The sequence below is a fragment of the uncultured Neptuniibacter sp. genome, assembly GCF_947498015.1.
GTDB lineage: Bacteria > Pseudomonadota > Gammaproteobacteria > Pseudomonadales > Balneatricaceae > Neptuniibacter.
Map to the genome: position 1 here is coordinate 1 of NZ_CANMIR010000011.1, position 57,671 is coordinate 57,671.

A 57,671-nucleotide genomic window follows, 5' to 3' on the forward strand; every position below is an offset into this window, starting at 1 on the left:
CTCAGCAACCGGACCTTGAATCCTGCCGCGTAAGCAATCTAAAAACTCAACGTTTTCAACCACTTACTCAGCCCTTAGCTCAGTTCAAATCCGCCTTAAAAAGCGGCCTCCCTAAGCAAGGACGGCGAATTCTACAGAGATCTCAGAAACCGTCAACACTTAACTTTAAAAAATTCCAAAAAAACTCAAAAAAAGCTAAAAACACCCCCAACCTGTTCACTCAGCAATCAGCGCTGTTTAATCCCTGATCAATAACCATAAAAAAGCGCCTGACGGCGCTTTTCATACATCTATTTCTTACCCTTTATCAAAATGCTGAATATCAACCTGCTGAATCTCACCTGCGGTTAACTCACCTTCGAAGAAGTGCTCAGCCACTCGACTAAATCTTTGAGGATCATCTGTTACCAGAAACTCCACATCTCCTGCATCAGCCTGATTAAGCATGCCCGACCTCTGAAGCTCTTCTCTTACCGCTTCAGCGGTGGTTTGTGCTGAATCCACCAACACCACATCAGCGCCCATTACTTTTCCAATACACTCTTTCAGTGCAGGAAAATGTGTGCACCCCAAAACCAACGTATCTATAGCAGGTGACTCAATTTGCTTTAAGGGTGCTAAGCACTTCGCAACTATCTGCTCTACCAGTTCACCTTCATGCCAACCTTCTTCTGCCAGTGCCACAAACAGTGAACAGGATTGTGCTGCAACAGATGCATCTGGCATACGCTTTAGGATCGCCTGCTGGTATGCCTGATTATTTACCGTACTTTCTGTCGCAATTACACCAATATGTCGATTTTTGCTGACAGCACAGCATGCATCTGCTCCGGGCCCAACAACCCCCATCACCGGTATCAGTGGGTATTTTTGCTGAAGCGGCTCAACGGCTACAGCAGAAGCTGTATTGCAGGCAATAACCAGTAATTTAATTTTTCGATCTATTAAACAAGCGGCTGCTTGCTCCGCATAACGGGTGACAGAAAGCGAGCTTTTAGTTCCATAAGGCACACGCGCAGTGTCCCCCAGATATATGAGATTTTCTCCCGGTAGTTTTTCACGTAGCGCGTTTAACACGGTCAAACCGCCAACACCAGAATCAAAAACTCCTATTGGAAGTGCGGCATCGGTCATCGCTTATTTTTCTTCTTATTCGCTTTTTTCAACTGACGAACATGGTCGCGAAAACGCTCTTTCTTTGCCAATTGCCGGCTCGTTAGAGGATTCTTTCTCCCCTCAAACGGATTATCACTTGATTTAAACTCAAATCTTATTGGTGTACCTCTGATACCCAGAACCTGAATAAATTTATTTTCCAGATAACGTTTGTAAGATCCTGGCAAAGATTTTGTCTGATTCCCGTGAATTACAATAATAGGAGGGTTAGAACCACCCTGATGTGCATAGCGAAGTTTTATCCTTCTACCATTTATCGCGGGGGGCTGATGGTCTGCAACGATATCTTCCAATAGACGAGTTAGTTTACTGGTCGACCATTTTGCCATCGCGCACTCATAAGCCTCATCAACAGAGTCATACATATTACCGACACCACTGCCATGCAGTGCTGAGATGAAGTGCAAATTGGCAAAATCAGCAAATTCAAGCTTTCGCTCGATCTGCTCTTTAACTTTAGCTTTCTCTTCGCCATTCATACCGTCCCACTTATTCAAAGCAACTACCATGGAACGGCCGGTATCGATAACAAAACTCAACATATGCATGTCTTGTTCTGTCACACCTTCACGAGCATCTATAACCATTACCACTACGTGCGCATCCTTCACTGCCTGTAGTGTTTTAACAATTGAAAACTTTTCTGCGGCCTCTGTAATATTCTTACGACGACGAATCCCCGCCGTATCGATCAGAGTATAATTTTTATCATCGCGCTCATATGGAATATATACACTGTCACGTGTCGTTCCCGCCTTATCAAAGACCACAACACGATCTTCACCCAGCATACGGTTAACCAATGTCGACTTGCCCACATTGGGCCTGCCGACGACGGCAATCTTGACCCCTTTTTCAACCTCTGCCATGGTCTCTGCAGATTCTTCAATATCAGCGGGAAGCTCTTCGAGCACACACTCTATAAGCTGTGTTACGCCTCGGCCATGAGCTGCTGCAATTGCTAACGGCTGACCAATGCCCAGCTCAAAGAAATCTGCAACGATTATATCTGGATTAAGACCATCAGTTTTATTAACCACCAGGTAGCATGGTTTATCTGATCTCCGAAGATAGTTTGCAATTAACTCATCAGCCGGGTTTATTCCAGCTCTGCCATCCACCAAAAAAAGAACAACATCCGCTTCTTCTATTGCCTGAAGCGATTGTTTTGCCATCTCATAGTCGATCCCTTGTTCATCGCCGGTAATCCCTCCGGTATCGACGACAATATAATCTTGCTCATCATTCGCCAGACGCCCCTCGCCATATTTTCGATCACGCGTGAGGCCCGGAAGGTCTGCGACAAGCGCATCACGGGAACGTGTCAGACGGTTAAAAAGTGTTGATTTACCGACATTCGGTCGGCCAACTAGAGCAATTACGGGAAGCATGTATATATCACCCCTGCTTATCTGCAGGCTAAAAACAAAAATGGCGGCTATCTGTCTAACAAATAGCCGCCCGAATCAGTATCAAACTGCTATTGCAGTGTTAACGCAGCTAAACGCCCGTTATTTGTAAGTACATAAAGTACGTCATCACGTGAAACCATATCACCATATACACCCGATGAATCAACTTTGTGGCGCGCCACAAAGTGACCATCAGTCTGCGACATGAAATGGATATAACCCTCTACATCCGCTACAGCAACAGTAGAGCCAATTACTGTCGGAGCAGAGATCTCACGATTTTGCAGCGCACCCTGACGCCAAACACTTGCGCTCGTTCCGCGATCAAATGCCTGCACCGCATCATCCGCTTCACTCACATAAATATTACCAAAACCAGCAGCTAGAGAATGGTAGCTAGAAACATCTTTTGCCCATGCAATCTGAGCACGGAATGGGTTAATTGCGACTAGACGACCCTGATAACTCGTTACGTAGATCATGCGATCTACAAGCAGAGGGCGACCATCGATATCAATCATACGCTCTAGCTCTGAGCGTCCCTGAGGCAGGGCCACACGACTCTCCCAGATTGCTGTACCTTTAGCATTATCAATAGCCGCTAGTTTACCACTAGCGAACCCGGCAAACGTGACATCACTAGCAACAATCGGTGAACTAGTGCCTCGCAATGTTAGACGCGGCACCTGACTATCAAACGTCCAGCGACGCTGACCTGTTGACGCATCAAAAGCCACCACTTTACCGTTAATCAACTGAAATACAGCAAGATCACTGTTAAATTGCCCTGGAGCTGTTGCCTCAGTGCTAACGTCAGCACGCCATAGTTCACCACCATCTGCAGCGGAGAGAACGATCACCTGCCCCTCTTCAGTCGCCACCGAGACTTTGCCATACCCTGCGCCAACGCCACCTACGACAGGAGTTTCCAGCTCTACAATCCATTGAGCCTTACCGCTCTCTCGATCTATAGCAACAACAGTTCCATTATGATCCACAGCAAAGATTTTATCGTCGTCTATCGCTGGCTTAAATTGATGGAACTTGCCTCCCATTCCGGAGCCGACACTTGTAGACCACAACTGATCTACCTTCTTTTCAGCTTCAAATGAGACTAATTCAGCCGGTTTAACCTCTTCACCATCATCTCCCCAGAATCCACAACCGGTAATAGCAGCAGAGATCAAAGCGATGGCTGTTATTCTACTCAGGCTTTTCATTTAGCTATCCTCAGATGAGAGGTCATTTAGTTTCATCTCTAGCACTGGGCGTGTGTTAGCCGGTGAAGCATCATAAGCTGCCTGATATGCGATTTGGGCCTTAGCCTTGTCGCCTTTAGCCAAGTAAAGATCCCCTTTCACCTCTTCAATGCTAGCTTTGTATCCACCGACCGGCGCGGCATTGATGAGCGCGAGCGCATCGTCATAGTTTTCCTGCGCAGCTAAGACTCGTGCTTTACGCAATGTAGCTACAACATAGATTGACTCAGTCGGCTGGCTCGCCAACACCCAATCAAGCTCAGCTTTAGCTTTCTCGATCTCATTCTGATCAACCGCAACCCGCGCCATAATCAAAGCGGCGTAGCTAGCATAGGTGGTGTCATCATAATCTGCTTTTAACTGATCACTCAGATGATTTGCCGTGGTCAGTTTGGCCGCATCTTGCTGTGGCCCGATACCACCTACAACAGCATCAAGCAGATTCTGATAGAGGATCGATGCATTTTCAGCCTTTGCTGCTTGCTGATCCTGCCATCCTTTCCAACCCAGAACGGCAGCTAGTGCTACGGCAACACCTAAAAGCAGTGATTTCCCATTCTCATCCCACCAAGACTTAAGTGCCTGAACCTGTTCTTCTTCGGTGCGTAACTCTGCCACCCTTAACTCCTGTACCTTATTTCTGCTAGCAATATTATTTTTTACGCCTGCCAGATAGAGGCTATTTTGTCCTGAACCTGACCTTCTTCAAGATCAAATATAGGTTCACCGTTATACCAAACAGTGCCACAAAGCTCCTGATTATCTGTTTCTTTTAACAACAGAACAATAGGTGCACCAGTTTGCTGTGCTTTTTGACGAATATTTTTTTGTCCACCACAGTGAATTTGGACTCTTAACCCCTCAAAGCGATCCCTTAGCCTATCCGCATAAAGAACAACCTTTGATTGAAGTCCTTTGTGCTCAGCTGCTAAATAGAGATCAAAGGGCTGCTTTACTGCTTGAGGGATCAGATCCAATGTTTCGAGCAACAAAATCAGACGCTCTACACCCATGGCAAATCCCACAGCCGGTGTTGGCCGCCCACCTAACTGCTTGACCAGCCCATCATAACGCCCACCGGCGCAAACCGTACCCTGCGCACCAAGTTTATCTGTAACCCATTCAAAAACGGTCTTACAGTAATAGTCTAATCCTCTGACAAGTCGCGGATTTATTTCATACTGTACACCTGCATCATCAAGCATCTGAGTCAATTCAGAAAAATGCTGGCGTGATTCTTCATCCAGATAATCGGTCAGGACGGGTGCGTCATCCAAAAGGGCCTGGGTATTTTGATCTTTACTATCCAGAATGCGCAGTGGATTTGTTTCAAGGCGACGCTGACTGTCTTCATCGAGCTGATCCTTACGAGCAGACAGGTATTCAACCAATGCCTGCTTGTAGTCAGCCCGGGCTTCATTACTTCCCAGTGTATTCAGTTGCAAGGTTACTGAATCCAATAACCCTAACTGTTTCCACAGGCGCGCACTTAACATGATAACTTCGGCATCAATATCCGCATTTGGCATTCCAAATGTTTCAACACCAACCTGATGAAACTGACGATAACGCCCTTTTTGTGGTCGTTCGTATCTGAACATCGGCCCCTGATACCAGAAACGCTGCATCTGATTAAACAACAGCCCATGCTCTTCAGCAGCTCGAACACAACTTGCCGTACCCTCTGGTCGCAAGGTCAAACTTTCACCATTACGATCATCAAAGGTATACATCTCTTTTTCTACAATATCAGTTACTTCACCGATAGAACGTTTAAAAAGACTGGTCTGCTCTACAACCGGCATGCGCACTTCACTGTAGCCGTATGCCGACAATACATTTTTTACAGTACGCTCAAGATACTGCCAGACGGGAGTCTGGTCTGGCAGGATATCATTCATCCCACGAATGGCTTTTATTTTGGCCAAAACAACAACCTTAAATCTAAAATTATTCTGCTAAAGGTAAACTCATACGAACAACATTTTTATGACTGTGATCAGCCAGACTTATCTCTTGTCCGTTATAACTAAACTTACTGACGGCATCAGCTGCGCCAAGTAGAACTTTAACCGGTGCCTTACCCTTAACACTTACACTCTGCCCTTTCCCTCTAAGATTATTAAAGAGTGTTTTGCCATTAGCATCTTTTATCGATACCCAGCACTCGGCGATAAAGTCAGCCTGCAAACTCACCTCTGTAAGTACTCTTGGCTCAGCAACTGGTACCACCTGCTCAGGTTCAGGTGCTGTTTCAGCTTTATCCTCTGATACCTGATCTAGTTGATTCTGTAAGGATGCAATTTCAGCCGTGGATAGGTAGGTCGGTTCAGGTTCCTCAGCCTCTTCCTGCTTAGGCTCCTGATTGATACCCTCAGCATTTTCCTCTGCAGGGCCATCATCCAGATTTGGTAAAACCAACTGTGCCGAGCCATCAACAACCTCAACCGCAGCTACACCCTTATCTGTAACTAAGGAATCATTACCAACCTCTGTAGAAGCATTTTCAGCACCTGATCCGTATTGAGTCTGCCACCACCAAAAAGACAGACCAATGATTGCCAGAACAAAGATCCAACTGGAAAGCTTCATCACAGGATCATTGACTTTCACCTGTTCCCGCACGCGAGTTACTGGTTTAATCTGTCCCTTACCGCTGACGCCATGCAGCTCTGAGAAACCACTGACAAGCTCATCATCATCCAGATTAAGCAGCTTGGCATACGCTCTTACATACCCACGAGCAAACACTAAGCTCGGCAAGCCTTCGATCCCACCCCGTTCAAGTTCTGCTATATATTCAGCCGGAAGATTGAGATCTGCTGCGACCTGTTCAATACTAAGGGAGATATTTTCACGTGCTGAAGTCAGACGCGCGCCCCACTCTTCGGGCGATAAGATATTCTGCTCCTGCTGTTCTTCGGTACTCAACGCGCGGACTCCTTATACTCCCGATACTCTTCCGATTCGGGATACAGATTCTTAAGAATTAATGCGTAGGTTGCCGCTCTGGTGGCATTACCCTCTTCTCTTGCGAGCCGGATGCCCAGCCAGAGGCTCTTGGCGTAATGTTCGACTCGACGATCTTCTACCATGGTTAGAAAACGGTCAAAGTATTTTTCTGACTCCAGAAGGTTATTTTCCTGAAGCGATATTTCAGAGAGTTCTACCAGAGCCACAGGGCGATTCGCGGAGACCTGAAGCGATCGTTTAAAGGCATGCTTCGCAGCATCATCACGCTGCAGAAGACGATAACAACGCCCTAAGTTCTCAAACGCCTGAGCTCTTCGACTATAAAAGGGATCTTCTGTAGCACGTGCTAACTCATTACACGCTTCTTGATAACGCTGTTTTGAGAACAGAAATGCACCAAAGTTATTGTGCATCATCGCAGAAGAGGGGGCTAATGCTGTGGCTTTCCGAAAATATTGTTCGGCTAGTTGATCATCGCCCTCTAATTGAAAGGCAAGCGCAATTCCATTATGCGCTTCTGCATACCCACTATCGCTTTCTATTGAGCGAAGGAATGAGCTTTTAGCATTGGCTGTGTCACCAGATTGAAGATATTCAAACCCCAGCCGCGAATAGGCCTCATGCTTTGATACCTTACCTCCAGGAACAGAGGAATTCTTAGTTTCACACCCTACAACAACCAGCGCCATTGTCAGAGCGAGTACCAGTTTAATTCCTCTCACACGCCGTCCCTCTTATTGTGTTTTCGTTTGACTCTGCTGTAATTCTTCTTGAACTACAGGTATATATTTCTGACTTCGTCGCGTCCTGTCAGCGACCTGGCCTACCAACTGGCCACATGCGGCATCAATTTCATCACCACGTGTACGTCGCACAGTGGTTACAATTCCACCATGAACGATAATCTCTTTAAATGCCAGAATTCTTTCTTCAGAAGGCCGCTCATAGCCGGAATTCGGAAAAGGGTTAAACGGTATTATATTCAATTTCGATGGCATTCTGCGCAGAATTTTTAGCAACTGCTTAGCATGCTCTGGCTTATCATTAACACCATTAATTAAAGTGTATTCAACGGTGATAACACGCTTATCATTCAGATTTTCTAGATAACGGTTACAGGCAGCAACCAGCTCTTTGATCGGATAGCGCTTGTTGATAGGCACCAGAATATCACGCAGATCATCATTCGGTGCATGTAATGAGATCGCCAGTGACACATCAGTTACTTCACGCAACTTATCGATAGCGGGTACCACGCCCGCTGTTGACAGCGTTACACGTCGTTTTGATAAGCAATAAGCATTATCTTCCATCATCAGGGTAATCGCATCGACGACGTTATCAAAGTTCATCAATGGTTCCCCCATCCCCATAAGCACGACATTAGAGACCACCCGTTGAGAGGTCGTGTTATAGTCGCCATAGGAACGAATTGCGATTCTGAGTTGACCGATAATCTCTGCCGTAGTCAGATTACTGTTAAAACCCTGCTTACCCGTTGAACAGAAACTACAATCCAAAGAACATCCAACCTGAGATGAGACGCATAGTGTTTTCCTCTCACCATCTGGAATCAGCACAGCTTCAACACTCGAGCCACTGTCGGTTTTGATCACCCACTTGCGCGTGCCATCTTTCGAGGTTTTCTCCATTAATACCTCAGGCTCACGGATCTCGGCTACTTCAGTCAACTTTTGACGAAGCGCTTTGCTGATGTTCGTCATCTCTTCAAAGCTACTTGCACCAAGCTGATGAATCCATTTCAGCACCTGAGTCGCACGAAACTTTTTTTCTCCAATCTCATCGAAGAAAGCTTCCATTTTAGCTGGCGACAGTCCAAGTAGATTTACTTTTTTTTGGGATTCACTCATAGGTGGCAAGCACTCATTATAGGGGGTCAATCAGTAGACCGTCTGAAGCAGATAACTACAGACGGCCTGGGCGGTAATTACTTACCGAAGAAGTATGCGATTTCGCGTTCAGCAGACGCTGGGGAATCGGAACCATGTACAGCGTTAGCGTCGATAGATTCAGCAAAATCACGACGGATTGTGCCTTCAGCAGCTTCCTGTGGGTTTGTTGCACCCATCAGTTCGCGGTTCAGAGCGATCGCGTTTTCACCTTCAAGAACCTGAACAATAACTGGACCAGACGTCATGAAAGCAACCAGATCACCAAAGAATGGACGCTCTTTGTGCTCAGCATAGAAGCCTTCAGCTTCATCTTGAGTCAGGTGCTTCATCTGCATCTCAACAACCTTCAGGCCGTTAGATTCAAAACGAGAAACGATTTTACCGATTACATTTTTTGCAACTGCATCCGGTTTGATAATGGAGAACGTACGTTCAAGTGCCATTGGTTAAGCTCCAAAATTTAAATTAAATAAGAGTTATCTGAAAATCCATACAGTCTCTGCTATCGCCCAATACCCAAACGGATTTGAACCCTTAGCAGACTGCAATTAGGCTTTCGGATAGCTCCTGAAATCAAGCGCGCAATTATACGCCAGAGTAGCGTCAGAAAACAGTAGTCTAAAAGCGACAAAACCCGGCGAAGACCGGGTTTAGAAATCCATTCAACAACTCAGATCAATCCATTTCATCAATCCAGGCCATCTGAATGCCTTCAAGGATTTTTTCACCACAACGATCCGGATCATCATCAAACTCTTCCAGATCCATAACTTTCTGATAAAGATCAGGAAAACTAATTTTCATCGGATCCTGATCCGGATATTTTTCAGATAGCTCAATCGCTATATCCAGTACATCAACCCACTTCAGACTCATAACCCAACTCCTCAGTGACGCTCCGAAACCTGATTAATTGTATATTTTGGAATTTCAACAACCAGATCTTCATCAGCAACGACAGCCTGACAGCTTAAACGTGATTCTGGCTCAAGCCCCCAAGCCTTATCAAGCATATCATCTTCCAACTCATCCGATTCATCGAGTGAGTCAAACCCTTCACGTACGATGACATGACAGGTAGTACAGGCACATGATTTCTCACATGCATGCTCAATATGAATACCATTCGCCAACGCTGCATCACATACAGTGATACCTGCATCGGCTTCGATCACCTTTCCTTCCGGGCACAACTCATCATGTGGCAGAAAAATTATCTGCGGCATTATTTACTCTCCCCAAGCTCATCAACACTATGCCCTTGCAACGCTTTCTGAATATTGAAGTCCATACGTCTGGATGCATATTCATCTGATGCTTTAGACAGGGCTGAAATCCCCTGCTCTATCGCAATCACATCACTACCGTTACGCAGTACAACTAATTTTTCTATCTCCCACCCAAGCTGCTCACGTTCGTCAGCATTTAGCAGTTTTTCACCATCTACGCTCAGGGCATCTTTCAGTGAAACAATCAATCTATCCGCTTCCACCTGCTGCTCCCTTAACGCACGAGCATCTTTGTCTTCGGCTGCATTCAGGTAAGATGCTTTCAACATCTCTGCAATCTCAGCATCGCCGAGACCATAAGAAGGCTTGACCTGAATACGACTTTCAACACCTGATGTCAGCTCTTTAGCTTCAACCCCTAGCAATCCATCTGCATCAACCTGAAACGTCACACGAATCTTAGCCGCACCCGCCGCCATCGGAGGAATTCCCCTGAGCTCAAACCGAGCCAGAGAACGACAATCAGAAACCAGCTCCCGCTCACCCTGCACCACATGAATAGCCATAGCAGTTTGACCATCCTGATAGGTTGTAAACTCCTGTGCTCGCGCGACTGGAATAGAGGTATTACGATGAATAATTTTCTCTGTCAGGCCACCCATGGTTTCCAGTCCCAGAGATAATGGAATCACATCCAACAGCAACATATCACTGTCTGGTTTGTTACCCGCTAATACGTCTGCCTGTATTGCAGCACCAATTGCCACGACACGATCAGGGTCAATCTTAATATGAGGCTCCCGCCCAAAGAACGCCTGTACTTCAGCTCTCACCAGAGGCACTCGCGTTGAACCACCAACCATGACAACTTCGAGTACATCCACAGCATCTACTGCGGCATCTTTCAGGGCACGACGGCAGGCACGGATTGTCTTTTTAACGAGAGGTAGCACCAGAGCATCAAACTGATGACGCGTTACGGTCAGCGAGTAATTTTCTTCGCCCAGTGAGATTAAGGCCTCAACTTCATCAGCATCACTTAACTGCTCTTTTACCCATTTCGCCTTTTCCAACAGATAGCGAGAGATAGAGTTATCACTAACCTCAATCTGTAACTGCTCTGCCATCCATTGCGCCAATGCCAAATCAAGATCATCTCCACCTAGAGCACTATCACCGCCAGTGGATAGAACCTCAAACACGCCCTTATTAAGACGCAGTATGGAGATATCAAAAGTACCACCACCCAGATCATAAACGGCAATAACTCCCTCTTTACCCTGATCCAGCCCATAAGCTACAGCAGCTGCCGTTGGCTCACTTAACAACCGTAATACTTTGATATTCGCTATTTTCGCCGCGTCTTTAGTTGCCTGACGCTGCGCATCATCAAAGTAGGCAGGCACTGTGATAACTGCGCCAACCAACTCACCACCTAAGGCTTCTTCTGCACGAAAAACCAGAGATTCCAATATATCCGCAGATACCTGAACAGGACTTTTTGCGCCTGCTGTGGTTTTAATATAGGGCATCCCCCCATCATTACTCTCGAAATGATAGGGTGCTTCATCACCCAACGCGTTTACTTCTTCAGAGCCACGTCCCATCAATCGTTTGACGGATATAATCGTATTGTAGGGATCTTCTGATGCGAAGGTTCGGGCTTCTGCCCCCACCTGAATATTACCGCAAGGCATATAGCGAACTACCGATGGCAGAAGGTGTTCACCCTTAAAGTCAGGTAGTGTTACAGCCTCGCCACTTTTCACTGAAGCAACCAGTGAATTCGTTGTACCCAGATCGATACCAACCGCTAATTTGTGTTGATGTGGAGCTTCACTTTGCCCCGGTTCAGCTATCTGTAACAGCGCCATAAATTGCTTCAGCCATCCAACCTGTCTTCAAGACGTTCAATCTCAGTGACAAGTTTTTCCAAAAATTGCATTTTACGCACAACCGCTGTCGCCGATTCAAGATCGGATTCATAGCACTGTGCAAACCTTTCCCTTAACTGAGCCAGCAGATCGTCAACCTCTTCCAGCAACGATTCAAGCTCATCATAGGGCTCTTCTAATTCCGGAATCTCTTCCAATCGCTCCCTGAGTTCCATCTGCTGCATAAGGAACATAGGCTCAACAGGCGTAGAAGATTCACTGATTGTATCAATCCCTTTCAGATGAAGAAGATACTGCGCACGAGGAAGCGGAGCCTTCAAAGTGGCAATACCCTCATTAAGGTAGGCCATATACTGCACAGCCAACCTCTGCTCACGCTCGGTTTGGTGAGCAAAACGATCAGGATGAAGAGTTTTTTGAAGCTCGAGAGACCGATCAGCCAAAAGTGACTGATCGATATGAAATGATATCGGCAGACCGATAAAATCGAAGTAGTTCTTATTGATATCCATCACTCTGCCTAAAGAAGGTCAGACGTTAAAGCTTTCACCACAACCGCATTCGCTGGAGACGTTAGGGTTATTAAATTTAAACCCCTCATTCAATCCCTCTTTTACAAAATCCAGTTCGGTACCATCAAGATACAACAGGCTCTTTGGATCGATGATAATTTTCACATCCTGAGGCCCTTGAAATATCTGGTCCTCTTCCTGGACTTCATCAACAAATTCCAGAACATAAGCCATTCCTGAGCAGCCTGACGTGCGTACTCCGAGACGAATACCCTCGCCGTGGCCACGCTTTTCCAGATATCGCGCAACATGATCTGCTGCGGCATCAGTCATGGTAATTGCCATATATGCCTACTTCTCCTGGTCAGTGAGATCGACTCACTTACCCTTTTTTTCTTTGTAATCAGCTACTGCTGCTTTAATTGCATCTTCAGCCAGAACCGAACAGTGGATCTTAACTGGTGGCAGCGCCAGCTCTTCTGCAATTGATGTATTTTTAAGTTCTGAAGCCTCTTCCAATGACATCCCTTTTACCCATTCGGTAACCAGAGAACTGGAAGCAATCGCAGAACCACAGCCATAAGTTTTGAACTTGGCATCTTCAATAATACCTTCATCACTTACTTTAATCTGCAGACGCATAACGTCACCACATGCAGGTGCACCCACCATGCCCGTACCAACGTTCTCATCTTTGTCATTCATTTTACCGACGTTACGAGGGTTTTCGTAATGATCAATAACTTTTTCACTATAAGCCATGACGACCTCCAAATACTTTCAATGCAGGATCAGTGATGTACCCACTCAACCTTACTCAGATCAACACCGTCTTTAAACATATCCCACAGAGGTGAGAGCTCACGTAATTTACTTACCGCATCCTGAATTTGGGATGCAGCATAATCCACCTCTTCCTCCGTCGTAAACCGACCAAAAGAGAAACGGATCGAGCTATGCGCTAACTCATCATTTAAGCCCAAAGCACGTAGCACATATGATGGTTCTAAACTTGCCGAGGTACATGCAGAACCTGAGGACACAGCCAGATCTTTCAAAGACATCAACAGAGATTCGCCTTCGACAAAAGCAAAGCTGATATTCAAATTTCCCGGTACTCGCTGCTCACGGGAACCGTTGATATAAACCTCTTCCATACTACCCATCTGCTCAAGGAAGCGATCTCTTAGAGCGATAACATGCTGCGTTTCCTGCTCTCGTTCTTCCTTACAGATCCGTGCCGCTTCACCCATACCCACAATCTGGTGAGTTGCCAGCGTACCAGAACGCATACCGCGCTCATGCCCGCCACCATGGATCTGTGCTTCCAGACGAACGCGCGGTTTACGACGCACAAACAAAGCACCAATACCTTTAGGGCCATACATCTTATGCGCCGAGATCGATAGCAGATCAACTTTCGCTTTATCCATATCGATATCGATTTTACCGGTGCTCTGAGCGGCATCTACGTGGAAGATAATTTTCTTTGCACGTGTAATTTCACCAATCGCCTCGATATCTGTAATCGTCCCGATCTCATTATTCACATGCATAAGAGAAACAAGAATGGTGTCTTCACGAATGGCATCAGCAACGGCCTGAGGCTCAATTAAACCATCAGCGCCTGGTGTCAGATAGGTAACTTCAAAACCCTCACGTTCAAGCTGACGGCATGGATCCAACACCGCCTTATGCTCAATTTTGGAGGTAATGATATGTTTACCCTTTTTCTGATAGAAATGAGCCGCACCTTTAATCGCCAGATTATCAGACTCTGTTGCACCCGAGGTCCAAACGATCTCTCGAGGATCTGCATTGATCAGATCAGCAACCTGCCGGCGAGCTGTCTCAACAGCCTCTTCAGCTTTCCAGCCAAATAGATGTGAACGTGACGCTGGGTTACCAAAATTGCCGTCCATCGTCAGGCAATCAACCATTTTTTGCGCAACACGCGGATCAACAGGTGTTGTAGCTGAATAATCTAGATAAATCGGTGTTTTCATTCATTCTCTCCAAGCAAACTTATACAGCTGCTTCTTCACTACCAGTCAGGCTTTTCGGATCACGCAGAACCTGGTCAAGACCTACACGGTCCTGCCGCTCGGAAATCTCCTGAACATCTTTTCGCGCCACAAGGTCAGCAAGGGATATACTGCTCAAAAAAGCATGGATCTGATCACTGAGATCACACCATAAATGATGCGTCAGGCAGGTCTCACCACCCTGACAATCTCCCTGCCGGCTACACCCTGTAGCATCGACTGATTCATTAACAGCATCGATAACTTCGGCAACATTGATACCCGCTTGTTCTTTATTAAGCTGATAACCGCCACCTGGACCACGCACGCTTCTTACCAATTCATTACGGCGCAGCTTCGCAAAGAGCTGTTCAAGATATGAGAGCGATATGCCCTGCCTTTCAGAAATATCTGCAAGACTAATTGGCCCCCTTCCTTCATGAAGAGCCAAGTCCAGCATAGCTGTCACGGCATAGCGCCCTTTTGTTGTCAGTCGCATAATTTTCACCCTGATGCGTATTGGCATTTCGCGGCATTATGCAATACCCGACTAAAAAGGTCAATTAAATAACCTAGTTATATTGTAGGTCTTTATAGACTTTGTGTCCGAATTCTATCATGAAATAAGCGCAACCCCACGCCCATAGATCAAACATTATTTTTTTGTCTGCTTCTGGGTTGCCGTCAAAATCCCGCGTAACACATTAACCTCAACCTTATCTGGCATGGCCCGCAGATAGAGACGCCTCAAGCGAGGCATTAACTGCCGTGGATTCTCTGGGTCCAAAAACTCAATATCGGTCAGAGCCTCTTCCATATGCGCAAACAAACGCTCAAGATCTGCGCTTTCCGCAAGATCAATATCCCACTCCGTTCCCCACTGAGGCCGTATATCGCGATTCTCATCGACATACAACTCAGCCATACGCAGTTCGTAAGTGATCACCTGAACAGCTGCCGCTAGGTTCAGCGAACTAAAGTCAGGGTTAGATGGGATATGCACATGATGATGACAAAGGTGCAGCTCTTCATTTGTTAGACCTCGATCTTCACGACCAAAAACAACCGCGATCTTTTTATCAGCAGAGATCGGCTCCACGATCGAGGCAAGTTCGCGAGGATCGACCACAGGCCAAGGAATATGACGGCCGCGCGCACTGGTACCTACAACCAACTGACAATCGGCGATAGCCTGCTCAAGCGTTTCATGTACAACTGCCGATTCCAGCAGATCCGTAGCGCCTGATGCACGCGCATCAGCATTCGTATGCGGGAATTTTTTTGGCGCAACCAGATGCAGCTCGGAAAAATTCATATTTTTCATAGCGCGCGCCACACCACCGATATTTCCCGGATGCGTGGTATTAACAAGCACAATACGGATATTTGCTGACATGAATTCATCCATCTAAAATTTAAAGCGCAATATTCTACCAGAGCGGCAATCTCTTCAGCCACTTATTCACAGCCCCCCTATTACTCAGGTATAATGCTCGTTTAATTTTTCCCGAATATTCTTCAGGTTCCTAAACAGATGCAACCCATGGTTAATATTGCTCTGCGCGCGGCACGCGTTGCAGGTGAGCAGATCGTTCGTGCCGTTGAACGCCTCGATCTGGTTAAATCAGAACAGGCTGATGTCGCAAAACTTCTTAGTGAGACATGCAAAAAAGCTGAACTCAGCATTGTCCACACTATTCAGAAAGCCTACCCTAACCATAAGATTGTTGGTGAATACACAGGCGAACACTCCCCGCTTAGTGAAGGGCCTGAGTTCTGCTGGACAATCAATCCGATCGACAGCATCTCCAACTTTTCCAACGGACTTCCAGTCTTTGCTCTCAGCATGGCCGGCCAGCAAAACGGAAAAACTGAACATGCACTAATTCTTAACCCCATTACAGGTGAAGAGTTTACTGCAAGCCGCGGTGACGGGGCACAACTGAATGGCAAACGCCTGCGCGTCAGTAACCACAAAACCATTGAGCAATCCTTGATTGGTACTGGCTTCTTCAATCGCGCAAGCGATAAAGCTCACCTGGAAGCTTATCTCAATATCTTCAGAGATATGACACTGGTAGGCGGGACCATCTACAACGGCGGCTCACCTGCACTGAATCTCGCTTACACAGCTGCTGGCCGAATCGACGGCTTCTACCAGATAGGGCTCAATCCATGGGAGATGGAAGCTGGCATACTTTTAGTTCAGGAAGCCGGCGGTTTAATCGGCGACTTCATGGGTGGAAACGATTTCCGCCGCAGCGGCAGTTTGATTGCAGGCAACCCCAAAATGTTTAAAGCCATCCTTAAGGGACTTCAAAGCTCCCTGACTGATGACTTAAAATAAACTCCAGACATAAAAAAACCGGCAATTGCCGGTTTTTTTATGTCTACGAAACTCACGCTTCGTATGGGTTACGCAATACAATAGTTTCGACACGATCTGGACCAGTAGAGATAATATCCACAGGCGCTTCAACCAACTCTTCCAGCCGCTTAATATAGGCCACAGCCGCTGCTGGCAACTCTTCCAGAGATTGCGCACCAACAGTAGAATCAGTCCAGCCTGGCATTGTCTCATATACCGGCTCAACAGCTTCGTAGTCTTCACTGCCACTCAGAGAAGTAACCACATTACCCTCAGCATCCTTGTAACCCACACAGATACTGATCTCATCCATACCATCCAGCACGTCCAGCTTGGTAAGACAGATACCTGAGACTGAGTTGATCTGAATCGCATGTTTTAGCGCTACCGCATCAAACCAACCACAACGACGAGAACGCCCTGTCGTAGAGCCAAACTCATGCCCGCGTTCAGCCAGACCCTGACCGATTTCACAATGAAGCTCAGTAGGGAATGGACCACCACCGACACGCGTCGTATATGCTTTAGTAATACCCAGAATATAATCCAGATACAACGGACCAAAACCACTACCTGTAGAGGTACCACCAGCAGTAGTATTTGAAGAGGTCACATATGGGTAGGTACCGTGATCGATATCAAGTAGAGAACCCTGCGCACCTTCAAACATGATGTTTTCACCCTGCTTACGTAGGTCGTGTAACATCGCAGTCACATCTGCAACCATAGGCGCGATCTGCTCACCCATAGCCAGGGTCTCATCCAGAATTTCCTGATAATCTACCGCATCAGCCTTGTAGTAGTTCACAAGCTGGAAGTTATAGTATTCAACAACCTCTTTAAGCTTCTCAGCAAAACGCTCTTTATCCAGCAGATCAGCCAAACGCAGACCACGACGCGCGACTTTGTCTTCATAAGCCGGACCAATACCACGACCAGTCGTACCGATCTTGGCATTACCGCGTGCAACTTCACGCGCCTGATCCATAGCAATATGATACGGCAAGATCAACGGACAAGAAGGACTAAGGCGCAGGCGCTCACGCACAGGAACACCCGCTTCTTCCAACCCTCTAATCTCTTTCAGCAGCGCTTCCGGAGAAAGCACCACACCGTTACCAATCATACATACGACATTGTCGCGTAGAATACCTGAAGGGATCAGGTGCAAAACAGTTTTTTCGCCATCAATAACCAGCGTGTGACCCGCGTTGTGCCCGCCCTGAAAGCGCGCTACAGCCGAAGCCTGGTCTGTCAGCAGATCTACGATCTTGCCTTTACCTTCATCACCCCACTGGGTACCCAGAACAACTACGTTTTTGCCCATTGTTGCCTACTTGAGATTACTTAATAAATTTTTACAGATTACAGGCCGGAAACGACCCATTCATCATCACGCAGTACCAGCTCAGCGGTACACTCATTTGCCGGTTCTGCGCCCGGTAACGCATAGATCACCCGCACCCCTTCAGATCGCAACTGACTAACTTTCGCTAGCAATGCTGAATCTTCCTTGGCGGGAGCCAACACCTGCTGAGCGGTCTGCAATACATGAGAAGAGAGCTCAACCAGTGTCTTAAGGTCTGCACTAAATCCTGTAGCAGGTCGTGCGCGACCAAAATCACGTCCAATTTCATCGTATCTTCCGCCTTTTGCTATTGCCTGCCCAAATGCCGGCGTGTAAGCAGCGAAGACGATACCTGTGTGGTAGTTATAACCACGTAATTCACTCAGATCAAAGTATTGATCAAGCTCCGGAAAGCGCAGTGCAATTCGTTGAGCTAACTGCTCAAGGTAATCGATCGCGTCCAGAACCTGAGCCGGCGCATCCGCAAACAGCTCACGAGCTTTAAGCAGCACCTCTGCGCCCCCATTCAATGTCGGCAGCGCGGCCAGATAAGCTTTAACAGGCTCTTCAACCTGCAAAGCCGCCACAAAATCAGATAGTTCAGGCAGGGCTTTGCGATTGAGGATGTCCAGATACAGGTCTTTTTCAGCAGAGGAAAGCTGTGCAATTTCCATCAAACCAGTAAATACGCCGACATGACCAAGATCGATACTCAGATCCTGCTTAACACCAACAGCATGCATAGTCTCAACCATCAGAGAGATCACTTCCACATCACTCTCGATACCTGAGTGGCCAAAAAGCTCAGCCCCCAACTGCAGTGGATTACGAGATGCCAAAGGCTGCGCCGGCAATGCATGAATCACTGAACCACAATAACAGAGACGGGTCGCGCCAGATTCACGTAACCGATGCGCATCGATACGCGCCACCTGAGGCGTAATATCAGCACGCACTCCCAATGTATGACCACTGATCTGATCGGTAACCTTAACAGTATTCAGATCCAGATCACGTCCCACACCTGTTAGAAGTGATTCCAGGTGCTCTAACACAGGCGGCATTACCTGCTCATAACCCCAGCTTTCATACAGATCCAGTAAACGTCTACGTAAAATTTCAACGCGACGGGCCTGCGGTGGAAGTAGTTCTTGTACACCTTCCGGAAGCAGCCAACGATCTGCCAATGCCATGTAGTACTCCGTATCTTTCTATCAAACTAAATCGCTGAAGAGAACAACGATAATCAATTCACAATATAGAGAGCGATAACGCCCAATAACATACTGGCAAACCCGACTAAACGCAGTGACCGATCACTGACAAGTGCCAACTGCTGGACTAAATTCCTCCAACGCTGGGGGTACAGAAATGGAATGATACCTTCCAGAATCAGCATTAAACAGACACCAATTGCCAACTCATGTAGTAATTCGGACGACATCTACAAACCTGTATTTCCAAATCCTATTGCCACAAAAAAACCGGGCTGTAACCCGGTTGCTGTATTCTACCACGGAATCAGAGGAATGCCTTCCCCTGATCCGCTTTTTTGTACATTTTTACGACAGCAGAGATCACTGTACTTTCGGGTCACCCAGATACTTAAAGAAATCACTATCCGGCTTCAAAACTAGCACATCACCATTTTGACCGAAGGATTCACGATATGCCTGAAGACTACGGTAGAAAGAGTAAAATTCAGGGTTCCCGGAGTAGGCTTCCGCATAATTTTTTGCTGCGATAGCATCACCTTCACCACGTAACTCTTCCGATTCCCGATAAGCCTCTGCTTCAATAACCGTCTTCTGCCGATCAGCATCAGCTCGAATACCCTCAGCAAGCTCTTTACCACGAGAACGCAACTCTCGCGCCTCTCGCTCACGCTCAGAACGCATACGACCATAGACCGATTCAGATACTTCCTGCGGAAGATCGATACGTTTTACTCGGACATCGATAATCTCAACGCCCAGCTCATTGATCACGATCGGACTGATCATTGCAATCAAATTCCGCATAATCTGCTCGCGCTCACCCGAAACAACTTCGGTTACCGTACGCTCACCAAACTGGTTACGCAACGCAGCATCGACACGTGTAGAGAGTAGCTGTGCAGCTGTAAATTCATCACCCGATGTTGCGGTATAGTACTTCTGCACATCTGCAACACGCCACTTTACAAACGAGTCTACGATCAGACGCTTCTTCTCCAACGTGAGATACGCTTGAGGTCTGGCATCCAGTGTCAGGATTCGGGAATCAAATTTACGAACCTTATTCACAATCGGAATTTTAAAGTGAAGACCAGGCTGAACATCGGCCTCAGAAACTTCACCAAACTTCAGCAATACTGCACGCTCTGTCTCTTTGACAATATAAAGAGAGCTTTGACCGACCAATACAAGTACGGCAAAAACAATAATCAGTACCAATGATTTAGACTGCATTATCTGCCCTCCCGGCGAGTACCCTGACGCTGACGCAACTGATCAACAACCTGATCCGTCACATCTCGCAAGCTCTGACTGTCCAATCGAACCGGAGCATTCACATTGCCAGAAACCGGACGATTCTGCATAATTTTATCCAACGGCAGATACATCATGTTGTTTCCACCCTCAACATCAAGCAACACCTTAGGGTTCTGAGCCAATACTTCCTGCATCGTATCCAGATAGAGACGCTCACGCGTAACATCAGGCGCTTTCTCATATTCAGTTAACAATGCAGTGAATCTTTTTGCATCACCTTGTGAACGGGCTACGACCTGCTCACGGTATGCGCTTGCCTCTTCCAGTATACGCTGCGCCAAACCACGCGCTTCAGGAATAATACCGTTTGCATAAGATTCGGCTTCATTTTTAACACGCTGCTCATCTTCTCGAGCCTTGATCACATCATCGAAGGCATCCTGAACCTGATTAGGCGCCTTAGCCTCTTTGATATTGACCTTAGAAATCTGCAAGCCCGTACCATACTCAGTCATATAGTTTTGCAGGCGATCCTGAACCTGAACAGATAACGCTTCACGCCCCTGGGTCAGAATAGAGTGCATATTCGTTGAACCTACTACATGACGTAGCGCCGACTCTGCCGCATGAGACAAACTGGCCTCAGGATCTCGCACAGTCAACACAAAGTTACGGGTATCTGAGATAAGGTATTGAACTGTCATTTCTACATCAACAATATTCTCATCCTTGGTCAGCATCAGCGCCCTGTGATCACGAGTACGAAGACGCGTCACGTTGATCGGCACAACCACATCAATCATGGGAGGGTTCCACTGCAAACCTGGCCCCACGGTTTCGTGATATTTACCCAGACGCAGAACAACACCACGCTCTTGCTGATCGACGGTATAAACACCCATACCTGCCCAGATCAACACAGCGACCAGCACTATAACCCAGAAGAAACCTGCACCTGAGGTAGATCCTGCTCCACCTCCGTCACCACCAGGCCCACCACTGGATTTTTTACCAGCACCACCAAAGATACCGTTTAATTTATCCTGCAGCTTACGCAGCGCCTCATCAAGATCTGGCGGCCCCTGATCTCCGCCACCTTTTCCGCCTCGGTTATTATTGTTACCGCTGCCCCAAGGATCTTGGTTATTACCATTACCACCAGGCTCATTCCAAGCCATACGTCACTCCGTATAAAACAACAAGTTTGGCAAATTAAAACACAAATCCACAGATAATATTAATCGACAGATTTGACTCATGAGTTCACTTAATACGAATTATCAAAACACCCATTACTATCCTAGGCCAATTACCAAGGATTAGCCTCTACCGGGAAGCATCGATCTCTCTCCATTCCCAGACGGCTTAACAGCTGAAGCATATCTTTCTTCTGCATACGCACTTCCAGAATAATAGATCCTTTTTCATCTACCTCTTCGGAAAGCACCGCACCACTTTCATACAAACGAGCCCTGAACTGCCCCTCCTTTGGAGAGAGGGCAACACTATCATGAAACACGTCATCTGCCAGTAGTTCATTGACCGCTTCAAACAACAGGTTATGACCTTCACCGGTTACAGCAGAGAGCCAGACCCTGATTGGACGACCCTCTTCATTACGGTCAATCCGTGGCTTTCGTCCTTCAATCAGGTCAATCTTGTTGTAAACCTCGAGTACAGGCACCTCATCGGCCCCAATCTCACGAAGCACATGCTCCACTTCAGAAATATGGTCGTGACGATCATCATCATGACAATCAATCACATGCAGCAGTAACGTTGCCTCTATCGTCTCCTGCAGTGTTGCCCGAAAGGCTTCAACTAATTTATGCGGCAAGTGGCGAATAAATCCAACTGTATCCGCCAGAATCGCCTGACCAACATCTTCTACTTCTATCTTACGCAGGGTTGGATCCAAGGTCGCGAATAACTGATCTGCCGCATAGACCTCAGAGGTTGTCAGGTAGTTAAACAGTGTAGACTTGCCGGCATTGGTATAACCAACCAGCGAGAGCGTCGGTACTTCAGCACGCTTACGGGCACGACGTCCCTGATCACGTTGCTTACGCACTTTTTCCAGACGTTTATGGATTGATTTCATCCGCGCCCGCAGCAAACGACGGTCGGTCTCAAGCTGAGTTTCCCCCGGCCCCCTCAGACCAATCCCCCCTTTCTGTCGTTCTAGGTGAGTCCAACCTCTGACAAGTCGGGTAGACATATGATCCAGCTGTGCCAGCTCAACTTGCAGCTTACCCTCGTGAGTTCTTGCACGCTGAGCAAAGATATCCAGAATAAGGCCGGTGCGATCAAGCACCCTGCTCTGAATCTCACGCTCAACATTTCGTTCCTGGGCTGGGCTTAAAGCATGATTAAAGATCACAAGCTGTGCGTCGTGCATGTGAACCAGATCACGCAGCTCTTCCAGCTTACCCTGACCGATAAAAAACTTTGGATTAGGATGAGAAAGCGACCCGGTAAGAAACTCTACCGGGTCGGCTCCTGCAGAAATGGCTAGCTCTTCGAGCTCTTTTGGACTTTCCTGATCAGCCTCAGCGGACAGATTCATATGGACTAAAATGGCACGTTCACCACTTTTCGGGCGCTCAAAGAACAATGATTATTAGTCCTCTGCCTTAGCTTCATCCGCAGATGGAAGCTTCACTGGTCGTGCTGGCACAACCGTAGAAATAGCATGTTTATATACCATCTGGCTGACAGTATTTTTTAACAGAATCACAAACTGGTCGAATGACTCAATCTGCCCCTGCAGTTTGATTCCGTTAACTAAGAAAATTGATACCGGAATACGCTCTTTTCGTAACGCATTCAGATAAGGGTCTTGTAAAGACTGCCCTTTTGACATTTGCAAACTCCTTCCCGAGAAATATTTATAATTTGTCGTTATTTTTAAGCTGGCGGCGCACAATCCACCGCTTTTTTGCCCCACTACTGCTATATATGCAGCTTTTTTGCAGGCCAGCATGACATTATATAATGCTACCCTCTATTAATTTCAAGGTATTAGGCAATAGTTTTCCATCATGAGTATCCATCCAATGGAGATTTTCCCAACTTCTGAGCCAGGTTACCTGGCGTTTTGCTAACTGCCGAGTAGCAACGATTCCTTTAAACCGCATCGTTTCATAATCCCACTGATCCGAAAAATATTCCCACATCTGACGATACCCAACGCAACGCACGGATGGCATTTTGATATCAAGATCACCGCGATCCCACAATGCACGAACTTCATTTTCAAACCCCTGATCAAGCATCATATCAAAGCGCTTTTCGATACGTTCATGCAATTCTGAACGCTGCTGCGGCATCACTGCCAGAGAGATAATGGGAAAATCCGGTTTCTGTTTTTCCTGCTCTGCCCACAGCTCTGTCATACTCCGACCAGTAATTTCATACACTTCGAGGGCACGCTGCAACCTTTGCGCATCATTCGGGTTTAAGCGCGCAGCAGATTCCGGGTCCACCTCTGCCAGACGAGCATGAATAGCACCCCACCCTTCTGATTCAGCCTGCTTGGACAGTCTCTCCCTCACGGCAGGATCCGCCTCGGGGAGTGCTGCCAATCCATTTTTTAATGCATGAAAATAGAGCATCGTCCCTCCGGTCAGGATCGGAACTTTGCCTGCCTTGTGAATTTGCGTAATCTGCTGCAAAGCATCCCGCCTAAACTCGGCCGCAGAATATGCATCGACCGGATCACAGATATCGATTAGTCTGTGCGGATAGTTCGCCAACACCTCAGGCTCAGGCTTAGCCGTACCAATATCCATACCTCGATAGATCATCGCCGAGTCCACGCTAACTATCTCACAGGGTAGCTGGTCGTACAGTTTCATCGCTAAGTCGGTCTTTCCAGACGCGGTTGGCCCCATGAGAAATACAACAGGTAGATTGCTCACCATATCGCCCTTACTGTCCACGCATAAATAATTTATCCAGGTCAGCCATACTCATCTGGCTCCAAGTTGGCCTTCCGTGATTACATTGCCCCGACCTTTCTGTCTGTTCCATATCTCTGAGTAAGGCATTCATCTCAGGCAGGGTCAGTTGACGATTCGCCCTGACCGCACCATGACACGCCATCGTCGCCAATAATTCATTAATATGCTGCTCAATTCGCTTACTTTCACCATATACCAGCATATCTGAGAGCACGTCACGAATAAGTATTTCAACATTCCCCTTAGAGAGAGATACAGGTACCTGGCGAACCACCAGAGTCTCCTCCCCCATTCGGGCAAGTTCAAAACCGAGGCGTCGGAATGTATCAGCCTGTTCCTCTGCACAGTCAGCTTCTCGCTGACTCACTGCGAGACTCATTGGCACTAACAGCGGCTGAGAACGAACAACATCCTCTTCATAGGAGTGTTTCATACGTTCATAGACGATGCGCTCATGCGCAGCATGCATATCCACCACCACCAAACCTTGTTCATTTTCCGCCAGAATATATACGCCGTGTAACTGGGCGATGGCATAGCCCATAGGAGGGCATTGATCACTTTCCTGATCTCGACCTCTGGATCCATCAACCACATCACTGCTCCCCCCATCCGGATGCAACGCCGCATAACCGCTGATCTGCTCCCGAATCTGAGAGACCGCAGCGGGAGCTTCAGAACGATAGGATGAAGAGGAATAACTATCAGACATCCGGGTAGCAGGACGGAATGTCATACGTCCCTGCTCATAATTTTGCTCTGCAATGGGTTTCCGCGGCTGTTGAGGCACCGATTCCCCAACACCAGATTCCAGTGTTTGCATCTGATCTTGCGGACGCATATCCGCTATCAGTCGGTGCAGAGTCCGAAAGAGAAAATCATGCACAAGGCGACTCTCACGGAAACGCACCTCATGCTTGGTTGGATGCACATTTACATCCACCAGCGACGGATCGAGTTCCAGATACAGGACATAGGCGGGGTGACGACCATGATACAAAACATCTGCATACGCCTGGCGCACAGCATGAGTAACGACTTTATCCCGGATCATGCGACCATTAACAAAGAAATACTGGAGATCTGCCTGACTGCGTGAAAACGTAGGCAAACCCACCCAACCCCATAGTCGAAGTCCTGATGCTTCTGCTATCACATCAGCCTTGAGCGCATTATCAATGAATGCTGAGCCACATATACTAGCGACACGTCGCTCCTGTTCTATCTCACTCTGAGCCTGGCGCAGCTGATGGATCACCTTACCGTTATGACTAAGCTGAAAGGCGACATCAAATCGACTCAAAGCCAGCCGTTTTAACACCTCATCCAGGTGACGAAACTCAGTTTTCTCGGTTTTGAGAAACTTTCTCCGTGCCGGAGTATTAAAAAAAAGATCCTTAACCTCTACGGTCGTTCCCTGCGGATGGGCAGCTGGCTCCAACTGCGCCTCCATATCACGCCCTTCGGTATGAACCTGCCAAGCACTCTCCTGATCAGCTTGACGCGAAGTTAGGGTAAGACGTGAAACAGAGCTGATACTGGCAAGCGCCTCTCCCCGAAACCCCAGACTGCCTACCGCTTCAAGGTCTTCCAATACTGTAATCTTTGAGGTCGCATGGCGGCTCAGGGCCAGGGGCAGGTCATCCCTATCTATTCCCTCACCATTATCGCGAATACGCATCAATTTCACGCCGCCCTGCTCAACATCCAGATCAATTTTAGTGGCACCCGCATCCAGACTGTTTTCCAGTATCTCTTTAATAACTGACGCTGGACGTTCAACAACCTCACCGGCCGCTATCTGGTTGGCCAGCCGCGGTGAAAGAAGATGTATTCGAGACATTAAAAACCCTTAGGATCAGAAACCATCAACTGGTTGGAATTCGAAGCAACTGGCCAATTTTAATCTGATCATTTTTCAGATTATTGGCTTTGCGCAAAGCACTTAAGGATACACCGTTTCGCGATGCGATCACTGAGAGCGTATCTCCGCGTACCACTTTGTAGGTTTTATTACTGGCAGCTTTGCGCTGGGCAATATAGGTCAGCGCTGGCGGTTTACGTTCAAAATGCTGAGTAATCCCCTTATAAACCGCATCAGCCATCTTTTTCTGATAACTACGCGTTTTCAGCTTTGCTGCCTCGCCGGGATTCGATATAAAGCCGGTTTCAACCAGAATTGAGGGGATATCCGGTGACTTCAAAACCACAAACCCTGCCTGCTCCACATGCGACTTGTGCATTTTTGCAAACCGCCTGATATTGCCATGAATCTTCTTCGCGATAGAGCGACTGTCTTCCCGGCTTGCGGTCATAGACATATCCAGCAACACGCTGGCAAGGACATTATCTTTATCATCCAGACTAACACTGCCCACACCACCAATCAGATCGGCACTGTTCTCTTTGCGGGCTAGCCAGCGCCCCATCTCACTACTAGCTCCACGAGGAGACAAAACCCATACTGAAGCACCTCGGGCCCGGGAATCCTTGAATGCATCCGCATGAATCGAGACAAAAAGATCTGCATTCTGTTTGCGCGCTAACTGGGTACGCCCCCGTAAACTGATGTAATAATCACCCGTACGGATAAGCTGCCCTTTATAACCGGGCGTTGCATCCAAACGACGTTTTAACTCCTTGGCAATTGCCAGAACCACATCCTTCTCTCGCACACGGCCCGCGCCTATAGCTCCGGGATCATCGCCACCATGCCCAGCATCTATTGCGACCACAATATCGCGTCCGGCAGCGCGTTTAGGCTCAGCAGTTTTATTAACTTTTTTGAGGGAGGTTTTCTCGTACAGATCCAGAACCAGACGGTTCCCATATTGCTGATTGGGTTTTAATTCAAAACTTTTAGGTCGGATCGCACGCTTAAGATCGAGCACCAGGCGCAGTGTTTTACCATTTTTGCCAGAGCGAACCCGTTTAACCGGGCTTTTCCCCAGATTGAGCTTATTCAGATCGGCTTTAAGGGTTGAGTCCTTCACATCCAACACAATGCGATCGGGGTTATTCAGAGTAAATACTTTGTGCTCAGCCGGACCACTCATATCAAACACAAGTCGTGCATGATCCGGCGCAATCCACATCCGCACATTATTGATAGCCGCTGCCTGTGCAAAGGATCCTGCAAAGCAGATCATCCAGCTCAATACAACGACCAAACCCTTCACAGATCTACTCATCAGCATATTACTTTAGCCAACCCCTTCATTATTATCTTTTGGCTTGTAATAAGTTATCGGCCATCAAGGCTCCCATTGAAGTTTGCGGTACCCAGCTTAATTTTCGGCCAAGCCCCTCAAGCTCAATAGTTAACACCAGATCAGCTACCGGAAGTATACCTTTACCACGCTCAGGCCACTCTACCAAACAGAGTGCATCGCCCTCAAAATAATCACGTATTCCCAGATATTCCAACTCCTCCGGATCAGACAATCGGTAGAGGTCAAAATGGTAAACCTGCTGCCCATCTATCTCATACGGTTCAACCAGCGTATAGGTTGGACTCTTAACAGAACCTTGATGCCCAAAACCACGCAGAATGCCACGACTGAGGGTTGTTTTACCCATACCCAGATCACCCAACAGGAAGATCACCCCACGTCCGGCACTGGCTTTTGCAATCTGATGACCAAAAGCCACCATAGATTCCTCATCTGGCAAACTGATTTGAAAGTCACTACTCATAGGTATTATTAATTACTCCCGGTATTTCATTGATAAGATCTGATGCCTTCATACCAATTTCGCCCTGTCTTCGCGCCACCAGATCCGCCGCTGTTGCATGTACATAAACAGCCAGCCGTGCTGCCGTTTCCGCCGTCAGCCCCTGAGCCAGAAAGGCACCGCAGATACCCGACAACACATCCCCCATACCCGCTACAGCCATCCCAGGATTACCGGCATCACACAGATACGTAGCATCACCGGCATTCACCAATGACCCCGCTCCTTTGAGCACCACACTTCCACCACAGAGCTTTTGCAAAAGAGCAACGGATAAAAAACGATCCTGATTAATTTCAGCAACAGAGCTGGCCAATAATCGCGACGCTTCTCCCGGATGCGGCGTGATGATCCAATTTTCCCGCTGCAACTGGGGTAATTTACCATTAGCCGCTAACAGGTTGAGGGCATCAGCATCCAGCACCAAGGGTATATCAACACCGAGTACTGCATGAAGCATCTGATCCGACCAGGCATTCTGCCCAAGACCCGGGCCTAAAACAATGACATCTGCTTTTTCGAGCAACGGAAGCAAAGCTCCTGTTGACTCGACACCATGAACCATCACTTCAGGAGAGCGGGCTAGAGAAGCTGAGAGATGTTCAACGCGCGTAGCCAAGGAGACCAATCCAGCACCACTTCGCATGGCAGCATCAGAAGCCAGCAAGGCAGCGCCGCCCATACCCAGATTCCCACCGATCACCAGCAGGTGACCGAATTTACCTTTGTGCGACCCTTTGGGCCTCGGGGGGAGATACTCTGTGAGATCCTCCTGCGTGGTTCTGAAGACATTCACCGGAACCTGATCGTAGACCTCCTCTGGAACCTTGAGTCCATCAAAAAGGATCAGCCCACAATGGTCTACCGCCTCTGAGGTCAATAACCCTCTCTTCAAACCGATGAAACTGAGTGTCAGATCAGCTTTCACTGCTACGCCCAACACTCGACCACTGTCTGCGCAAAGTCCTGATGGGATATCAACTGCGATGACGGGCTTAGGCGCTCGGTTGATCAGATCGATAACCTGATTAAACGGCGATCGAACCTGACCGGTTAACCCGGTTCCAAGGAGAGCATCTATAATGCAATCCCCTTCTATCTCAATTCCTGCGTTGAAAAGTTCATAAGCGGATGAGATCTGCTGTAGCTGCTGCCACGCCAATGCAGCTTCACCCTGTAAACGCTGAGCAAAATCCTCACCGCCCACACAGATAAGCTGTACTTTCAGTCCCTTGTTATGCGCCAACCCAGCCACAACAAAACCATCGCCACCATTATTTCCGCCACCGCAGATCACTGTGACCGAAGAGAGTGCCGGGAATCGCTCAATCATTTCGGCAAATACCGCATGGCCCGCCCTCTGCATCAAGCGAATACCAGGTATTGAAAACTGTTCGATCGCTGTTTTATCCAGCACGCGAGTCTGTTCAGCTGTGTATAATGGTGCAGGTAATACAGTTCTGTTAACTGACATCTGCCTTACTCACTCTTTTTTATAACATTATGAGGAATACGCCCCTGCCTGGGCAAGCCTGACCATGCCAGAGTTATCCCCAAAAGCCCTGAGTGACCTTGCAGCCTCGATCAAAAGCTGGGCCAAAGAGCTAGGCTTTCAACAGTGCGGCATTACAGACTGTGACCTTACCGATGAGCAAGCACACTATGAAGAGTGGCTGGCCCAGGGGTTTCACGGCGAGATGGGCTATCTGGCAAATCATCTGGATAAACGGTTTACTGCTGAACAGCTGGTCCCCGGGGCACAACGTATCATCTGTGTACGCATGGACTATCTCCCTCCAGATACACAGGCTCTCAATATTTTGGAGAACTCAGCCACAGCCTACGTCTCCCGCTATACCCTCGGTCGTGATTATCACAAACTGATTAGAAAGCGACTCACTCAACTTGGGAAAAAAATTAATGCGGCAGTCGATGAGACTGTATTTCGTGCTTTTGTCGATAGCGCCCCAATTCTGGAAAGACCACTGGCAGAAAAAGCCGGCATCGGCTGGCGTGGCAAACACACGCTCATCCTCAATCGGGAAGCGGGATCGATGTTTTTCCTGGGAGAGCTGTTCATAGACCTACCGTTACCTATCGATCCTCCGACTGATGAGGAGCATTGTGGAAAATGCACCGCATGTCTGGATGTCTGCCCAACCCAAGCGTTTCCACAACCACATCTGCTGGATGCCCGCAGGTGCATATCCTACCTCACTATTGAACTGGATGGCGCCATACCTGAAGAGCTGCGCCCACTGATTGGCAACCGTATTTTTGGATGTGATGATTGTCAGTTGATCTGCCCCTGGAACCGCTTTTCCAACTTTACTCAGGAAACTGACTTTCATCCCAGACAACAACTTGACCGAAGTGACCTGATCAACCTTTTTCAATGGAGTGAGGAGGAGTTCCTTAAAAGAACCGAAGGCTCAGCCATTCGACGCACGGGCTATATCGGCTGGTTACGCAATATCGCCACAGCGTTAGGCAACAGTGCTGGAGGAAAAGAGGTAGAAGCCACGCTCAAAGAGAAGCTGGAGCATGAATCCAGCGTGGTCCGGGAGCATGTTCGATGGGCTTTGGATCATTTAAAGAGTTTGGAATCAGGGACAGTTCATCCGATCAGCCACCATCCCCGCCGTCGAAAACTCAACTTCTGATCAGCACTTAATAAAATGCTCGCGATAGTGGCTGAGCTCAGCAATAGAGTCCTTAATATCATCCAGTGCAAGATGAGAGCCTTTCTTTACAACCCCGGCAGCGACTTCCGGATTCCAGCGTTTCGCCAGCTCTTTTAACGAACTCACATCCAGATTACGGTAGTGGAAGAAAGCTTCCAGTTCAGGCATATATTTATTCAGAAAACGGCGATCCTGACCAATACTATTACCACACATAGGTGAGACACCGGCCTCGACATACTGCTGCAAGAACGCAATAGTCTGTTGCTCAGCATCCGCCTCCGTAATCTGACTCTGCTTCACTCGCTCTGTCAGACCCGACTTACCATGCTGATTAGTACACCACTCATCCATACCGTTCAGAGTCGTATCTGACTGATGTATCGCAAGAGTAGGCCCCTCTGCCAAAATATTCAGGTTGGAATCCGTCACGATAGTTGCAATCTCTATAATCACATCCGTTTCCGGCTCCAAACCGGTCATTTCCAGATCAATCCAGATCAAATTGTCCTTATTTACCATTTATCTCTCCCAAATTTGACGCAGACACTACACTTTCCCTTAGAATACCCTACCTTCTAATCTCTTGCTTCGATAAAACGGGGATCTATAGCTCCGGTACTTTAACCTGGGCTAACAAACTATGGCGAAACGTAAACTTACCCGCCGTCAAAACTGGCGCATTCAGAAAATTCAGGAAGAACGCGCTGCACGTGCTTCAAAAAAAGATGCCGCTATTGATGAGCAGTTAGAAAACAGTGATCTTGGCCCAGAGCAACACGGACTTATCATCTCTCACTTTGGCCGCACTGTAGATGTCGAAGCCAATGAAGGTGAGCGCCAGGGGGAGATCATCCGCTGCCATATGCGCACCAACCTTGGTCAATTAGTCACCGGTGACCAGGTCATCTGGCGCGAAGGCAAAGATAGCGGCGTGGTTGTTGCTAAACTCGAGCGTAAGAGTGAACTACTCCGCCCGAACCCCTACGGAGATATGAAACCGGTCGCTGCCAATATCGACTTCATTGTTATCACAGTTGCTGTCGAACCGACTCCACACGCCAACCTGATAGACCGATACCTCGTAGCCGCTGAACTAAGCGGTATTGAACCGGTTATCCTGCTAAACAAAACCGATCTACTTAACCAAGAGAACCGCGAAAAGATCGAAGCTATGCTGCAACGCTATCGCGACATCGGTTATGAAGTACTGCTTGCGTCAAGCTCCTCAGATGAGGGTCTGTCCGATCTCAAAACAAAGCTTGATCAGCGGATAAGTGTGTTTGTGGGGCAATCTGGTGTCGGCAAATCCTCTCTGATCAACGCGCTGCTTCCTGGTATTGAACTTAAGGTCGGCGCACTTTCAAGCCAGACAAGAAAAGGGCGTCATACCACCACAACCGCGAGACTCTTCCATTTCCCTGAGGGGGGAGACCTGATAGATTCACCGGGTATCAGGGAGTTTGGTCTGTGGCATATCGAGCCAAATGACGTCATAGACGGGTTCAGAGAGCTTCAGCCGCTTTCCGGGCTCTGTCGTTTTCGTGACTGTAACCATGAAAAAGAACCGGGTTGTGCACTGAAAAGTGCCGTAGAAGATGGCACAATCAGCGAGCAACGGTGGAACAGTTACAAACATATCCTCTGTTCCATAGAAGAACAGAATAGCTAACACGTACGAGAGTTAAGCAGTAGGCATCAGGCGGAGAGACAATGTCAGAAGATCTATATGGAGTTAAATCCTGGGTTGAATACCTCAAAGACAAAGACCTGCCTGTCCGCAACAGTGTTCTCCGTCGACTACAAAAACAGCTAAAGAAGCCTGATATCACGCTCAGCAACCTGAACCATACGATTAAATCAGATCCAGTTATCTGTCTGCACATGGTCAGAAAAGCCTCTGAACTGCACAATCAGGTTGATTCCAAAGTTTCCAGTATTGATCATGCAATCAACTCTCTCGGCCTTGATAACATTAAGGCCGTGGTCAACGAAACTACGGCGCTGAAACTAAATCCAGCCAGCGTCTCACAGAAGATGTATTTCCGCTATATTGCAGTCAGCCATCACGCAGCCACCCAATCATCATCCTGGCTCAAACAGCGCAAAGCACCCTTTATTGAGGAGACCTATCTGGCGACCCTTTTTTACGGTGTGGGGCACTGGATGCTATGGCAGCACGCCTCACTGCATATGAGTGAAATTCAGATCAAGCTGAGAGAACAGAAAGCGGATGTCGTGCTTGCAGAGACGGATATTCTGGGCTGCACTATCCAGGAGATCTCACACGGGCTCATTGAGCACTGGGGCGTTTCTGATCTGGCACTGGTGAGTCTGGAACATGAAACTTCACCAGATAAAAAGACACTGGCCCAACTTCATCAACGTGCACTGGGCGACCCGCGTTTAACCGACAAAGATCTGCGCGAAATTAACCACCTGGTCCAGGAGAAATTTTTCCCGGTCAAACTTGCTAACTGGATCGCGCTGACTGCAAATCTGGGCTGGACGTTGACAAAATCGATGAAGATCATCGACATCATCAATGACTACCTAAAGGGCGAAATCGCAGAAACCATCAGCATGCTCCACCAGAACTGCGCACGTGCATCTCAGCAGTACCACGTTGCTGGCACAATGGCCCCAGCCGCAGAGATGTTACTCCTGCCCTCAGAGCAGATGATTAACTACAGGCTATCCCCTAAGGAGAAAGCCCTTCTTGAAGATAAGTTGCCTGCGATCAAACGACCTGAACCAGTCAAACCACCGGCTTCCGTCAAGTCAGAAGCTGAGCTGCAAACCCCAGCTACCGCGCCAGCAAAACCGGACTTTCTGGATCAGACAATCTATGATCAGATCCTCGAACGCTTCCTGAAAGGTTATAGTTTATACACCCAGCCTAAACATATTCTTCAGGGGCTGATTCAGGGGCTCAACCGTGGTTTGGGGTTTGACCGGGTATGCATGCACCTGATCAACAACAAAACCAACAGTATGAAAACCGCCTTCTCTGTTGGATTTGATGACAATCACCCCATCGCCCAGTTTTCCTATGATCTGAAGATTCCCAGCCTGTTTAAGCGATTACGGGATAAACCGGGCTGTATCTGGGTGAAGCCTGATAATTCAGAACAGATGCAACAGATGCTCCCGGATATCTATCGTGGTTGGTGTAACCCTAACAGCTTCCTGCTGATGTCCATTTTTTATGGAAATAAGCCGATTGCAATTATCCACGTGGATTACGGTCAACAAGGCAGTGAAGTCAGCCAGCTTCACCATGAGAAGTTCCGCTACCTCTGCTCTGCAGCAACTCTGAGCCTTAAAAAATTAGCCTCATGAACTGATGATCAGCTAGGTTTACCTCTTCGGCTTTTACAGGCCCAGACTAACCCAGTATTATCTCCCCTCCAATATTATCACTGGAGCTAAACCATGAATGTATCTCCTCTTATTGAGGCAGCGGATCTGAAGTCGCATCTGACAGATCCTGAGATTCTCATTATCGATCTATCCAGTGAAGAAAATTACCTTAAAGGCCATATTCCAGGTGCGGTACACCTGCCATCATCAAGATTGATGTCTGGGTTAGCACCCATCCCAAATCGATGCCCTACAGATGAACAGTTACAGAATCTCTGTGATGAGATAGGCCTCACCCCTGAAACCTGGGTCATCGCGTACGATGACCAGAAGGGCCCTTGGGCCGGTAGGTTAATGTGGACACTCAATATTGCAGGCCACCACCGCTGCTCTGTACTTAACGGCCAACTCTCTGCCTGGACCTCTACGGGTTTAACAACAGAGACACGCAGTAACGCATTTACTGCCGGCAGCTACCCCTGCACGATTGATCGTGATCTTATTGCAGATGTCGATTACATCACATCACATCTGAACTGTGACGGCCATCTGATCTGGGATGCCCGCAGCCTTGCTGAGTACTCAGGCGAGAAAATCATCAACGCCAAAAAGGGTGGCCATATCCCTGGGGCTAAACATTTCGAATGGACAGACTGTCTTATCAGCGATGAGGATTTGCGGATAAAACCTGCTGAGAAGCTGAGAGAAGAGCTGGAACACGCTGGCATTACAGCTGATAAGACAGTGATCACTCACTGTCAGACACATCGCCGCTCTGGGCTTACCTACCTGATCGCCCGTCATTTAGGTTTCAACGATATACGCTGCTACGATGGTTCGTGGTTTGAATGGGGCAACCTAGAAAACACCCCGGTGGAGAAATAATGAAACGCGTCAAAGACACCCTGTTTATCCTGTTCCAGCATATTGTCCCTCAGCATCTTCTCTCCAGATTGGTAGGTAAGATCGCTGATTGTCAGACCCCTTGGGTGAAAAATACCTTCATCAAATGGTTTGCAAATAAATATCGCATCAATATGACCGAAGCACGGGATGAGATCCCCACTAACTACCCGAGCTTCAACGCTTTTTTCACCCGCGAGCTGAAAGAGGATGCACGCCCAATCGATCATAGCAGTAACAGCATTGTTAGCCCCGCAGATGGCGCTATCAGCCAGCTTGGCAAGATCGAACATGGAAGAATATTTCAGGCCAAAGGCCGTGGCTACGGACTAGCAACGCTTTTGGGAGGTGATACTAAACGTGCTGAGCAGTTTATTGATGGAGAGTTTGCCACAATCTATCTCTCCCCTCGTGATTACCACCGGGTCCACATGCCTGTTAGTGGCACACTGCTGCACACTACCTATGTTCCGGGCGATCTGTTTTCAGTGAATCAGACAACGGCAGAAGGTGTGGATCAGCTGTTCGCACGTAACGAGCGCCTTGTTGCCTACTTTGAGACTGAACATGGTCCAATGGCCATGATTCTTGTGGGCGCAATGATTGTTGCGGGTATTGAGACAGTCTGGGGCGGACAGGAAGCGCCACGCTTGAAAAAACCAATTCATACCCCATTTAATAATCAGACGCCGGAGCCGATTCAACTGGAAAAAGGTGCCGAAATGGGGCGTTTCAAACTGGGTTCCACCGTTATACTGCTGTTTGGAAAAGATGCGCTCACCTGGTCAGATTCTCTTACAGCAGCCAGCCCAGTCAAATTGGGTGAGATGATCGCGCAAGCAGACTAATCAAGCGATCCATCGCCTATGAATACCTGTGCGCCGAAAAGCGACTTACCGCTACTGGCGCTTTACTATTTAGGTAAAAAGATACGATGTCTAATCTGATCAACCTGTTAGAAGAAAAGAATATTCAATTAAACACTGAACAGAATCTCGTATTAAGCCAAAGTCAGAAAAAGACTCAGGTCATTCCCCTGATTCATCAGCGCGTGCTCTCAATAGTGGGGCCTGATACCGAAAAATTCCTACAGGGACAACTCACCTGCGACGTCAGCGAACTCTTTTCCAGAGGGAGCGTATTAGGTGCACACTGTAATATCAAAGGTCACATGCTCAGCCTATTCCGGTTACTAAAGACGGGAGAGGAGCAGGTATGGATCCGCATGAACGCCGATATTTTTGAGAGCGCTCTGTCCAATCTGCAAAAATATATGATTTTTTCCAAAGCTGAAGCCTCCGAGGTCAGCAGTACGGTTGCAGGCATCGGTGTTACTGGCCCGGGTGCAGAAGCTTTAGTTGAGAGTCTATTTGATCGCTGCCCCAGTGAAGATGACGGTACGATTATGCTGACCAATGGTATCGTTGTGAGAGTACCTGGCAACCGTTTCGAAATATGGATGGGGGTCGATGAACTAACCACACTGATCAATAAGCTTCCGGATGAGGTCGGCCTGGGTTCAACGGACAGGTGGACCCTCAGTGAGATCGATGCAGGCATCCCCAATCTGCACACAGAGACTCAGGAAGCCTTTATCCCTCAGATGGCCAACCTACAAGCAGTGGGTGGCATCAGCTTTACTAAGGGTTGCTACACTGGCCAGGAGATTGTGACACGACTGCAGCACCGCGGGCAGTTAAAGAAACCTATGTATCTAGCAGAGATTAGTTCCGAACAACGTCCGGCACCAGGGGAACCTATTGATAGCCCGAGCAAAGCCAATGCTGGCCAGGTAGTCATTGCAGCCCCCTGCTCTGAAGGGCGATATCGCCTATTGGCCGTTATAAACAAAACAGCAGCTGAAGCCGGTGAGCTCCAACTGAATGGCACCACGCTCGAACTTCAGGAACTTCCTTATCAGTTAGATCCCAAGCTGTTTGAACCCAAATAATTGTATACACAGACAACAACTGTTGACCTGAAAACAGATTAGCGCGACACTGCTCTGCATCCTCCAAAAACGACTGGAGCGGTGCAGGGATGATCGCATCTAAACAGGAAAGCTCAAAAACAATCTTTTTCCTCACAGCAACGGCTACCATCCTAAGCCTCCTGCTACTGCTTTATATTCACCTCAGCAACCAAAATACAGTTAAAAAATATATTCCCTGGATTGATGCATCCATGGAGATCAGGCTTGAAGTGGCGTTGGCACACCTCTGGTTCGAAGAGGTTATTTCAGGTGACAGCGGAGAATCGATAAAGAGCGTACATGAACATATCGATCAGGCAAAATGGTACGCCATTGCGATCTTAGATGGCGGAGAAAACAGGCAAGGTATAATACTTGCCATAAAGGACCCCAAACTGAGAAAGCAGGTCAATACGCTCTTCTATCAGATACAGCTATTCGAGGAAACCATCAACTCCCGTTACAAGCTGGGTGCTAAAGCACTAGCAGGCAGTGATACCGATAAACAGCTTGATGCACAGTTCTCACAACTGATGGATGACACGCACAAACTGGAACTCTCATTAAAACAGCACATCAACAAAGAGAGCGAATCTCAGAACTCTCTACTAATTCTCCTCTTACTGACTATATCAGCCCTGACAACACTCTCTGCACTCACCCTATGGCGCTTCACCAAAAACCGCAGTGTATATATGCAGCAGTTGTCCTTAGCTAACGAGCAGATCTCTGAGCAGAATCATCAGTTGAAAGAACTGGCGCACACCGATCAGCTTACCGGGCTACCTAATCGAAAAATGCTGGAAACCTACACCCAACAGGCTCTTAGCCGTTCCCGACGGAAACACTCATTTCTCAGTCTGACCTTTATCGATTTAGATTTCTTCAAACCCATTAATGATCAGTACGGTCATAACATCGGAGACAAAGTACTGCTGAATTTCACAAAAGCGATTAAATCTGAGCTGAGAGAGGATGATCTGCTAGGTCGCCTTGCAGGTGACGAGTTTATTCTGATCCTGCAGTCCGATTCAGATAAAGAGATTCAGGAATCCCTCGACAAAATAATGATACGTGTTAACAAACGGCTGGAACACCCGATCATCAGTTCGCCAACGGAGATTCACATCCGCTTCAGTTCGGGAACAGCTCTTGCGCCGCTGGACGGTGCCAGCTTCAACTCCCTTTTACATCTGGCTGATCTGGCCATGTACGAAAGTAAGCGTCAAGGTCGCGGACAACACAGCTACTTTTCACACTCCAGCACCTTTCCGGCCGATAGCATTGATAATATAACCCAGCTTAATCCGGAAGCTGCCATTGAATAGCCCCTTTCCCCATCTGCTCCAGATACTGATTAGCCTGGCTAAAATGGCGACAGCCCAGGAAACCCCGATGAGCGGATAATGGTGAGGGGTGAGGCGCTTTAAGAACAAGATGTTTCTGCGGATCAATACGCGCACCTTTTTTCTGGGCATAACTTCCCCATAATAAAAATACTACGTGATCGCAATGCTCATTGATCACTCTGATAACCTCATCAGTAAACACCTCCCAGCCTTTCCCCTGATGCGAACCCGCCTGGCTCTGCTCAACAGTCAACACACTATTGAGCAATAACACACCCTGTTTAGCCCAGCTTTCCAGGTAACCATGGGAAGCACGAGGTATACCCAGATCAGTTTCTAACTCTTTGTAGATATTAACCAGTGACGGTGGTGTTTTAATGCCAGGGAGCACAGAGAAACAGAGCCCGTGAGCCTGCTGCGGTTGATGGTAGGGGTCCTGCCCCAGAATGACTACTTTAACCTGCTCCAGCGGAGTGGCTTCTAAGGCGTGAAACCAGTGATCAGAATGAGGAAAGATAACCTTACGCTTGGACTTTTCCTCACGTAAAAACTCTTTAAGCTTCAGCATATAAGGCTGCTGAAACTGATCACTCAGTACCGCCTGCCAGGTTGGAGCATTTTCTAGTGCCATTTCCATCTATCCACCGCAGTTCTTAATTTCACCTGGCTCCAGCTTTAGCGGCTCTGTGATTACACGCCGATGCCATACAGAGTAATAGCGCACCTTTCCCGGCGCATGCGAGACAATGCCAGAAATAATAATCACGATAAAGTAGATAATGGCATTCGGTTCATGAAACCACCACAGAATGGTTGATAACAGAAGAAGCTTAACGCCGATTGCTGTTCCACGTAGCTGTACCAGCCAGATACCATCGGTGTAGATCTCAATTAATGCCATCAGGCAGCCACTTATGACGGTCAGCCACAAAAAAGGGAGCCATGCAGATTCAGGCTGCTCATATAGATAGGCACCTGCCAGTCCGGTAATACCCACGAGGTGAAGTGTGCGAAGCAGAATACTGATCCAGCGCTTTGCAGGAAGGACTCTTTTTTCTAAAGGAAATAGCCATCTCATCACCTGATTATATCGCCAACAGCTAATCAATAGATATATGCAGTGATCAGATAAAAAAAAGGCCCTCAGATGAGGGCCTCTTAATCAATCACAGCCGTTAGCCGCGTGGACGCATCGCCGGGAACAGGATGACATCACGGATCGATGGTGAATCAGTAAACAGCATAACCAAACGGTCGATTCCGATACCTTCACCGGCTGTTGGCGGCAGACCGTATTCAAGCGCGTTGATGTAATCTGCATCATAGTGCATCGCTTCATCATCGCCGGCATCTTTTTCAGCAACCTGAGCCTGGAAACGTTCAGCCTGATCTTCAGAATCATTCAACTCCGAGAAACCGTTAGCCAGTTCACGTCCACCCACAAAGAACTCAAAGCGGTCGGTGATAAATGGATTATCATCATTGCGACGCGCCAGCGGTGAAACCTCTGCCGGATACTCAGTAATAAAGGTAGGTTGATCCAAACGGTGCTCTACCGTTTTTTCAAAGATCTCAATCTGGACCTTACCTAAGCCCCAGCTATCTTTAACATCAATATCCATACGCTCAGCGATCTGGCGTGCCGCATGTTCATCGGCCAGTGCCTCTGCTGTAATATCGTCGTTATAGTGCAGGATCGAATCAAAAACACTGATACGGCGGAACGGTTTCGCCATATCGTATTCGAAGGTTTCCAACACCTCACCCTCTTCGTTACGTACCGTATTCACAATCGTGGTCGTTCCCAGAACATCCTGAGCGACCGTACGCAACATATCTTCAGTCAGATCCATCAGGTCCCGGTAGTCCGCATATGCCTGATAGAACTCAATCATTGTGAATTCTGGATTGTGGCGTGTTGAAAGGCCTTCATTACGGAAGTTACGGTTAATTTCGAAGACTCGTTCGAAACCGCCTACAACTAAACGTTTCAGGTACAGCTCAGGCGCAATACGCAGATACATATCACGATCCAGCGCATTATGATGCGTCACAAACGGGCGCGCTGTAGCACCGCCAGGAATCACCTGTAACATTGGTGTCTCCGCTTCGATAAAGCGACGTTCCGTCAGGTAGCTACGGATCCCGGAAACAATTTTGGAGCGCATTTCAAAGACGTTACGTGAATCTTCATTGGTGATCAGATCAACATAACGCTGACGATAGCGGATCTCAGTATCCTGCAACCCTTTATGCTTATCCGGCAACGGACGCAGATTCTTCGTCAGAAGCTGATACTCACCCATGTCTACATATAGGTCACCTTTGCCCGATTTATGCAGCACACCGGTAACACCGATGATATCACCCAGATCCAGACTTTTAGCGAACTTACGTGCTTCCTTGTTCACGTAAAACTGGATACGACCTGTCATATCCTGGATCACGCCGAAAGCACCGCGGTTCAGCATCACACGACCGGCAATACTAACCTTGATACCCGCTGCTTCCAGCTCTTCCTTACTCTTTTCGCCATATTCAGCCTGCAGATCCTGTGCATAGCTGTCGCGTCGAAAGGAATTTGGGAACGCATTCCCCTCTTCACGCAGCGCATTAAGTTTTTCACGGCGCTCCGCAATCAGGCGGTTATCGTCTTGTTTCTGAGTATTATCAGACATCGGTGTGGTAAACCTTTAAGTTAGTAATTCTTTACAGGCCAGCTTTCAGGCTGGCTTCAATAAACAGATCCAGATCTCCATCCAGCACTTTATCGCAGTTGGAGCTCTGTACATTAGTCCGGAGATCTTTGATCCGCTGATCATCCAGTACATAAGAACGGATCTGGCTTCCCCAGCCGATATCCGCCTTGGAATCTTCCTGTTCCTGTGCAGCCTCAGTACGCTTGAGCATCTCAACTTCATAGAGCTTAGCTCGAAGCTGTTTCATACAGGTATCTTTGTTCTGATGCTGAGAACGCTGAGCCTGGCTCTGTACCACGATGCCAGAAGGCTCGTGAGTAATACGTACCGCAGATTCAGTTCGGTTAACGTGCTGACCACCCGCGCCCGATGCACGATACACATCGACACGCAGATCAGCTGGATTAATGTCGATCTCAATGTTGTCATCAATTTCGGGAGAGACAAACACAGATGAGAATGAGGTATGGCGGCGGCCACCTGAGTCAAACGGTGATTTACGCACCAGACGGTGTACACCCGTCTCAGTCCTCAACCAACCAAAGGCATACTCACCCTGAAAACTGATTGTTGCCGATTTAATGCCCGCGACATCACCAGCAGAACATTCCAGCAGTTCAGTTTTAAAGCCTTTATCCTCACCCCAACGCAGGTACATGCGGAGCATCATCTCAGCCCAGTCCTGAGCTTCGGTTCCACCTGAGCCCGCCTGAATATCTAAAAAGGCGTTGTTTGGATCAGCTTCACCGGAGAACATACGGCGAAACTCCAGTTGCTGCAGCTTCGCCAGCATAGCGCTGACATCATTTTCCACTTCAGCAACCGTATCTTCGTCATCTTCCTCAACAGCCATCTCAAGAAGATCACGGGTATCATCGACACCGGCAGTCAGTTCATCGATAGTTTCGACTACGCCCTCAAGCGTTGAGCGCTCCTTCCCAAGCTTTTGCGCATTTTCCGGGTTATCCCAAACAGCGGGATCTTCAAGCTCACGCGTGACCTCTTCCAGGCGCTCTTTCTTACCCTCGTAATCAAGAAAGCCACGAAGCGCTTCTGTACGCTCAGTAATATCTTTGAGGTTGTTGAGAATCGGGTTAATTTCCATGGTATAGAATCGTAGCCGGCAGATTAAAAAAGGGCAGTATTTTACCGAAAATCGGTCTATAACACTACCAATTTAGGTGGATAAGTTGGGCAGATGATAAACCAGCGATACACATCTCAAAAAGGGGAGACTGAAGTAAACTAATAGCTGCTCAGCAGGCTAAAAATCAGGTATTACTCTAAGCTGTCTTACTCACTTGAATCCAAACTTTAAGCTATCGATAATCTGTAAGAGTTTTCTGCTGACGCGCTAGCAGTTTCAATACTCGACTGGCACACTGGCAATGTCTGGCTTCAAAACAATGGTATAGAAGGAAACCTGATTCAGTCATGTTGTCGAAATATCTGCTAGGACTCAGCCTGATCTGCTTTTCGCCGGCCATATTTGCATTTACTGGCGGAGATTCACTTCTGCTAATCGATCTGACACAGTCTATTTTTGGTATTCTGGCCCTCATCGTTTTTATCGTGGGCTACTGTTTTGTTCTAGGTGAAGAAGCGATCCATCTACGCAAATCTAAACCTATGATGGTCGCAGCAGGCTTTATCTGGCTTCTCACCGGTATTGCTTACGCACTGAGTGGTGATAACCTCACAGCGGGCCTGGCAGTTAGGCAATACATTCTGGAGTATGCAGAACTATTCCTGTTCCTACTGGCCGCAATGACCTTCATCACCACGATGGAGGAACGTCTGGTTTTTGCTGCGATCCGGTCCTGGCTGGTCGTACAGCGATTCTCCTTACGCAAGATCTACTGGATTACCGGCGCACTTGCTTTCACCATTTCACCTATCGCTGATAACCTATCTACAGCCCTTTTGATGGGCGCGGTATTGATGGCAGTCGGCAACCACTACCATAAATTTATCACGGTGGGCTGTATCAACATTGTAATCGCTGCCAACTCCGGAGGAGCCTTCAGCCCCTTTGGCGACATTACCACTCTGATGGTGTGGCAGAAAGGCCTGGTCCATTTTGCTGACTTTCTTCACCTTTTCCCCTCCGCATTGATCACCTGGCTAATCCCTGCTGCCATTATGAGTACAGTAATAGAAAGCGCGCCCCCATCCGGGGAAACGGAGCGCCTCCATATGAAAAAGGGGGCAGCAACAATCATCTTTATCTTTTTATTTACAATTACCCTCTCCATTCTGGCGCATACTATTCTTAACCTTCCCCCGGTTTTAGGCATGATGACCGGACTGGGCATCCTCAAGCTCTTTGGCTTTTACATCAGCAAACATGAACCCATCGTGCACGAACAGGGACATATAACTCACCATCACGCAGAGAACATGCAGACTCACCAACACGCCAAAGGGGACCATTCAGATGTAATCAGGCGTTTTAATATCTTCAAAGTAGTGGAGCGTTCCTCATGGGATACCCTGATGTTCTTCTATGGGGTTGTACTTTGTGTAGGAGGGTTAGCAACGCTGGGCTATTTAGCATTGCTATCGGAATGGATGTATACCGGTCTGGGCGCAACCACCAGCAACATCTTAGTTGGCTTTGCATCAGCCCTTGTTGATAACATTCCAGTAATGTTTGCGGTGCTCAGCATGGAACCAGAGATGGATCTATCGCAATGGTTACTGGTTACACTGGCGGCGGGCGTCGGCGGATCTATCTTATCGATTGGCTCTGCTGCAGGGATCGCCCTGATGGGACAGGCTCAGGGGGTATATACCTTCGCAAGCCACCTGAAGTGGAGTTGGGCGATCATACTCGGATATCTCTGCGGTATTCTCACCCATATGCTGTTACATAATATGTTTTAACGCTTTCCGTTCAGTTCAGGCCATACCAAATTCAGAAAGAACTTGCTGACACCAGCGTGTAACACGCTCTTCAGTCTCGCTACGTTGACAATCTTCATCGATCGCCAATCCCACAAACTGGCTTTGATCGTCCGTTAGCGCTTTTGAGGCTTCAAAGTCATAGCCTTCAACAGACCAGTACCCCACCATCTTGGCACCTCGCGCCCGCATACGTTCATGCAGCAATCCCATCGCATCCAGAAACCACTCGCTGTATCCAATCTGATCACCAAGTCCGAACAAGGCACAGCTTTTGCCCTCAACCTCAGCTGCATCTAGCACCTGCCAAAGATCGGCCCAGTCCTCCTGAAGCTCGCCAAAATCCCAAGTCGGAATACCCAGTATCAGATGCTCATACTCAGCCAGACTATCCAGCCCATCAGCTGCAATATCAATACGATGAACCTTATCCAGCCCAATATTTTCGGCAATCAGGTCAGCAACACTCTCTGTGTTTCCGGTCGTTGACCCATAAAACAAACCGATCGATCTACTCATCTCATTCCCAACTCTACAAACAAAAAAAGCAGCCCATGGCTGCTTTTAACACAGGTAATTACTACTTATTGAAAGCATCAAATGTAGACTGAGCCATCCCCTCTATCTCGGAACGGGCTTCCTGAAGCGCCTTCATATTCTGCTCACTCGCACATTTGAGTGTCTCTTCAAGCTCTTTGGCATAGCTGCGCTGTAGTTCCAGCAGATCAGAAGGGGACTGGCACTTCTGCATCTCTTTTGTCTGCTGAATGGTCGCTTCGATACAAGATTTGGTGCACTCCATCTGCTGACGTGTAAGCTCTTCCAGCATTTTAGTCTGAATATTAACCAGTTCTTTGAACGGTCCCATAGAATCAGTTATTTTTTTATTCATATCTTGGAACATAATCACCACCTTCCCTTAAAAGTCACCAGAGAAACTACAACATCGCACTCACAGTACCATCATAAAGAGCGCAGGACTTATTGATATCTACCCTTATAATAAAGCACTCTAGCGATACAATGGCAAAGCCTATATTGCTCTCATAATACCAAATATCGACACAAAGGATGCTGAAAAATGCGCTTTTTACACACCATGCTGCGCGTAACTGATCTACAACAATCTATTGATTTCTATACACAGCTGATGGGAATGAAACTATTACGCAGCAAGGACTATCCAGATGGACGATTTACACTGGCATTTCTCGGCTACGGCGATGAAGCACAACACACCGCACTGGAGCTGACGCATAACTGGGATACTGACAGTTACGAACTAGGCAGCGCATTTGGTCACCTGGCGATCGAGGTTGAAGATGTATATGCCGCTTGTGAAGCGATTAAAAAGAAAGGGGGCAAGGTTGTCCGTGATGCTGGGCCGATGAAGCACGGAAGCACCGTACTTGCGTTTGTAAAAGACCCTGATGGTTATATGATTGAACTACTTGGCAGCAAACGTAACGATTAACGTAGAGATCCAATCAGTGGTTGATTTTCACCACTAAACAGCAAACGCCGGGGCAGTGTTCTGTGCGGCTGATATACAGTTGCGCCCTTTCTCTTTAGCACGATAAAGATGCTCATCTGATCTCTTGATAACCGCATCAGGATTAAGATCCTGGTGCGAGGCCAGTGCGATCCCGATACTGACCGTTAAGGGGATCTGATAACCGTTTATCTGAAATGGTTCAGCAGAGACCATCATGAGCACTCTCTCAGCAACCGACATCAGCTGCTCTTCACTCACTTCAGGCAACAACACAATAAACTCTTCTCCACCATATCGACCCAGATCCGAATAGAGACGCAACTCCCCCTGTAACCGGTGAGCAAAGTAGCGTAACAGCTCATCACCCACCTGATGTCCATATTGATCGTTAACCTGTTTGAAATGATCGATATCCAACATTAAGATCCCAAAACCTTTCTCGTCAGAACATCCCCGTCTAAACCGTTCCCACTCAGCTTCAATCCTTCGCGTTATCTCCGCGCGATTATATATATTGGTGACACTGTCGATTGTTGCTAACTGCTCCAGAAGGTGCTGCTGACTCAAAAGCTTACGCGCAGTACTGTGCATAAATATGTAAGCCGTTATAACGACACAGAACAAAATTATTGAGATCCCAACCATAAAGAGCAGAACGCCCTGGTTAACTTCTGCTCTAAACTCTGTCATATCCTGATAGATTTCGAAAACACCAATAACCGAGCCTGATTCATCCCTCATCGGAACATAGCTCTCTACCACATCAACATCAAAACGGTTTTCAGCGGCCATATCATGAACTTGATCTTTAGTTTGTATCGTCGAACTCCGCCCTCCGGAAAGCGCAATCTCCAGATGTTTATTCCCTACTGCGCCCTTTCCAATAATCTCAAAATCATTGCTATAAACTACAATATTACTCGGCGCAAAAAGCTTAATTTTCAGGATACCATAGGGTGTAAGAAACGCTCTGAGGGTCTTATCCAGATGCAGGATCTCATCATTGGGTAGAAAAGGCTTAGCTAATGCATTATCCAATATCTCACGGTGAGCATGCATAATGGACACCGCAAGATTTGAGGCATTCGACTCCGCCAGCCGTAAAACATAACGCTCATACAGCTTAAACGAAGCAAAGCCTGACAGTAAAAGTAGCACCAGTGATGACAATACTGCGATAAAGCTGAAACGCTTTAAAAAAAGATTGGGAGCATTCGAAAGTTCCCTGGGACTCATGCAACAATACCTCTAGACAAGCTACCACCTTGGTGCAAAAAAATCCCTGTAGAACTCTAATCCTAGCATTTTTAGATAAAAATGCTCGCTCATCCTGCTGGATTGCGAAGCAAAAGCCTATCCATCTATAGGCTCATATAAAAAAATAGAGGGTCAATTGACTGAATGCTGATCCACAAACTGCCTGAACTCTTCTGGCGGGAGAGGCTTGCTGGTGAGATACCCCTGATAAAAATTACATGCCTTACTTCTCAAAAACATAAGCTGCTCCTCAGTTTCCACCCCCTCGGCGAGCACTTTAAGGCCTAAATTGTGCCCCATAGCCAGGATAGTGGATGCGATCACCATATCGTCTTTATCATGGGGGATATCATTAACGAAGGATTTATCGATCTTAAGCACATCCAGAGGAAATTTTTTAAGATAGGAGAGGGATGAATAACCTGTCCCAAAATCATCCAGTGCGATACGCACCCCTAAATTACGTAGATTTTGTAGTAATTCTATCGCTTCACTCTCCCTCTCCATCAGGGCACTCTCCGTTATCTCTAGCTCCAATAACTCAGGCGGCAGTTCAGTTTCTTCCAGAATCCCAGCGACAATCTCCTCCAGGTCAGAGTGTCGCAACTGAACCGCAGAGATATTCACAGCAACCAGTAGAGGAGCCATCCCCTCATCCAGCCATCTTTTTAGCTGCTCACAGCTCTCTTTAAGCACGTAATAACCAATGCGATTAATCAAGCCGGTCTGCTCTGCAAGCGGTATGAACTGATCCGGAGGTACGACACCCCGTTCAGGATCGATCCAGCGAACCAAGGCTTCTGCACCAACCAACTGATTATTATCCATACGAACCTGAGGTTGAAAATAGACGCAAAGCTCTCCGTTGGAGATCGCTTTCATCAACCGCGATTCCATATCTAACCGGTTGCGGGCATCGATCGTTAACTCCTCTGTAAAGTAGTGAAACCGCCCACGCCCCTCGGCTTTTGCGCGATAGAGGGCCGCATCCGCATGTTGCAGCAACGCTTCAGGCTCTTCACTTCTATTAGGATAGATACTGATGCCGATTGAACCTCCAATCGCCACTTCACAGCGATTGCTCAGATTCCAACTGGTCGATAAAGAGCCAATCAGCTCATTCGCAACTTTCCCTGCATCTTCTGGATGATCCAGATCCTCCAGCAGGATTGCGAACTCATCGCCCCCCATACGGCAGACTAAATCTGTTTCACGGACTCTGTCAGATAGAAGCAACGCCACCTGCTTAAGCAGGTCATCTCCGGCAGCATGACCGAAACTATCATTAACATCTTTAAATCGATCCAGATCTAACAGCAGCAGAGCTATAGAAGAGTTCTGCCGTTTAGCGTGCGCCAGGGATTGTGTTAGACGTGTCTGTAGCACTAAGCGATTCGGTAAGCCCGTTAACATGTCATGATGAGCCAGATAAACCAGCTTATCCTCAGACTCCTTCATTTTAGAGATATCCGCGAACACTCCCACATAATGGGACACTTTGCCCTGTTCACCCTCTACCGCACTAATACTTAGGAGCTCGGGGTAGGTTGAACCATCTTTTCGTCGATTCCAGATCTCACCCTGCCAGTAACCGTTCTCACTAATGGATTGCCACATCTGCTGGTAGAAATCATCACCATGCCTGCCCGACTGCAGAATCCGGGATGAATGACCAATCACTTCACTTTCCGTATATCCGGTCAGGTGGCAGAAGGCACTATTCACCATCTGGATAGTGCCATCCGGATCAGTGATCATGACTCCCTCATTGGTGTGAGCAAAAACAGCCGCCGCCTGACGCAATCGCTCCTCATTCAGCTTTTGCTCTGTAACGTCTCGAACAAAGACGAAGAAACGCCCACCTCCGCCCGGCCAATAAGTGACATTGATCTCTACATCGTACTTTTCGCCACTCTTCCGTCTGTGCGTGGAGAGGAATCGGCGCCCCCCCACCTGTTTAATCTCAGAAATTTTCTGCTTAATCTCGTGTACAGACTCAAGGGCTTCAAGATCTCCGATCTGCATCGAGACCAACTCGTCACGGCTATAACCGGACATCTGTACATAAGCCTCATTCACATCAAGCAGATACCCCTTACCGTCGACAATCCAAAAACCATCCAGGGCTGTGGTGATCACTCCAAAATAGGTCTCAGCACTCTCTTTAAGCGCCGCGGTAGCCTGCTTATGTTCAGTGACATCTTCAAGTATCGCCAGGAAACCATCCTCGGTTGTCACCCCTGAAGCTTTAACAATCCTCTCGTCGCCATCTTTACAGGTCACAAAATACTCATAAGGATCGATCTTGTGATCACCCATTCGGGCAACCTCAACCAGCTCAGCCCATAAGCTGCTGGCGCTCTCCCGATAGTTGGAATCAGGGTGAGCCTGATCAAACCAGTCATTGAGAGTTGGCACATCGTCAACCTGATAACCGAAGGTCTCTCGGAACTGGCGATTCACACTGATAAGATCGCCATTAAAAGTTACGTACGCCATCGGTATTGGAGACTCATCAAATAGCGTGCGGAATTTCAGCTCACTCTCCGTCAGCTTCTGGATTGCAACGTCGCGCTCAGTCAGATCGCGTGCAATCGCGACCACATACTCTTTATTTCCCAAACTGATGAGCTTCGCCTTCACCTCTACCGGGAGAATATGACCATCACTGCGCTTATGCCCAGACTCAAACAGCAGCTCTCTCTTTGCTTTTAATTCTTGTACATGTCGATTCAACCAAAGATCTAACGTTGTAAACTGGGCAGATATATCTGTGACTCTAAGATTTAAGAGATCACTCATCGGCATCATCAAGCTTTTGGCAGCCTGCAGATTGGCATCCAGTATTCGGCCATCATCCGCATCAATGATGTAGATTGCATCACTGACCTGCTCCACTAAGTTCTGATAGAACGCTTTTTGCTCCACATCACGCAGTCGCGCTTCGGTACTCTGAAGGTCACGATTTTTGCGCAGCAGTGTTTCCTGAAGGTACTCAATATAGGAGCCTTGAAGAGACTTCGCGATATCATGTCGAGTTAGTATCCCCTGTAGAACACCGCCAGCATCCATCACCACCAGGCGTCTGACTTTATGATGTTCCATCAGACGACTTGCATGCTGTAGCGGTGTATCAGCACTAATAGTAATCAGTGGCGAAACCATCTCGTCGGCCACACACACCTGCTCAGCGGCTTCAATGGACCCCGCCAAGCGCACCATATCTCGCTCAGTGAGAATGCCCGCCGGGAGATCATCAATCGTCACAACGACACAACTGATTTTTTGTGCGCGCATCATCGAGACTGCAACAGATAGGGGCTCCGCATGATCAATCGTGCTGACTTTACGTGTCATAGAGCTGGCGACTGTCTTCAGTTCAACCAGATACTCCATCCCCATATGGTGAAGAAAATCCCCTTCGCTGACTAAACCGATTAACACACCGGAATCATCAACCACCACCAGATGGCGCACTTTGTGCTCTGACATCACCTGATAGGCATCACCATAGCCCAGATGAGACTTTACAATGATCGGTGGTTGACTCATCACCTCTTTCATTGTCAAAGCTTGAACCGCTTTGGATTCTGAGATCAGACGTATCGCATCCTGCTCTGTAAAAATACCAACAGGCCGGTCGGCCTTATCAACCGCAACAACACTGCTGATAGAGCGCTGCTGCATTAACGACAGAACATGAGTGAGCGCAACATCGGGGGAAACCTTAACGACGTCCGCTGTCAATATAGCTTTGAGTGGTACTGACTCAATTTCCAGGGTATTCAGATTCATATCCATGAACTTCAACACAAGTTGATTCAAGCTTAGACGATTCTAAGACACGAACCGTTAGAATACATCGTTATAAGCACTAAGGTGAATGTATATTAAACAACCGTATTAATGTATTATAAAAACATTTTAGTTAGAATTGATCCATCGCAACAGAATGAAAATGAGAGTAGTGCTGCACCCAGATCTTAATATAGAATCGCGCACTAAATTAGCCAATGCTTAAGTACCTTCATCTATTTCGGGGTCGATTTCACTGTTTAGGAGCGCTTAATCCTAGGTGTAATCAACAATTCCGATCCAATTTGGGTATAATTGGCGACCTCTCTCGAACCCTAACTTATTAATATGGGCAACACTCGATGAAGAAACAGATTCTTTTAGCTGCAAGCCTGATGTTAAGCATCACGACCACTGACCTGATGGCTGCAAATCTGGGCAAAGGCTCTATCGCTTTTGATAAGCAAGATTACAAAACCGCTCTTGAAGAGTTAGCGCCTCTGGCAAAAGAGGGGGATCCTGACGCCCTGAATATGGTTGGCCAGATGTATGAAAATGGCTGGGGTGTTGATAAAGATGAAGCTAAGGCTGTTCAGTTCTACACTCGCGGTGCGGCACTTGGACATATCGGTAACGTAAACAGTCTGCGTGCTATCAAAGACAAAGAGTATAAATTAGAGCTTAAGACAGTTCAGCCAGCTGCAGAAGCAGGCGATGCCAACGCTCAGAACCGATTAGGTGAGATGGCAGAGTTTGGTTACGGCATGAAACGTAATCCAGATCTGGCTATCCAGTGGTACCTAAAATCTGCAGACCAGGGTTTTATCGCGGCTCAACATAACATCGGGCGTTGCTATAACTTTGGTACAGGCGTTACTCAGGACTTCGCAGAAGCTGAACGCTGGTACCGAAAAGCTGCAGAGCAGGGTCATACCGATGCCATGTTTTTCCTGGGCACACTGTACTCAAACAGCCATGGTTCCCAAGCAGATCAAGACACCAACATTCTGGCCTATGCCTGGATGCACAACGCAGCAGAACTGGGCAACCGCACCGCGGTTGAGATTGAAAAACGCTTAGTCATGAAACTGAATGACAGTGAGCTGGCTGAAGCGAAATCACTTGCTGAAGAGTACCGAAAAACCTATATCGGTCAGTAAGTCGTTGCCAAAATCACAAAAAAGGCGATCTTCGGATCGCCTTTTTCTTAGACTTATTGTGCTAATCCCCATAGGAAATTGGTGATATAATAACCAGCTTTAATTTTCCCGGATGATCGGACGCAGAACCGACACTCCCCCGATACACAGTTCTATACGATGAAACGCCTATGAACAGCGTGCAAACGCCGCCGACTGATTACGCAATCAGCACTGATCCCCAAACCAGCAACAGCAACCTGATCACGTCCGGCCTTGCCCTGACTGCATTCGCATACTCACTGTACTGGCTCAACCAGAACGAATCCCCGCAGCAGATGTGGTTAATGGTCATTGGCGGATTATTAGGCCTGGCGCTTTATCATGCCTCCTTTGGATTCACGACCGCATGGCGCAACTTCATCATCAATAAACGTGGACGAGGTTTACGGGCTCAGATGGTAATGCTGGCGGTCGCAGTCTGCCTATTCTTCCCGGCACTCGGGGCGGGAGAGCTGTTCGGGGAGGAGGCTCGAGGTTATGTCAGACCACTCGGATTCTCTGTCCTAATCGGTGCATTTATCTTCGGCATAGGGATGCAGTTGGGTAATGGATGTGCATCCGGTAATCTTTACCATGCTGGTGGGGGCCAGTTAAGAGCGATCCCAAGCATGTTTGGATTTATGGTGGGCGGCCTCTGGGCAACAGCTGACTATGAGTGGTGGATGGAAAAACCGCAGCTGGCACCGGTTTCAGTCATTGAAACAGCAGGCGTATTACCTGCAATCCTGATCAATCTTGCGCTGTTTGCAGCCATCGCAGGCTTCACCTACTGGCTAGAGAAACGCACACACGGCGAAGTGGAAGCGGACAAACCTCATCAGGGATTAACCCAATGGCGAAGATATCTACAGGGCCCCTGGCCATTCATTTGGGGGGCACTGGTACTCGCTCTGCTTAACTTTACAACACTCGCCATCACAGGGCGCCCATGGGCAGTCGCTGTGGCATACCCTCTCTGGGGTGCGAAATTAGCCATGCTCCTCGAACTTGAACTAGAGATGGATTTCTGGACCTACTGGCTACAGCCGGGGCGCGAAGCCGCATTGGAAGAGTCCCTCAGCAGTGATGTTAATTCAGTTATGAATGCAGGCGTTCTGTTGGGCGCCTTTGTTGCCGCCGCGATGGCAGGTAAATTTTCCTTCCAGTGGAGACTACCGTTACTACACTGGATTGCCGCACTAATCGGCGGTGTGATGCTTGGCTATGGCGCTACGATCGCGTTTGGTTGTAATATCGGCGCGTATTTTGGTGGTATCGCCTCAGGCAGTCTCCATGGCTGGCTCTGGCTGGTAGCCGCTTTTGCAGGAAGCTACGTGGGCAGTTATCTTCGTCCACTCTTTAAGCTTGAAAATAAAACCTCGACCCGAAGTGCGTGTTAACCTGATGAGCCGAGCCTTTAAAGAAACATATTCTGAAATTAAAACCGCCAGCCCGATGAAGCGTCTGGGCGCGTTTGTGTATGACATGATGCTGATCATCGCCCTATTGATGGTTTCCACCGGCATCATCACCATGGGATTTAATGATGGGGAATCTGTCGAAGGACCGCTGTTCCAATCCTTTCTCTTTGTTTTGGTTTATCTCTTCCTATCCTACTTCTGGATGCGCAACGGTCAGACACTAGGGATGCTGGCCTGGCGTTTACGTGTCCAGACCACCGAAGGGTATCGCCTGAACTTTACCCAATGCCTGCTGCGTTACCTGGTCGGCTGGATCTCACTCCTGTGCTGCGGTGTCGGTTTCTTATGGATGTTTATCAGTAAGCAGAAGATGGCCTGGCACGATATGGCTTCAAGCAGCCATGTGGTGGAGTTACCCAAAAACGCCAAAATCCTCGAATGAAAAAAAGACATAGCTCAGGCTATGCTTTTTTTTGCAGCAATCGTCAAACTACTTGGCCCGGTTCAACAACCAGAAGCCGATGCCCACACATATCAGGATTGGGATCATCACCGCTATAAACGGGGAGAAACCAAACACAGCACTGGTTGGCCCCAGCACATCCTGAGTCAGTTTAAACGCCAGCCCAACGATAATTCCGGTGATCAGCCGCTGCCCTAAAGTCACACTACGCAGTGGCCCGAAGATAAACGATACTGCAACCAGCACCAGCGCAAAGATCGCCAGCGGCAGCAACACCTTAGTCCAGAAGGCAACACGATACTGCGATGATGCCAGCCCCTGCTCTGTCAGATAATCACTGTAGGCAAGTAAACCGGTAATCGACAGGTTTGCTGGCTTCACCATAACCACTTTGAGCAGCTCTGGAGTTAACCCACTCTCCCAGACCTCCTCTTTCACGCGCCCGGTTTCGACTCTCGCTTGCGATGGGTCTGAAACCGCATGCGCGTCATCAAATCGAGTCTCCCGAATACTGCTCAGGAGCCATTTACCCTCTTCATAGTGACCTGTGCGAGCGAAGCTAGAACGCGCCAGTGTCAGATCATCATTAAATTCATAGCGGGTCACTCCTTTAATCGAGCCATCAGGCAGTACGGCATTAATATGCAAGAAGGTCATCTCATCACGATGCCAGACCCGGCTCGCATCATGGATCGCACCATGACCGGTTAACATCACCTGACGATGACTCTGTGCGCGCTGCTCTGTGTGTGGAACGACAAACTCACCCAGACCCAGTGCCAGCAAAACAATCAACAGAACCGGCTTCATGACCGCAGTGATGATCCCCATTGTGGAGACCCCTGCAGCACGCATCACTGTCAGTTCAGAGCTGGACGCCAGAATCCCCAAACCCAGAAGGCAACCGATCAGGCTAGAGAGTGGGATAAACTCATAGAGCCTGCGAGGTAGCGTCAACAACACGTACTCGACCGCGGCTGAGAAACTATAATCCCCCTTAACCTCTTTGAGTTCTTCAACCAGTGCAAACAACATATCCAGCCCTGCCACTACCAGCAGAACTACCAGAAAACCACCCAGCACATGTCGTGCTATATAGATATCGAGTAACTTCATGAGGCTTTTTTCTTCCAGGGCTTAGGTATTGAAGGCATCGGTATCTGGTTGTACAGACGGTTCCAGAATCGGCCAAACAGGATCATATTGACCGCCAGTACAACAAACAGAATATGAACCATCCAGATTGCAACAGGGGCAAGGTCACCCTCTCCCACCCGGCTTGTCATATTACTCAGTACAGTAATGTAGGTCAGATAGATCAAGATCGAAGGCACCAATCGAGCAAAGCGTCCCTGACGGGGATTCACCCGGCTCAGCGGTACCGCCAACAATGTCACCACCAATGCCAGCACCGGAAGAGAGAGCCGCCAGTTCAACTGAGCCCGAGAGGAAGCGTCATCAGAAGCCCACAACACAGAGGTAGGCAGCGCCTCGACTTTATCGTAACGGATCTCATGGTTTTTCCGCTTAATCTCCGCACCGTAGCGTTCAAAGCCCAGTTCAATATAGTCAGCCTGTCCGGGCACTCCCTCATACCTGTAACCATCCTGCAGCACCAGAAAGCGCTGATCTCGCTGTGCGTCCGTCAGGGTGGTTCCGGTTTGCGCCATCGTTATCTGCAGGCGTTTATTGCTGTTATTACGGTCAGCCATAAAGATCATGCCAAGCTCACCATTCTCTCCGACTGAATCGGTATAGGTCACTCTTGCACTGCTCTTCTGCTTCTGAAAGCGCCCGGGTACGAGGCTTTCCAGCTCACTGCGATTCTCCTGCTGATCAAAGATCTGATTGGTTTGCGCTGCACCATAAGGCGACACCCAGATTGAAAGGATGCCGACAACAAACGCCACCACTAACGCAGGTCCCATCGAATAGGCGACCAGGCGTTTCTGGCTCATACCGCAGGCTTCCAATACCGTCATCTCACTCTCCAGATAGAGACGGCCATAGCCCAACAGGAATCCCAGAAACAGCCCCAGAGGCAGAATCAGCTCAAGAAAACCTGGGAGTCGATACCCCATAATGGAAAATAAAACACTGGGATCTAACTCCCCGACCGCCGCTTTAGACAGATACCTAACAAAGCGGCCACTCATGATGATGATCAGCAAAACCGCACTGACGGCCAGCATGCTGAGAAGTACTTCGCGAGCTAAATAACGAAAAACGATCACTCTAAGTCCTTGCGAAAACTGTTACCAACCTAAAAATGGTTTATATTATTGGCCTTTGCAGCGGATCAGATTAGCAAAGCCCGATATCCTTGATAAAAAGTATCGGCATTATCCTTTAATCCGCCATCTTTGTCTCGTTTAGGCGGCAGTAAGCCGTGAGTTTGGAGTCAGCATGGATTTTGAAATTGTAAGCGGTGATATCGCATCACTTGAAACCGAATGTTTAATCATTGCTATTGAAGCAGAAAACACGCTCTCCCCGGCTGCGAAAGCCGCCGACGATGCCAGCTCCGGCTATATTAGCGAGATTCTGAGTGGCGGCGATATCAGCGGTAAAACCGCACAGACTCTGCTGCTGCATAAAGTACCAGGTCTCAGCGCCAAACGTATTCTGTTACTCGGCGTGGGCAAAGAGGAGGAGCGAAACAACCGCAACTTCCGAAAATTGATCAAAGCCGCAATGGGCGTTGTCAAAAGCACCGGCGTCAGCAGCGCAACCTTTGCACTGAACGCTGTACTGACTGATGACAGCGATCAGTATCGCCAGCTGCGTCATCTGGTTGAGTGGTCTGGCAGTGAGCTCTACAGCTACGATGAAACCAAGAGCAAAAAAGCCGACCCACTAAAACTGGATCAGATCGCCATTCTGGTGGATGACAACGATGCAGATCTGGCTGAAACAGCCCTGCTTGACGGGACTGCAATCGTTAACGGAACCAGTATTGCTCGTGATCTCGGCAACCTGCCGGGTAATATCTGTACGCCAACCTATCTGGCAGATCAGGCGCTGGAACTGGATGATGAGTTTGATGATCTGACCGCAACCATCGTAGATGAAGAGGAGATGACTGAGTTAGGTATGCACTGCCTGCTTTCAGTGGGCCACGGCAGTGAACAGCCCTCCAAGCTGATTGTGATGGAGTATAAAGGCGGTGAAGAGGGTGAAAAACCGCACGTATTGGTCGGTAAAGGGATCACCTTTGATACCGGCGGTATCTCCCTGAAACCCGGCGCGGGCATGGACGAGATGAAATTCGACATGTGCGGTGCTGCCAGCGTATTTGGTGCAATGACCGCGATCTGTGAGATGGCGCTACCGATCAATGTAGTGGGTATTGTCGCTGCAGCGGAGAATATGCCGAGTGGCCACGCAACCAAACCGGGCGACATCGTAACAACCATGTCCGGTCAGACCGTTGAGATTCTGAACACTGATGCTGAGGGCCGTCTGGTACTCTGCGATGCTCTCACCTACGCAGGCAGATTTGAACCCGCCTCTGTAGTGGATATCGCTACCCTGACCGGTGCCTGCATTATTGCACTGGGTCACCATGCAACCGGCGTTCTTGCCAACAATGATGATCTGGCAGCTGAACTGCTGCAGGCGGGTGAACAAGCGGCCGATAAAGGTTGGCAACTACCGCTTTGGGATGAGTTCCAGGAGCAGCTGGATTCCAACTTTGCGGATATCGCCAACATCGGTGGGCGCCCTGCGGGCACTATCACTGCTGCTTGCTTCCTCTCCCGCTTTACCAAAGAGTACCGTTGGGCTCATCTGGATATTGCTGGCGTTGCCTGGAACAGTGGCGGCAAGGATAAAGGTGCAACAGGCCGTTGCGTACCGCTTCTGACCCAATACCTGCTCAATCAGGCAGCGGAAGAGGAATAATC

55 protein-coding genes are annotated in these 57,671 nt (G+C 48.1%); 14 read left to right on the plus strand and 41 right to left on the minus strand.

Annotated features, from left to right (window positions below):
- Window positions 1-297: 297 nt before the first annotated feature.
- From murI to Q0882_RS13150, 18 genes are all read right to left on the minus strand, one after another.
- Complete coding sequence (gene murI, locus Q0882_RS13065) at window positions 298-1,134, minus strand: glutamate racemase (RefSeq protein ID WP_299182477.1); 837 nt, start codon at window positions 1,132-1,134, stop codon at window positions 298-300.
- Window positions 1,131-2,567, minus strand: coding sequence for a ribosome biogenesis GTPase Der (gene der, locus Q0882_RS13070; RefSeq protein WP_299182478.1), 1,437 nt, complete (start codon window positions 2,565-2,567; stop codon window positions 1,131-1,133). Before der ends, murI begins: the two co-directional genes overlap by 4 nt.
- A gap of 89 nt (window positions 2,568-2,656) precedes the next feature.
- Window positions 2,657-3,808: an outer membrane protein assembly factor BamB gene (gene bamB, locus Q0882_RS13075; protein WP_299182479.1), complete on the minus strand. Its 1,152-nt coding sequence runs from the start codon at window positions 3,806-3,808 to the stop codon at window positions 2,657-2,659.
- Entirely contained in the window at window positions 3,809-4,465 is a 657-nt protein-coding gene (locus Q0882_RS13080; RefSeq protein ID WP_299182480.1) for a tetratricopeptide repeat protein, read from the minus strand.
- 41 nt (window positions 4,466-4,506) lie between these two features.
- Window positions 4,507-5,748 carry a histidine--tRNA ligase gene (hisS, locus tag Q0882_RS13085; protein ID WP_299182774.1) on the minus strand — a complete coding sequence of 414 codons (1,242 nt, stop codon included), beginning with the start codon at window positions 5,746-5,748 and terminating at the stop codon, window positions 4,507-4,509.
- Window positions 5,749-5,797: 49 nt separating this feature from the next.
- Window positions 5,798-6,778 carry a RodZ domain-containing protein gene (locus tag Q0882_RS13090; RefSeq protein WP_299182481.1) on the minus strand — a complete coding sequence of 327 codons (981 nt, stop codon included), beginning with the start codon at window positions 6,776-6,778 and terminating at the stop codon, window positions 5,798-5,800.
- Entirely contained in the window at window positions 6,775-7,542 is a 768-nt protein-coding gene (pilW, locus tag Q0882_RS13095; RefSeq protein WP_299182483.1) for a type IV pilus biogenesis/stability protein PilW, read from the minus strand. The genes Q0882_RS13090 and pilW overlap by 4 nt, the downstream gene beginning before the upstream one ends.
- A 12-nt stretch (window positions 7,543-7,554) precedes the next feature.
- Window positions 7,555-8,691 (minus strand): 23S rRNA (adenine(2503)-C(2))-methyltransferase RlmN, encoded by a 1,137-nt coding sequence (rlmN, locus tag Q0882_RS13100; RefSeq protein WP_299182485.1) that lies wholly within the window; start codon window positions 8,689-8,691, stop codon window positions 7,555-7,557.
- 77 nt (window positions 8,692-8,768) lie between these two features.
- A complete protein-coding gene (gene ndk / locus Q0882_RS13105) occupies window positions 8,769-9,176 on the minus strand; it encodes a nucleoside-diphosphate kinase (RefSeq protein WP_299182486.1) in 408 nt (135 codons plus the stop codon).
- Between the two features lie 232 nt (window positions 9,177-9,408).
- Window positions 9,409-9,609 (minus strand): Fe-S cluster assembly protein IscX, encoded by a 201-nt coding sequence (iscX, locus tag Q0882_RS13110; RefSeq protein ID WP_299182488.1) that lies wholly within the window; start codon window positions 9,607-9,609, stop codon window positions 9,409-9,411.
- 11 nt (window positions 9,610-9,620) lie between these two features.
- Entirely contained in the window at window positions 9,621-9,959 is a 339-nt protein-coding gene (gene fdx / locus Q0882_RS13115; RefSeq protein WP_299182490.1) for an ISC system 2Fe-2S type ferredoxin, read from the minus strand.
- Entirely contained in the window at window positions 9,959-11,836 is a 1,878-nt protein-coding gene (gene hscA / locus Q0882_RS13120; RefSeq protein WP_299182492.1) for a Fe-S protein assembly chaperone HscA, read from the minus strand. Before hscA ends, fdx begins: the two co-directional genes overlap by 1 nt.
- An 8-nt stretch (window positions 11,837-11,844) precedes the next feature.
- Window positions 11,845-12,369, minus strand: a complete 525-nt coding sequence (gene hscB / locus Q0882_RS13125; protein ID WP_299182494.1) for a Fe-S protein assembly co-chaperone HscB — start codon at window positions 12,367-12,369, stop codon at window positions 11,845-11,847.
- A gap of 18 nt (window positions 12,370-12,387) precedes the next feature.
- Window positions 12,388-12,714, minus strand: a complete 327-nt coding sequence (gene iscA, locus Q0882_RS13130) for an iron-sulfur cluster assembly protein IscA (RefSeq protein WP_299182495.1) — start codon at window positions 12,712-12,714, stop codon at window positions 12,388-12,390.
- 33 nt (window positions 12,715-12,747) lie between these two features.
- Window positions 12,748-13,131 (minus strand): Fe-S cluster assembly scaffold IscU, encoded by a 384-nt coding sequence (gene iscU, locus Q0882_RS13135; protein ID WP_299182497.1) that lies wholly within the window; start codon window positions 13,129-13,131, stop codon window positions 12,748-12,750.
- Window positions 13,132-13,160: 29 nt separating this feature from the next.
- Complete coding sequence (locus Q0882_RS13140; protein WP_299182500.1) at window positions 13,161-14,375, minus strand: IscS subfamily cysteine desulfurase; 1,215 nt, start codon at window positions 14,373-14,375, stop codon at window positions 13,161-13,163.
- A gap of 19 nt (window positions 14,376-14,394) precedes the next feature.
- Window positions 14,395-14,892, minus strand: coding sequence for a Fe-S cluster assembly transcriptional regulator IscR (gene iscR, locus Q0882_RS13145; protein WP_299182503.1), 498 nt, complete (start codon window positions 14,890-14,892; stop codon window positions 14,395-14,397).
- A gap of 156 nt (window positions 14,893-15,048) precedes the next feature.
- Window positions 15,049-15,789 carry an RNA methyltransferase gene (locus Q0882_RS13150; RefSeq protein WP_299182506.1) on the minus strand — a complete coding sequence of 247 codons (741 nt, stop codon included), beginning with the start codon at window positions 15,787-15,789 and terminating at the stop codon, window positions 15,049-15,051.
- A gap of 138 nt (window positions 15,790-15,927) precedes the next feature.
- Between Q0882_RS13150 and Q0882_RS13155 the strand changes: the two genes are divergently transcribed.
- Window positions 15,928-16,740: an inositol monophosphatase family protein gene (locus Q0882_RS13155; RefSeq protein ID WP_299182508.1), complete on the plus strand. Its 813-nt coding sequence runs from the start codon at window positions 15,928-15,930 to the stop codon at window positions 16,738-16,740.
- A 52-nt stretch (window positions 16,741-16,792) separates the two neighbouring features.
- Here Q0882_RS13155 and Q0882_RS13160 read toward each other — a convergent pair whose 3' ends face one another.
- The 12 genes from Q0882_RS13160 to Q0882_RS13215 form a co-directional block, all read right to left on the minus strand.
- Entirely contained in the window at window positions 16,793-18,088 is a 1,296-nt protein-coding gene (locus Q0882_RS13160; protein WP_299182511.1) for an adenylosuccinate synthase, read from the minus strand.
- Between the two features lie 38 nt (window positions 18,089-18,126).
- Window positions 18,127-19,302 (minus strand): ATP phosphoribosyltransferase regulatory subunit, encoded by a 1,176-nt coding sequence (locus Q0882_RS13165; RefSeq protein ID WP_299182513.1) that lies wholly within the window; start codon window positions 19,300-19,302, stop codon window positions 18,127-18,129.
- Between the two features lie 53 nt (window positions 19,303-19,355).
- Complete coding sequence (locus Q0882_RS13170; RefSeq protein ID WP_299182515.1) at window positions 19,356-19,553, minus strand: DUF2065 domain-containing protein; 198 nt, start codon at window positions 19,551-19,553, stop codon at window positions 19,356-19,358.
- 133 nt (window positions 19,554-19,686) lie between these two features.
- Window positions 19,687-20,559: a protease modulator HflC gene (gene hflC / locus Q0882_RS13175; RefSeq protein ID WP_299182516.1), complete on the minus strand. Its 873-nt coding sequence runs from the start codon at window positions 20,557-20,559 to the stop codon at window positions 19,687-19,689.
- Entirely contained in the window at window positions 20,559-21,761 is a 1,203-nt protein-coding gene (gene hflK / locus Q0882_RS13180) for an FtsH protease activity modulator HflK (protein ID WP_299182518.1), read from the minus strand. The genes hflC and hflK overlap by 1 nt, the downstream gene beginning before the upstream one ends.
- A 131-nt stretch (window positions 21,762-21,892) precedes the next feature.
- On the minus strand, window positions 21,893-23,197 hold the full coding sequence (hflX, locus tag Q0882_RS13185) for a ribosome rescue GTPase HflX (RefSeq protein WP_299182520.1): 1,305 nt from the start codon (window positions 23,195-23,197) through the stop codon (window positions 21,893-21,895).
- Between the two features lie 6 nt (window positions 23,198-23,203).
- Entirely contained in the window at window positions 23,204-23,446 is a 243-nt protein-coding gene (gene hfq / locus Q0882_RS13190; RefSeq protein ID WP_299182523.1) for an RNA chaperone Hfq, read from the minus strand.
- 124 nt (window positions 23,447-23,570) lie between these two features.
- Window positions 23,571-24,506: a tRNA (adenosine(37)-N6)-dimethylallyltransferase MiaA gene (gene miaA / locus Q0882_RS13195; RefSeq protein ID WP_366915933.1), complete on the minus strand. Its 936-nt coding sequence runs from the start codon at window positions 24,504-24,506 to the stop codon at window positions 23,571-23,573.
- A gap of 7 nt (window positions 24,507-24,513) precedes the next feature.
- Window positions 24,514-26,388, minus strand: a complete 1,875-nt coding sequence (gene mutL, locus Q0882_RS13200; RefSeq protein ID WP_299182525.1) for a DNA mismatch repair endonuclease MutL — start codon at window positions 26,386-26,388, stop codon at window positions 24,514-24,516.
- Between the two features lie 25 nt (window positions 26,389-26,413).
- Complete coding sequence (locus Q0882_RS13205; RefSeq protein ID WP_299182527.1) at window positions 26,414-27,736, minus strand: N-acetylmuramoyl-L-alanine amidase; 1,323 nt, start codon at window positions 27,734-27,736, stop codon at window positions 26,414-26,416.
- A gap of 31 nt (window positions 27,737-27,767) precedes the next feature.
- A complete protein-coding gene (tsaE, locus tag Q0882_RS13210) occupies window positions 27,768-28,241 on the minus strand; it encodes a tRNA (adenosine(37)-N6)-threonylcarbamoyltransferase complex ATPase subunit type 1 TsaE (RefSeq protein WP_299182529.1) in 474 nt (157 codons plus the stop codon).
- The gene (locus tag Q0882_RS13215) at window positions 28,234-29,754 is read right to left on the minus strand and encodes an NAD(P)H-hydrate dehydratase (RefSeq protein WP_299182531.1); all 1,521 of its coding nucleotides are present in this window, start codon (window positions 29,752-29,754) and stop codon (window positions 28,234-28,236) included. The genes tsaE and Q0882_RS13215 overlap by 8 nt, the downstream gene beginning before the upstream one ends.
- Before the next feature lie 64 nt (window positions 29,755-29,818).
- On the opposite strand from Q0882_RS13215, the gene queG reads away from it, so the two are divergent.
- A complete protein-coding gene (gene queG, locus Q0882_RS13220) occupies window positions 29,819-30,943 on the plus strand; it encodes a tRNA epoxyqueuosine(34) reductase QueG (RefSeq protein ID WP_299182533.1) in 1,125 nt (374 codons plus the stop codon).
- On the opposite strand, the gene orn is transcribed toward queG, so the two are convergent.
- A complete protein-coding gene (orn, locus tag Q0882_RS13225) occupies window positions 30,944-31,486 on the minus strand; it encodes an oligoribonuclease (protein ID WP_299182536.1) in 543 nt (180 codons plus the stop codon). It abuts the gene before it with no gap.
- 121 nt (window positions 31,487-31,607) lie between these two features.
- Here orn and rsgA point away from each other — a divergent pair, with 121 nt between their 5' ends.
- The 6 genes from rsgA (at window position 31,608) to Q0882_RS13255 (ending at window position 38,530) form a co-directional block, all read left to right on the plus strand.
- On the plus strand, window positions 31,608-32,636 hold the full coding sequence (gene rsgA, locus Q0882_RS13230) for a small ribosomal subunit biogenesis GTPase RsgA (RefSeq protein WP_299182538.1): 1,029 nt from the start codon (window positions 31,608-31,610) through the stop codon (window positions 32,634-32,636).
- Window positions 32,637-32,677: 41 nt separating this feature from the next.
- Complete coding sequence (locus tag Q0882_RS13235) at window positions 32,678-34,306, plus strand: HDOD domain-containing protein (RefSeq protein ID WP_299182541.1); 1,629 nt, start codon at window positions 32,678-32,680, stop codon at window positions 34,304-34,306.
- Between the two features lie 93 nt (window positions 34,307-34,399).
- Window positions 34,400-35,212, plus strand: coding sequence for a sulfurtransferase (locus tag Q0882_RS13240; protein ID WP_299182543.1), 813 nt, complete (start codon window positions 34,400-34,402; stop codon window positions 35,210-35,212).
- Entirely contained in the window at window positions 35,212-36,078 is an 867-nt protein-coding gene (gene asd / locus Q0882_RS13245; protein ID WP_299182546.1) for an archaetidylserine decarboxylase, read from the plus strand. Before Q0882_RS13240 ends, asd begins: the two co-directional genes overlap by 1 nt.
- Window positions 36,079-36,164: 86 nt before the next feature.
- Entirely contained in the window at window positions 36,165-37,181 is a 1,017-nt protein-coding gene (locus Q0882_RS13250; RefSeq protein WP_299182549.1) for a folate-binding protein, read from the plus strand.
- An 89-nt stretch (window positions 37,182-37,270) separates the two neighbouring features.
- Window positions 37,271-38,530, plus strand: a complete 1,260-nt coding sequence (locus tag Q0882_RS13255; RefSeq protein WP_299182552.1) for a GGDEF domain-containing protein — start codon at window positions 37,271-37,273, stop codon at window positions 38,528-38,530.
- On the opposite strand, the gene ung is transcribed toward Q0882_RS13255, so the two are convergent.
- From ung to prfB, 4 genes are all read right to left on the minus strand, one after another.
- Window positions 38,505-39,182, minus strand: a complete 678-nt coding sequence (gene ung / locus Q0882_RS13260) for a uracil-DNA glycosylase (protein ID WP_299182778.1) — start codon at window positions 39,180-39,182, stop codon at window positions 38,505-38,507. The two genes, Q0882_RS13255 and ung, sit on opposite strands and share 26 nt — an antisense overlap.
- A 6-nt stretch (window positions 39,183-39,188) precedes the next feature.
- Window positions 39,189-39,629 (minus strand): hypothetical protein, encoded by a 441-nt coding sequence (locus Q0882_RS13265; protein WP_299182781.1) that lies wholly within the window; start codon window positions 39,627-39,629, stop codon window positions 39,189-39,191.
- Between the two features lie 97 nt (window positions 39,630-39,726).
- Window positions 39,727-41,229 carry a lysine--tRNA ligase gene (lysS, locus tag Q0882_RS13270; protein ID WP_299182555.1) on the minus strand — a complete coding sequence of 501 codons (1,503 nt, stop codon included), beginning with the start codon at window positions 41,227-41,229 and terminating at the stop codon, window positions 39,727-39,729.
- A gap of 31 nt (window positions 41,230-41,260) precedes the next feature.
- Window positions 41,261-42,355 (minus strand): peptide chain release factor 2, encoded by a 1,095-nt coding sequence (gene prfB / locus Q0882_RS13275; protein ID WP_299182557.1) that lies wholly within the window; start codon window positions 42,353-42,355, stop codon window positions 41,261-41,263.
- Between the two features lie 329 nt (window positions 42,356-42,684).
- Between prfB and nhaD the strand changes: the two genes are divergently transcribed.
- Window positions 42,685-44,136: a sodium:proton antiporter NhaD gene (gene nhaD, locus Q0882_RS13280; RefSeq protein ID WP_299182559.1), complete on the plus strand. Its 1,452-nt coding sequence runs from the start codon at window positions 42,685-42,687 to the stop codon at window positions 44,134-44,136.
- 15 nt (window positions 44,137-44,151) lie between these two features.
- Here the strand turns inward: nhaD and fldB are convergent, their stop codons facing one another.
- Window positions 44,152-44,673, minus strand: coding sequence for a flavodoxin FldB (fldB, locus tag Q0882_RS13285; protein ID WP_299182562.1), 522 nt, complete (start codon window positions 44,671-44,673; stop codon window positions 44,152-44,154).
- 61 nt (window positions 44,674-44,734) lie between these two features.
- Window positions 44,735-45,058, minus strand: coding sequence for a phasin family protein (locus tag Q0882_RS13290; RefSeq protein WP_299182565.1), 324 nt, complete (start codon window positions 45,056-45,058; stop codon window positions 44,735-44,737).
- A gap of 177 nt (window positions 45,059-45,235) precedes the next feature.
- Between Q0882_RS13290 and gloA the strand changes: the two genes are divergently transcribed.
- Window positions 45,236-45,628, plus strand: coding sequence for a lactoylglutathione lyase (gloA, locus tag Q0882_RS13295; protein ID WP_299182567.1), 393 nt, complete (start codon window positions 45,236-45,238; stop codon window positions 45,626-45,628).
- Between the two features lie 33 nt (window positions 45,629-45,661).
- Here the strand turns inward: gloA and Q0882_RS13300 are convergent, their stop codons facing one another.
- Window positions 45,662-46,885: a diguanylate cyclase gene (locus Q0882_RS13300; protein ID WP_299182570.1), complete on the minus strand. Its 1,224-nt coding sequence runs from the start codon at window positions 46,883-46,885 to the stop codon at window positions 45,662-45,664.
- A gap of 153 nt (window positions 46,886-47,038) precedes the next feature.
- On the minus strand, window positions 47,039-50,701 hold the full coding sequence (locus Q0882_RS13305) for an EAL domain-containing protein (protein WP_299182572.1): 3,663 nt from the start codon (window positions 50,699-50,701) through the stop codon (window positions 47,039-47,041).
- A gap of 362 nt (window positions 50,702-51,063) precedes the next feature.
- Here Q0882_RS13305 and Q0882_RS13310 point away from each other — a divergent pair, with 362 nt between their 5' ends.
- The 3 genes from Q0882_RS13310 (at window position 51,064) to Q0882_RS13320 (ending at window position 53,745) form a co-directional block, all read left to right on the plus strand.
- The gene (locus Q0882_RS13310; protein WP_299182575.1) at window positions 51,064-51,861 is read left to right on the plus strand and encodes a tetratricopeptide repeat protein; all 798 of its coding nucleotides are present in this window, start codon (window positions 51,064-51,066) and stop codon (window positions 51,859-51,861) included.
- Between the two features lie 170 nt (window positions 51,862-52,031).
- On the plus strand, window positions 52,032-53,282 hold the full coding sequence (locus Q0882_RS13315) for a YeeE/YedE family protein (RefSeq protein ID WP_299182577.1): 1,251 nt from the start codon (window positions 52,032-52,034) through the stop codon (window positions 53,280-53,282).
- A gap of 4 nt (window positions 53,283-53,286) precedes the next feature.
- Window positions 53,287-53,745, plus strand: coding sequence for an RDD family protein (locus Q0882_RS13320; protein ID WP_299182580.1), 459 nt, complete (start codon window positions 53,287-53,289; stop codon window positions 53,743-53,745).
- Window positions 53,746-53,793: 48 nt separating this feature from the next.
- Here Q0882_RS13320 and lptG read toward each other — a convergent pair whose 3' ends face one another.
- Together lptG and lptF are read right to left on the minus strand one after the other, a co-directional pair.
- On the minus strand, window positions 53,794-54,882 hold the full coding sequence (lptG, locus tag Q0882_RS13325) for an LPS export ABC transporter permease LptG (RefSeq protein ID WP_299182583.1): 1,089 nt from the start codon (window positions 54,880-54,882) through the stop codon (window positions 53,794-53,796).
- Window positions 54,879-56,000: an LPS export ABC transporter permease LptF gene (gene lptF / locus Q0882_RS13330; RefSeq protein ID WP_299182585.1), complete on the minus strand. Its 1,122-nt coding sequence runs from the start codon at window positions 55,998-56,000 to the stop codon at window positions 54,879-54,881. The genes lptG and lptF overlap by 4 nt, the downstream gene beginning before the upstream one ends.
- Before the next feature lie 172 nt (window positions 56,001-56,172).
- On the opposite strand from lptF, the gene Q0882_RS13335 reads away from it, so the two are divergent.
- Window positions 56,173-57,669 (plus strand): leucyl aminopeptidase, encoded by a 1,497-nt coding sequence (locus Q0882_RS13335; protein WP_299182587.1) that lies wholly within the window; start codon window positions 56,173-56,175, stop codon window positions 57,667-57,669.
- Window positions 57,670-57,671 lie beyond the last annotated feature (2 nt).

Coding starts and splice junctions, on each gene's coding strand:
- murI (WP_299182477.1), bottom strand. CDS start 1,134: ATGACCGATGCCGCACTTCCAATAGGAGTTTTTGATTCTGGTGTTGGC.
- der (WP_299182478.1), bottom strand. CDS start 2,567: ATGCTTCCCGTAATTGCTCTAGTTGGCCGACCGAATGTCGGTAAATCA.
- bamB (WP_299182479.1), bottom strand. CDS start 3,808: ATGAAAAGCCTGAGTAGAATAACAGCCATCGCTTTGATCTCTGCTGCT.
- hisS (WP_299182774.1), bottom strand. CDS start 5,748: ATGAATGATATCCTGCCAGACCAGACTCCCGTCTGGCAGTATCTTGAG.
- rlmN (WP_299182485.1), bottom strand. CDS start 8,691: ATGAGTGAATCCCAAAAAAAAGTAAATCTACTTGGACTGTCGCCAGCT.
- ndk (WP_299182486.1), bottom strand. CDS start 9,176: ATGGCACTTGAACGTACGTTCTCCATTATCAAACCGGATGCAGTTGCA.
- iscX (WP_299182488.1), bottom strand. CDS start 9,609: ATGAGTCTGAAGTGGGTTGATGTACTGGATATAGCGATTGAGCTATCT.
- fdx (WP_299182490.1), bottom strand. CDS start 9,959: ATGCCGCAGATAATTTTTCTGCCACATGATGAGTTGTGCCCGGAAGGA.
- hscA (WP_299182492.1), bottom strand. CDS start 11,836: ATGGCGCTGTTACAGATAGCTGAACCGGGGCAAAGTGAAGCTCCACAT.
- hscB (WP_299182494.1), bottom strand. CDS start 12,369: ATGGATATCAATAAGAACTACTTCGATTTTATCGGTCTGCCGATATCA.
- iscA (WP_299182495.1), bottom strand. CDS start 12,714: ATGGCAATTACCATGACTGATGCCGCAGCAGATCATGTTGCGCGATAT.
- iscU (WP_299182497.1), bottom strand. CDS start 13,131: ATGGCTTATAGTGAAAAAGTTATTGATCATTACGAAAACCCTCGTAAC.
- Q0882_RS13140 (WP_299182500.1), bottom strand. CDS start 14,375: ATGAAAACACCGATTTATCTAGATTATTCAGCTACAACACCTGTTGAT.
- iscR (WP_299182503.1), bottom strand. CDS start 14,892: ATGCGACTGACAACAAAAGGGCGCTATGCCGTGACAGCTATGCTGGAC.
- Q0882_RS13150 (WP_299182506.1), bottom strand. CDS start 15,789: ATGTCAGCAAATATCCGTATTGTGCTTGTTAATACCACGCATCCGGGA.
- Q0882_RS13155 (WP_299182508.1), top strand. CDS start 15,928: ATGCAACCCATGGTTAATATTGCTCTGCGCGCGGCACGCGTTGCAGGT.
- Q0882_RS13160 (WP_299182511.1), bottom strand. CDS start 18,088: ATGGGCAAAAACGTAGTTGTTCTGGGTACCCAGTGGGGTGATGAAGGT.
- Q0882_RS13165 (WP_299182513.1), bottom strand. CDS start 19,302: ATGGCATTGGCAGATCGTTGGCTGCTTCCGGAAGGTGTACAAGAACTA.
- Q0882_RS13170 (WP_299182515.1), bottom strand. CDS start 19,553: ATGTCGTCCGAATTACTACATGAGTTGGCAATTGGTGTCTGTTTAATG.
- hflC (WP_299182516.1), bottom strand. CDS start 20,559: ATGCAGTCTAAATCATTGGTACTGATTATTGTTTTTGCCGTACTTGTA.
- hflK (WP_299182518.1), bottom strand. CDS start 21,761: ATGGCTTGGAATGAGCCTGGTGGTAATGGTAATAACCAAGATCCTTGG.
- hfq (WP_299182523.1), bottom strand. CDS start 23,446: ATGTCAAAAGGGCAGTCTTTACAAGACCCTTATCTGAATGCGTTACGA.
- miaA (WP_366915933.1), bottom strand. CDS start 24,506: ATGGTGAGCAATCTACCTGTTGTATTTCTCATGGGGCCAACCGCGTCT.
- mutL (WP_299182525.1), bottom strand. CDS start 26,388: ATGTCTCGAATACATCTTCTTTCACCGCGGCTGGCCAACCAGATAGCG.
- Q0882_RS13205 (WP_299182527.1), bottom strand. CDS start 27,736: ATGAGTAGATCTGTGAAGGGTTTGGTCGTTGTATTGAGCTGGATGATC.
- tsaE (WP_299182529.1), bottom strand. CDS start 28,241: ATGAGTAGTGACTTTCAAATCAGTTTGCCAGATGAGGAATCTATGGTG.
- Q0882_RS13215 (WP_299182531.1), bottom strand. CDS start 29,754: ATGTCAGTTAACAGAACTGTATTACCTGCACCATTATACACAGCTGAA.
- queG (WP_299182533.1), top strand. CDS start 29,819: ATGCCAGAGTTATCCCCAAAAGCCCTGAGTGACCTTGCAGCCTCGATC.
- orn (WP_299182536.1), bottom strand. CDS start 31,486: ATGGTAAATAAGGACAATTTGATCTGGATTGATCTGGAAATGACCGGT.
- rsgA (WP_299182538.1), top strand. CDS start 31,608: ATGGCGAAACGTAAACTTACCCGCCGTCAAAACTGGCGCATTCAGAAA.
- Q0882_RS13235 (WP_299182541.1), top strand. CDS start 32,678: ATGTCAGAAGATCTATATGGAGTTAAATCCTGGGTTGAATACCTCAAA.
- Q0882_RS13240 (WP_299182543.1), top strand. CDS start 34,400: ATGAATGTATCTCCTCTTATTGAGGCAGCGGATCTGAAGTCGCATCTG.
- asd (WP_299182546.1), top strand. CDS start 35,212: ATGAAACGCGTCAAAGACACCCTGTTTATCCTGTTCCAGCATATTGTC.
- Q0882_RS13250 (WP_299182549.1), top strand. CDS start 36,165: ATGTCTAATCTGATCAACCTGTTAGAAGAAAAGAATATTCAATTAAAC.
- Q0882_RS13255 (WP_299182552.1), top strand. CDS start 37,271: ATGATCGCATCTAAACAGGAAAGCTCAAAAACAATCTTTTTCCTCACA.
- ung (WP_299182778.1), bottom strand. CDS start 39,182: ATGGCACTAGAAAATGCTCCAACCTGGCAGGCGGTACTGAGTGATCAG.
- Q0882_RS13265 (WP_299182781.1), bottom strand. CDS start 39,629: ATGAGATGGCTATTTCCTTTAGAAAAAAGAGTCCTTCCTGCAAAGCGC.
- lysS (WP_299182555.1), bottom strand. CDS start 41,229: ATGTCTGATAATACTCAGAAACAAGACGATAACCGCCTGATTGCGGAG.
- prfB (WP_299182557.1), bottom strand. CDS start 42,355: ATGGAAATTAACCCGATTCTCAACAACCTCAAAGATATTACTGAGCGT.
- nhaD (WP_299182559.1), top strand. CDS start 42,685: ATGTTGTCGAAATATCTGCTAGGACTCAGCCTGATCTGCTTTTCGCCG.
- fldB (WP_299182562.1), bottom strand. CDS start 44,673: ATGAGTAGATCGATCGGTTTGTTTTATGGGTCAACGACCGGAAACACA.
- Q0882_RS13290 (WP_299182565.1), bottom strand. CDS start 45,058: ATGTTCCAAGATATGAATAAAAAAATAACTGATTCTATGGGACCGTTC.
- gloA (WP_299182567.1), top strand. CDS start 45,236: ATGCGCTTTTTACACACCATGCTGCGCGTAACTGATCTACAACAATCT.
- Q0882_RS13300 (WP_299182570.1), bottom strand. CDS start 46,885: ATGAGTCCCAGGGAACTTTCGAATGCTCCCAATCTTTTTTTAAAGCGT.
- Q0882_RS13305 (WP_299182572.1), bottom strand. CDS start 50,701: ATGAATCTGAATACCCTGGAAATTGAGTCAGTACCACTCAAAGCTATA.
- Q0882_RS13310 (WP_299182575.1), top strand. CDS start 51,064: ATGAAGAAACAGATTCTTTTAGCTGCAAGCCTGATGTTAAGCATCACG.
- Q0882_RS13315 (WP_299182577.1), top strand. CDS start 52,032: ATGAACAGCGTGCAAACGCCGCCGACTGATTACGCAATCAGCACTGAT.
- Q0882_RS13320 (WP_299182580.1), top strand. CDS start 53,287: ATGAGCCGAGCCTTTAAAGAAACATATTCTGAAATTAAAACCGCCAGC.
- lptG (WP_299182583.1), bottom strand. CDS start 54,882: ATGAAGTTACTCGATATCTATATAGCACGACATGTGCTGGGTGGTTTT.
- Q0882_RS13335 (WP_299182587.1), top strand. CDS start 56,173: ATGGATTTTGAAATTGTAAGCGGTGATATCGCATCACTTGAAACCGAA.